General features: G+C 72.0%; 50 protein-coding genes. 23 read left to right on the top strand and 27 right to left on the bottom strand.

The features are described 5' to 3' along the window. Positions 1-80 precede the first annotated feature (80 nt). The 4 genes from JGS22_RS13725 to JGS22_RS13710 form a co-directional block, all read right to left on the bottom strand. Positions 81-1,229, bottom strand: coding sequence for an SIS domain-containing protein (locus tag JGS22_RS13725; RefSeq protein WP_211042027.1), 1,149 nt, complete (start codon positions 1,227-1,229; stop codon positions 81-83). Between the two features lie 159 nt (positions 1,230-1,388). Next, the gene (locus JGS22_RS13720) at positions 1,389-1,601 is read right to left on the bottom strand and encodes a Trm112 family protein (protein WP_211042026.1); all 213 of its coding nucleotides are present in this window, start codon (positions 1,599-1,601) and stop codon (positions 1,389-1,391) included. A 216-nt stretch (positions 1,602-1,817) separates the two neighbouring features. After that, positions 1,818-3,176 carry a phosphomannomutase/phosphoglucomutase gene (locus JGS22_RS13715; RefSeq protein WP_211042025.1) on the bottom strand — a complete coding sequence of 453 codons (1,359 nt, stop codon included), beginning with the start codon at positions 3,174-3,176 and terminating at the stop codon, positions 1,818-1,820. 329 nt (positions 3,177-3,505) lie between these two features. After that, positions 3,506-3,886, bottom strand: coding sequence for a DUF3499 domain-containing protein (locus JGS22_RS13710; RefSeq protein WP_211042033.1), 381 nt, complete (start codon positions 3,884-3,886; stop codon positions 3,506-3,508). Positions 3,887-4,233: 347 nt separating this feature from the next. Between JGS22_RS13710 and JGS22_RS13705 the strand changes: the two genes are divergently transcribed. Beyond that, positions 4,234-4,692, top strand: a complete 459-nt coding sequence (locus JGS22_RS13705) for a metallopeptidase family protein (RefSeq protein WP_211042024.1) — start codon at positions 4,234-4,236, stop codon at positions 4,690-4,692. 7 nt (positions 4,693-4,699) lie between these two features. On the opposite strand, the gene JGS22_RS13700 is transcribed toward JGS22_RS13705, so the two are convergent. From JGS22_RS13700 to JGS22_RS13690, 3 genes are all read right to left on the bottom strand, one after another. Continuing rightward, positions 4,700-6,235, bottom strand: a complete 1,536-nt coding sequence (locus tag JGS22_RS13700; RefSeq protein ID WP_211042023.1) for a DUF5719 family protein — start codon at positions 6,233-6,235, stop codon at positions 4,700-4,702. Then, positions 6,232-9,945, bottom strand: a complete 3,714-nt coding sequence (locus JGS22_RS13695; RefSeq protein ID WP_216814980.1) for a glycosyltransferase family 2 protein — start codon at positions 9,943-9,945, stop codon at positions 6,232-6,234. Before JGS22_RS13695 ends, JGS22_RS13700 begins: the two co-directional genes overlap by 4 nt. A gap of 364 nt (positions 9,946-10,309) precedes the next feature. Then, positions 10,310-10,573: a WhiB family transcriptional regulator gene (locus JGS22_RS13690; RefSeq protein ID WP_016910644.1), complete on the bottom strand. Its 264-nt coding sequence runs from the start codon at positions 10,571-10,573 to the stop codon at positions 10,310-10,312. 646 nt (positions 10,574-11,219) lie between these two features. Between JGS22_RS13690 and JGS22_RS13685 the strand changes: the two genes are divergently transcribed. Genes JGS22_RS13685 through JGS22_RS13675 form a run of 3 tightly spaced genes read left to right on the top strand, consistent with a single transcriptional unit; the run spans position 11,220 to position 14,078 of the window. Beyond that, complete coding sequence (locus JGS22_RS13685; RefSeq protein WP_211042021.1) at positions 11,220-11,738, top strand: cysteine dioxygenase; 519 nt, start codon at positions 11,220-11,222, stop codon at positions 11,736-11,738. Between the two features lie 13 nt (positions 11,739-11,751). After that, positions 11,752-12,726 carry a 2-phospho-L-lactate transferase gene (cofD, locus tag JGS22_RS13680; RefSeq protein WP_211042020.1) on the top strand — a complete coding sequence of 325 codons (975 nt, stop codon included), beginning with the start codon at positions 11,752-11,754 and terminating at the stop codon, positions 12,724-12,726. After that, the gene (locus JGS22_RS13675; RefSeq protein WP_211042019.1) at positions 12,723-14,078 is read left to right on the top strand and encodes a coenzyme F420-0:L-glutamate ligase; all 1,356 of its coding nucleotides are present in this window, start codon (positions 12,723-12,725) and stop codon (positions 14,076-14,078) included. Before cofD ends, JGS22_RS13675 begins: the two co-directional genes overlap by 4 nt. A gap of 319 nt (positions 14,079-14,397) precedes the next feature. Here the strand turns inward: JGS22_RS13675 and JGS22_RS13670 are convergent, their stop codons facing one another. From JGS22_RS13670 to JGS22_RS13660, 3 genes are all read right to left on the bottom strand, one after another. Next, a complete protein-coding gene (locus JGS22_RS13670; RefSeq protein WP_211042018.1) occupies positions 14,398-15,318 on the bottom strand; it encodes a DNA-3-methyladenine glycosylase family protein in 921 nt (306 codons plus the stop codon). Between the two features lie 49 nt (positions 15,319-15,367). Then, on the bottom strand, positions 15,368-16,447 hold the full coding sequence (gene manB / locus JGS22_RS13665) for a mannose-1-phosphate guanylyltransferase (protein ID WP_308405658.1): 1,080 nt from the start codon (positions 16,445-16,447) through the stop codon (positions 15,368-15,370). A gap of 134 nt (positions 16,448-16,581) precedes the next feature. Continuing rightward, positions 16,582-18,060: an N-acetylmuramoyl-L-alanine amidase gene (locus tag JGS22_RS13660; RefSeq protein WP_211042016.1), complete on the bottom strand. Its 1,479-nt coding sequence runs from the start codon at positions 18,058-18,060 to the stop codon at positions 16,582-16,584. Between the two features lie 147 nt (positions 18,061-18,207). Here JGS22_RS13660 and JGS22_RS13655 point away from each other — a divergent pair, with 147 nt between their 5' ends. From JGS22_RS13655 to JGS22_RS13640, 4 genes are all read left to right on the top strand, one after another. Beyond that, the gene (locus JGS22_RS13655; RefSeq protein ID WP_211042015.1) at positions 18,208-18,957 is read left to right on the top strand and encodes a TIGR03089 family protein; all 750 of its coding nucleotides are present in this window, start codon (positions 18,208-18,210) and stop codon (positions 18,955-18,957) included. 174 nt (positions 18,958-19,131) lie between these two features. Next, positions 19,132-20,406 (top strand): LCP family protein, encoded by a 1,275-nt coding sequence (locus JGS22_RS13650; RefSeq protein WP_308405657.1) that lies wholly within the window; start codon positions 19,132-19,134, stop codon positions 20,404-20,406. A gap of 341 nt (positions 20,407-20,747) precedes the next feature. Further along, a complete protein-coding gene (locus JGS22_RS13645) occupies positions 20,748-22,511 on the top strand; it encodes an LCP family protein (RefSeq protein WP_211043314.1) in 1,764 nt (587 codons plus the stop codon). Positions 22,512-22,544: 33 nt separating this feature from the next. Next, positions 22,545-24,269, top strand: coding sequence for an LCP family protein (locus JGS22_RS13640; protein WP_308405656.1), 1,725 nt, complete (start codon positions 22,545-22,547; stop codon positions 24,267-24,269). Between the two features lie 129 nt (positions 24,270-24,398). Here the strand turns inward: JGS22_RS13640 and JGS22_RS13635 are convergent, their stop codons facing one another. Beyond that, entirely contained in the window at positions 24,399-25,430 is a 1,032-nt protein-coding gene (locus JGS22_RS13635) for a glycosyltransferase family 2 protein (protein ID WP_308405655.1), read from the bottom strand. Between the two features lie 188 nt (positions 25,431-25,618). Here JGS22_RS13635 and JGS22_RS13630 point away from each other — a divergent pair, with 188 nt between their 5' ends. Then, positions 25,619-27,274 (top strand): LCP family glycopolymer transferase, encoded by a 1,656-nt coding sequence (locus JGS22_RS13630; protein ID WP_216814978.1) that lies wholly within the window; start codon positions 25,619-25,621, stop codon positions 27,272-27,274. A 216-nt stretch (positions 27,275-27,490) separates the two neighbouring features. Here JGS22_RS13630 and JGS22_RS13625 read toward each other — a convergent pair whose 3' ends face one another. Continuing rightward, positions 27,491-28,438, bottom strand: a complete 948-nt coding sequence (locus tag JGS22_RS13625; RefSeq protein ID WP_211043532.1) for an oxidoreductase — start codon at positions 28,436-28,438, stop codon at positions 27,491-27,493. A gap of 289 nt (positions 28,439-28,727) precedes the next feature. Continuing rightward, entirely contained in the window at positions 28,728-29,279 is a 552-nt protein-coding gene (locus JGS22_RS13620; protein WP_211040969.1) for an acyl-CoA thioesterase, read from the bottom strand. Between the two features lie 205 nt (positions 29,280-29,484). Between JGS22_RS13620 and JGS22_RS13615 the strand changes: the two genes are divergently transcribed. Further along, positions 29,485-30,738 carry an LCP family protein gene (locus tag JGS22_RS13615; protein ID WP_211040970.1) on the top strand — a complete coding sequence of 418 codons (1,254 nt, stop codon included), beginning with the start codon at positions 29,485-29,487 and terminating at the stop codon, positions 30,736-30,738. 117 nt (positions 30,739-30,855) lie between these two features. Here the strand turns inward: JGS22_RS13615 and JGS22_RS13610 are convergent, their stop codons facing one another. Further along, the gene (locus tag JGS22_RS13610) at positions 30,856-31,233 is read right to left on the bottom strand and encodes a VOC family protein (RefSeq protein ID WP_211040971.1); all 378 of its coding nucleotides are present in this window, start codon (positions 31,231-31,233) and stop codon (positions 30,856-30,858) included. Positions 31,234-31,706: 473 nt separating this feature from the next. On the opposite strand from JGS22_RS13610, the gene JGS22_RS13605 reads away from it, so the two are divergent. Beyond that, complete coding sequence (locus JGS22_RS13605) at positions 31,707-32,072, top strand: hypothetical protein (protein WP_211040972.1); 366 nt, start codon at positions 31,707-31,709, stop codon at positions 32,070-32,072. Positions 32,073-32,332: 260 nt separating this feature from the next. Here JGS22_RS13605 and JGS22_RS13600 read toward each other — a convergent pair whose 3' ends face one another. Both JGS22_RS13600 and JGS22_RS13595 read right to left on the bottom strand, forming a co-directional pair. Further along, positions 32,333-32,527: a hypothetical protein gene (locus JGS22_RS13600; protein WP_211040973.1), complete on the bottom strand. Its 195-nt coding sequence runs from the start codon at positions 32,525-32,527 to the stop codon at positions 32,333-32,335. A gap of 140 nt (positions 32,528-32,667) precedes the next feature. Beyond that, positions 32,668-34,008 (bottom strand): UDP-glucose dehydrogenase family protein, encoded by a 1,341-nt coding sequence (locus tag JGS22_RS13595; protein ID WP_211040974.1) that lies wholly within the window; start codon positions 34,006-34,008, stop codon positions 32,668-32,670. A gap of 211 nt (positions 34,009-34,219) precedes the next feature. On the opposite strand from JGS22_RS13595, the gene JGS22_RS13590 reads away from it, so the two are divergent. The 3 genes from JGS22_RS13590 to JGS22_RS13580 all read left to right on the top strand — a co-directional run bounded on the left by JGS22_RS13590 (position 34,220) and on the right by JGS22_RS13580 (position 37,180). Further along, the gene (locus JGS22_RS13590) at positions 34,220-35,392 is read left to right on the top strand and encodes an acyl-CoA dehydrogenase (RefSeq protein ID WP_211040975.1); all 1,173 of its coding nucleotides are present in this window, start codon (positions 34,220-34,222) and stop codon (positions 35,390-35,392) included. A gap of 422 nt (positions 35,393-35,814) precedes the next feature. Then, positions 35,815-36,378: an NlpC/P60 family protein gene (locus tag JGS22_RS13585; RefSeq protein WP_211040976.1), complete on the top strand. Its 564-nt coding sequence runs from the start codon at positions 35,815-35,817 to the stop codon at positions 36,376-36,378. A gap of 166 nt (positions 36,379-36,544) precedes the next feature. Then, positions 36,545-37,180 (top strand): PASTA domain-containing protein, encoded by a 636-nt coding sequence (locus JGS22_RS13580; RefSeq protein ID WP_236073144.1) that lies wholly within the window; start codon positions 36,545-36,547, stop codon positions 37,178-37,180. A gap of 123 nt (positions 37,181-37,303) precedes the next feature. Here the strand turns inward: JGS22_RS13580 and JGS22_RS13575 are convergent, their stop codons facing one another. After that, positions 37,304-37,831: a GNAT family N-acetyltransferase gene (locus tag JGS22_RS13575; RefSeq protein WP_211040977.1), complete on the bottom strand. Its 528-nt coding sequence runs from the start codon at positions 37,829-37,831 to the stop codon at positions 37,304-37,306. Positions 37,832-38,030: 199 nt separating this feature from the next. Between JGS22_RS13575 and JGS22_RS13570 the strand changes: the two genes are divergently transcribed. Next, the gene (locus JGS22_RS13570) at positions 38,031-38,486 is read left to right on the top strand and encodes an RICIN domain-containing protein (protein WP_211040978.1); all 456 of its coding nucleotides are present in this window, start codon (positions 38,031-38,033) and stop codon (positions 38,484-38,486) included. Positions 38,487-38,564: 78 nt separating this feature from the next. On the opposite strand, the gene JGS22_RS13565 is transcribed toward JGS22_RS13570, so the two are convergent. Next, on the bottom strand, positions 38,565-39,761 hold the full coding sequence (locus JGS22_RS13565; protein WP_308405654.1) for a dipeptidase: 1,197 nt from the start codon (positions 39,759-39,761) through the stop codon (positions 38,565-38,567). 362 nt (positions 39,762-40,123) lie between these two features. On the opposite strand from JGS22_RS13565, the gene JGS22_RS13560 reads away from it, so the two are divergent. Further along, positions 40,124-40,801 carry an esterase/lipase family protein gene (locus JGS22_RS13560; protein ID WP_211040979.1) on the top strand — a complete coding sequence of 226 codons (678 nt, stop codon included), beginning with the start codon at positions 40,124-40,126 and terminating at the stop codon, positions 40,799-40,801. Positions 40,802-40,943: 142 nt separating this feature from the next. Here the strand turns inward: JGS22_RS13560 and purE are convergent, their stop codons facing one another. Both purE and JGS22_RS13550 read right to left on the bottom strand, forming a co-directional pair. Further along, positions 40,944-41,474 (bottom strand): 5-(carboxyamino)imidazole ribonucleotide mutase, encoded by a 531-nt coding sequence (gene purE, locus JGS22_RS13555; protein WP_211040980.1) that lies wholly within the window; start codon positions 41,472-41,474, stop codon positions 40,944-40,946. Next, positions 41,471-42,610: a 5-(carboxyamino)imidazole ribonucleotide synthase gene (locus JGS22_RS13550; protein WP_211040981.1), complete on the bottom strand. Its 1,140-nt coding sequence runs from the start codon at positions 42,608-42,610 to the stop codon at positions 41,471-41,473. Before JGS22_RS13550 ends, purE begins: the two co-directional genes overlap by 4 nt. Before the next feature lie 149 nt (positions 42,611-42,759). Here JGS22_RS13550 and JGS22_RS13545 point away from each other — a divergent pair, with 149 nt between their 5' ends. Next, entirely contained in the window at positions 42,760-43,269 is a 510-nt protein-coding gene (locus JGS22_RS13545) for a GtrA family protein (RefSeq protein WP_211040982.1), read from the top strand. On the opposite strand, the gene JGS22_RS13540 is transcribed toward JGS22_RS13545, so the two are convergent. After that, a complete protein-coding gene (locus tag JGS22_RS13540; RefSeq protein WP_211040983.1) occupies positions 43,201-44,454 on the bottom strand; it encodes a sensor histidine kinase in 1,254 nt (417 codons plus the stop codon). The genes JGS22_RS13545 and JGS22_RS13540 overlap by 69 nt on opposite strands. A 57-nt stretch (positions 44,455-44,511) precedes the next feature. Continuing rightward, the gene (locus JGS22_RS13535; protein ID WP_211040984.1) at positions 44,512-45,189 is read right to left on the bottom strand and encodes a response regulator transcription factor; all 678 of its coding nucleotides are present in this window, start codon (positions 45,187-45,189) and stop codon (positions 44,512-44,514) included. Between the two features lie 378 nt (positions 45,190-45,567). On the opposite strand from JGS22_RS13535, the gene JGS22_RS13530 reads away from it, so the two are divergent. After that, complete coding sequence (locus JGS22_RS13530) at positions 45,568-47,067, top strand: peptide MFS transporter (protein WP_211040985.1); 1,500 nt, start codon at positions 45,568-45,570, stop codon at positions 47,065-47,067. A gap of 447 nt (positions 47,068-47,514) precedes the next feature. Continuing rightward, the gene (locus JGS22_RS13525) at positions 47,515-48,414 is read left to right on the top strand and encodes an alpha/beta hydrolase (protein ID WP_211040986.1); all 900 of its coding nucleotides are present in this window, start codon (positions 47,515-47,517) and stop codon (positions 48,412-48,414) included. Here the strand turns inward: JGS22_RS13525 and JGS22_RS13520 are convergent. The 4 genes from JGS22_RS13520 to JGS22_RS13505 form a co-directional block, all read right to left on the bottom strand. Next, the gene (locus JGS22_RS13520) at positions 48,371-49,654 is read right to left on the bottom strand and encodes a hypothetical protein (protein ID WP_211040987.1); all 1,284 of its coding nucleotides are present in this window, start codon (positions 49,652-49,654) and stop codon (positions 48,371-48,373) included. The two genes, JGS22_RS13525 and JGS22_RS13520, sit on opposite strands and share 44 nt — an antisense overlap. Beyond that, positions 49,651-50,604 (bottom strand): COG1470 family protein, encoded by a 954-nt coding sequence (locus JGS22_RS13515; RefSeq protein WP_211040988.1) that lies wholly within the window; start codon positions 50,602-50,604, stop codon positions 49,651-49,653. Before JGS22_RS13515 ends, JGS22_RS13520 begins: the two co-directional genes overlap by 4 nt. 87 nt (positions 50,605-50,691) lie before the next feature. Continuing rightward, positions 50,692-51,207: an ATP-binding protein gene (locus JGS22_RS13510; protein WP_211040989.1), complete on the bottom strand. Its 516-nt coding sequence runs from the start codon at positions 51,205-51,207 to the stop codon at positions 50,692-50,694. 223 nt (positions 51,208-51,430) lie between these two features. Next, positions 51,431-51,823: an STAS domain-containing protein gene (locus JGS22_RS13505; protein WP_211040995.1), complete on the bottom strand. Its 393-nt coding sequence runs from the start codon at positions 51,821-51,823 to the stop codon at positions 51,431-51,433. A gap of 389 nt (positions 51,824-52,212) precedes the next feature. Between JGS22_RS13505 and JGS22_RS13500 the strand changes: the two genes are divergently transcribed. Continuing rightward, positions 52,213-53,043 carry an RNA polymerase sigma factor SigF gene (locus JGS22_RS13500; protein WP_372454310.1) on the top strand — a complete coding sequence of 277 codons (831 nt, stop codon included), beginning with the start codon at positions 52,213-52,215 and terminating at the stop codon, positions 53,041-53,043. 196 nt (positions 53,044-53,239) lie between these two features. Continuing rightward, a complete protein-coding gene (locus JGS22_RS13495; protein WP_211040991.1) occupies positions 53,240-53,785 on the top strand; it encodes a fibronectin type III domain-containing protein in 546 nt (181 codons plus the stop codon). Between the two features lie 284 nt (positions 53,786-54,069). Here the strand turns inward: JGS22_RS13495 and JGS22_RS13490 are convergent, their stop codons facing one another. Then, positions 54,070-54,795, bottom strand: coding sequence for a TetR/AcrR family transcriptional regulator (locus tag JGS22_RS13490; protein ID WP_372454240.1), 726 nt, complete (start codon positions 54,793-54,795; stop codon positions 54,070-54,072). A 170-nt stretch (positions 54,796-54,965) separates the two neighbouring features. Between JGS22_RS13490 and JGS22_RS13485 the strand changes: the two genes are divergently transcribed. Beyond that, the gene (locus tag JGS22_RS13485; RefSeq protein ID WP_308405652.1) at positions 54,966-56,612 is read left to right on the top strand and encodes an ABC-F family ATP-binding cassette domain-containing protein; all 1,647 of its coding nucleotides are present in this window, start codon (positions 54,966-54,968) and stop codon (positions 56,610-56,612) included. Between the two features lie 372 nt (positions 56,613-56,984). Next, positions 56,985-57,638, top strand: a complete 654-nt coding sequence (locus JGS22_RS13480; RefSeq protein WP_211043908.1) for a CatB-related O-acetyltransferase — start codon at positions 56,985-56,987, stop codon at positions 57,636-57,638. The last annotated feature ends 33 nt before the right edge of the window (positions 57,639-57,671 follow it).

Raw genomic sequence — 57,671 nt, 5'->3', positions numbered from 1 at the left:
TCGGGGCGGCGCGGCGGGCAGGGGCGGCACGGCGGCTGCGGGCGCTCCCCCGAGCACTGTGCGCGAAGTGTGCGGCGAAATCAGGGATTCGGAGTGAGCCCGAGGTAAACCGCGGCGAAATCGACCGTGGCGATGAGCTCCGCGGCGGCTTCCAGCGGGCTGCTCCCCGGCTCCGCCTCGATCTCCGTGACACCCGCGGAGTGCGCGTACGCCAGCTCGCGCGCGGCCGGCGCGGCGGAGCCCGCTGCCGGAGTCCGCTCGTGCAGCAGGACCGCCAGGGCGCGCAGCGCTTCGGGCTCCTCCACCCGGTCGCGGAAGATGTCGTCCTCGCCGCCACCCGCGAACTCGCCGCTCAGCAGCGCCCGGTGGGTCACCAGCGCCTCGGGCAGCGGCGCGCTGGCGGCGGGACGGCCGGCAGCAGCGCCGAGCATCGTGGCGAAATGCCTTCCCACCGCGTCGGCGACCGGGGTCTCGCTCCAGATCAGCGGGAGCGCGTCGGCGAGCTCCTGCGCCAGGGACTTGGCGGCATTCTCGTGGGTGGGGATCGCCGGACCGCAGCGGCCGGCCACCTCGTCGAGCCGGGTGGCGAGCGCCTGGACTGCGTCGGGCGGGGTGTGGCCGAGGCCGAGCCGGTCGGTCAGCATCAGGAGCGGGGTGAGCAGGGCCCACAGGCCGCCCGGCACCATCGTCGACTGCTCCGCGTCCGGCACCTCGTGCTGCAACCTCGCGGTCCCGGGTGCGGTCGCGAGGGGTACGGCCAGGCCACGCGGCGGGCTGATCGTCGCGCTGACGGCGCTCGCGGGCGGAGCCACCGCGAGTACGGTGCAGCCCCGGCGGTACGCCTGCTCGGCCAGCGCCACCAGTCCCGGCTCGGCGCCGTCGTGGGTGAGAACCAGGAGCAGGTCGACCGGGCCGGCCCAGCCCGGCAGCGTCCAGCGCAGCTCGACGGCCGAGGCCCCCGTGCCGGAGGGACGCAGCGGGGTGACCGGGACGGAACCGTTGGTGAACGCGCCGAGCAGGTCGGCCGCGCAGCCGACGCTCGGGCCGGGCCCCGCGACCAGCAGCGCACGCGGACGCCCGTCCGGCCGCAGCTCGCCCAGGCCGGCCTCGGCGGCGAGCCCGGCCGCGCTGCGGCTCAGTGCACCGGACTCGGCCGCACCCCGCAGGAGACCTCCGCGGTCCAGCGCGGTGAGGGCGTCGGGATCGTCCAGGACCGAGTCGTCCAACATCGGCTGCTCCTCACGGCTGGGGCTGTCGCTGGATCGTGCCGGATCGGGGAACGGTGCCGGCCCGGCGCCTCGCAGGGCGCCGGCGGCCGGGGACCGCGCGGGTGCCGGGAACCGCGCACCCGGAGAACGGGCCCGCCGGTCCGTGCCCGGACCACTGCCCTAGTCGGGGCGGCGGGCCTCGTCGACGAGCAGGACGGGGATGCCGTCGCGCACCGGGTAGACCAGACCACAGCCCGCCTCGGCGGTGCAGCGCAGCTCGCTCCCGGGCTCGTCCTTCTCGCCTGCGGATGCTTCGGCGGCGGGCTCCTCGCGGAGGGCGGCATGACATGCCGGACAGGCGAGGATCTCCAGGAGACCGGCTTCGAGCGGCATGAGCGTCCCTTCGGGTGGGCTTGACGGCTGGCCCCAGAGTACCGCCGGCGACCGGCCCGCGGCCTCCCCCGGCGTGATCGCGGGCGGGTGGCGAGCAGCGCGTGCCGCGACTCGGCCGGGCTGTCGGGCTGTCGGGCTGCCCCGGGGCGTACGCCCGGGACCGAGACACGCGCGCCCCGGGCCGCCCGCGAGTCGCCGGCGGCCCGAGGGGGTGCCTCAGGCGCGTACGAGCGCCAGCACTTCCTCCCGCACCCGCCGGACTCCTTCCTCGTCCTTCGCCTCGACGTTGAGCCTCAGCAGGGGCTCGGTGTTGGAGGCACGGATGTTGAACCACCAGTCCGGGCCGGTGACGGTGAGTCCGTCGAGCCGGTCCAGGCTCACACCCTCACGGTCGGCGTAGGTCTCCTCGACGGCGGACAGACGACCGGCCTGGTCCTCGACCGTGCTGTTGATCTCGCCGGAGCTGGCGTAGCGGTCGTACTCGGCAACCAGCCCGGAGAGCGGGCCCTGCTGCCCGCCGAGCGCGGCGAGCACGTGGAGCGCGGCGAGCATGCCGGTGTCGGCGTTCCAGAAGTCGCGGAAGTAGTAGTGGGCGGAGTGCTCGCCGCCGAAGATGGCGCCCGTCCTGGCCATCTCGGCCTTGATGAAGGAATGGCCGACTCTGGTGCGCACGGCGGTGCCGCCCGCTTCGGCGACCACCTCGGGCACGGAGTGCGAGGTGATGCAGTTGTGGATGATCGTGCCGCCCCGGTGCTTGGCGAGTTCGCGGGAGGCGACGAGCGCGGTGATCGCGGAGGGAGAGACCGGTTCACCCCGCTCGTCGACCACGAAGCAGCGGTCGGCGTCTCCGTCGAAGGCGAGGCCGAGGTCGGCGCCGGTCTCACGGACCCGCTGCTGCAGGTCGACGATGTTGGCGGGGTCGAGCGGGTTGGCCTCGTGGTTGGGGAAGGTGCCGTCCAGCTCGAAGTACATCGCGTCCAGCGTCAGCGGCAGCCCGTCGAAGACCGTCGGCACGGTGTGGCCGCCCATGCCGTTGCCGGCGTCGACCACGACGCGCAGCGGCCGGATGCCCCCGATGTCGACCAGCCCGCGCAGATAGGCGGCGTAGTCGTCGAGGACGTCACGTGCGGTCAGCGAGCCGGCCGGCGCGTCGGTCGCGGGCGGACCCGACTCGGCCCAGCTCTCCACGAGTTCACGGATCTCGCCGAGCCCGGTGTCCTGGCCGACCGGCGCGGCTCCGGCGCGGCAGAGTTTGATGCCGTTGTACCGGGCCGGGTTGTGGCTCGCGGTGAACATCGCGCCGGGCAGGTCGAGTTGACCGCTGGCGAAGTACAGCTGGTCGGTGGAGCAGAGGCCGATTTCGGTCACGTCGGCGCCACGCTCGGCGGCACCGCGCGCGAACGCGCGCGAAAGACCCGGCGACGAGGGACGCATATCGTGGCCGACGACGATCGCGTCCGCCCCGGTCACCTCGACGAAAGCGGCTCCGAAGAGCCGCGCCAAGGCCTCGTCCCACTGGTCGGGAACCACTCCGCGGATGTCGTACGCCTTCACGATCTGCGACAAGTCGGGCACAGTCCACCCCTCCTGAGTTCTGGAGGGGCCAAAGTACCTTCCGCCCATGACGAGCGGACCTCACGGCTCGGACTCGCGGCCCGGACCGACCGGCCAACCCGCCCCGCCCGGCCCGGACTTCGGCGCAGATCCACTCGGACTGCCGGCACACGGCGGTACGGCCGCCGACGCACGGCAGGCACCGACGCGGCGGGGAGGGCTCCGGAGCGGCCCGGCAGGCGTCAGCGCGACGTCGGAACGCGTCAACCGGTGGGCGGCTCAGCAGTCGGAAGGCGTCAGCCGTCGGAAGGCGCCAGCGATCGCACGGGACTCGGGGTCCGGTGAGCGGCTCAGGGGTCCGGGGAGCGCAGCACGCGCAGATGCCCGCGCCTGCCCACCTCTACCGGAGCGGCGCTGCGACCTCTCGGCTCGCTCGTCGGGCGGGGGCGCGGCGTGCGCGCCGCTTCCCGCACGGCATCCGCCAGCGCTTCCAGATCGTCGCCGCCGGGGCGGGCGGTGCCCGCGTCGACCGGCAGACGTACGACCTCCCAACCGCGCGGAGCGGTCAACCGCTCCGAGTGCTCGGAGCACAGGTCGTAGCAGTGGGGCTCGGCGTAGGTGGCGAGCGGACCCAGCACGGCCGTCGAGTCCGCGTAGACGTACGTCAGCGTCGCCACGGCAGGACGGCCGCACGCGGTGCGCGAACAGCGACGTACAGGGCTCACGACGATGGACGGTACCGCACTCTTGAACGGGCTGCGATGACTCTCCGCGCCGTCACCCGGTCGTGTCGCCTGGTTAGCCCGTTATGCCCGGAACGGTAGTCGCGGGTGTGACCTGCAGAAAGATGCAGAATCGTCTCTGCACAGGACGGTGGATCCACGAGCCCGCATCCGCCAGATGCCACGGTCTCACCTCTGGACGGCCGAGGATCGAACGAAATCGCTCCGGATATGGCAGGAAAAGCGCGCACAAATGCGAAGCGCACGGTCATCCGCGGACATCCGGCGCCGCTCGGAGGCGACCGGCGGTGGCTTTCACGCTGAGGAGAAGCGTCCGGACCGATACGCTCAGGGTGATGAGCAACGCCGTCCCGCCCGGCCGGACTCCCCGCAGGGCGCCTCACAGAGACCGCCACGGCCGAGGTATGCGCGGCCCGGTGGCGCCTCCTCAGGTCCCCCTCTCGCTGAGTCGCGCCGACTCCTTCGACAATCTGGTCCGCGATTCGGCGGACCGCCTCGAGCGGCAGTGGCCGCAGCTCTCCGGCGTCTACTTCGCGGTGCAGGACGTACCGCTGCTCGGGCCGAGCCCCGCCGGCGCCGCGGAGGAGGCGGGCGGCCAGGTGCCGCTCGGGCGGCTGCTGCCGGCCAAGGGCGACCGCCCGGACTGCGTCATCGTCTACCGCCGGCCCGTCGAGCTGCGTACCAAGACCCGCGAGGAGCGGGCGCTGCTCGTGCACGAGGTCGTGGTGGAGCAGGTCGCCGAGCTGATGGGGCTCTCGCCCGAGTCCGTCGACCCCCGCTACGGGCAGGACTGACCCGGGGTCAGCTCCCTCCGTTGAGCACCGTCAGATCCTGCCGCGCGCCGGGCACGGCGACCGTGCTCCGGTCGTCCGGATAGGTCTGCACCGTGAACATCGGTACGTCCTTGGCGCTGCCGCTTCCCTTGGACTTCACCGTGCGCGCCAGGTGCACGGGGCCGCCCGACAGCCGTTCCACAGTGTAGGCGAAGTGCCCCTTGGCACCGTCCGGCCGGAGATCGTCCACCAGCCTGGTGGTGCCTGCCTTCAGCGTGTAGGTCTTCTTCGCCGGCTTCCCGCCCTCGCTGCCCGCCGATGCCGTCACCCTGACCTTCGCGGTGCCGGCCGGCGCGACCAGCGAGAGCGAGCTGTCCTTGCCCTCGCTGCCCGCGGCGGTGGCACGCGAGGTGACGGCCTCGGTGGCGGGGATGAAGGCGGTCTCCTGCTTCTCGCCCTTGCCGCGCAGTACGCGCAGGGTCGCCACCACGGGCGAGCCGGAACCGTCTTCACTCGGTTCGAGGACGAGCGAGCCCGCCTCTCCCCGGGTGAGGTTCTTGAGATCGACGGCGGTCGTCATTCCGCTCTTGACGTGCAGGGTCTCGTTCCCGGCGGGGGAGATCGAGCTGGTGGGGCCGGCGAACTTGACCGCGAGCTCCGCGTCCTTGCCGCCGGTGGCGTGTGCGACGAGCCGCACCCCGGTGGCGTCCGCGGGGATGCCGGGCAGCACGAGCCGCTCCTCGGACCGCGCGGAGGCGGCGATCCAGTCGCTGCCCAACTCCTCGTCCACTGCCTGGATCTGGGCGCCGACCCGCCCCGCACGGACCGCGACGTTGAGGCTGACGTTCGTCGCCGGCTTGGCGGTGAGGGTGGAGAGCAGCACCGGAATGGTGGCGCCGCCCGGGACGTTGAGGCCGGTACCGCTGTCGGTGCGCAGCTCGCCGTCCTTGCCGTAGACCTGGAGGTCGACGGTGGCGGGCGCCTTGTCCGGGTTGGTGAGGTGCACGTAGTCGTGCCGGCCCTCGGCGGTGCTGACCCCGGTGAACCAGAAGTCGGTGTCCGGTGCGGTGCAGTTGATTCCGAGCAGGCCGCGGCCGGGCCCGGCGCTGATGCTCGTGGTCTGCTGCACGGTCCAGCCCGGCGCCAGCACGCCTTCGGCCGACCCGGTGAGCGCGGGGGCGTCCGCCCGGTCCGTCTCGTGCACGAGCGGGCTGCCGGGCTTCTTCAGCGCGAGCAGCGGCTTGGGCTTCTTCTCCTTCTCGGACTCCTCCTCGTCCCGGCCGCCGTCCAACGTCCGGCGCGCGGGCAGCAGTCCGGCCGCCGCGTCCTCGCCGTCGGCGTCGCCGCTCTCGGAGGGCGCCGCGTAACCGGTGTACGTGGTGCTCGCCAGATCGGAACTGGCGGGCTGCGGGCAGACCAGCGAGGTGCGCTGCACCGGCAGCCTCGCCGCCTCGTCCCCACCGCCCGTACCGGCGGCGGGCGCCGTGAGCGAGGCGACACCGGTGACGGCGGCGAGTGCGACGAGCGCCGCGATGAGGCTGAGGGTCGTGCGGTTGAGGCTCACTGCTCGCTCCGGTTGTCGTACGGGCCGCCCTGGTTCCAGTGGGCACCGGGGTCGGCCGCGGGTGCGGGCGGTTGCGGGTGGCCGTGGCCGCCCCGCGCGGGGTCGCCCTGCTGCCCGGGCACGTACGGACCGGGGGCAGCCGGATCGTACGTGGGCTGCGGGTTCTGCGGGGCGTACGGGTCACCGGGGTACGGCGGGCCCGCCGGCGCGTCCGGGTACGGCTGCGTCTCCGGACGCGGGCCGGCGTCCGGGTAGGGGCCGGCGTCCGAGTACGGGGGGTCCGCGACGTACGGCTGCGCGTCCGGGTGCCCCTGCGCGTCCGGGTACGGGCCTGCGTCCGGGTACGGCTGTCCGGGGGCGTCCGGGTGGTCGCCGGACTGCTGCGGGCCGCCCGGCGCCGTGGCCGGAGGCAGCGGCGGTACGGGCCCGTCGGCCCCGGCTGTGGGCGACGGAGGCGCGGTCGCGGCGAGGCGGCGGGCGCGGCGGCCGGTGCCCGCTTCGGCGGACTGCTGCGGCAGCGCCGCCTCCTCCGCCTCGGGCAGATCGTCGTCGTGCTCCCTGCGGCGGCCGGGCAGAGCGAGGATCACCACCAGCACTGCGAGGGCGCACTGGGTCCACACCCAGCCGGTGCGGGTGGCCGGCGACTCGTGCGTCAGCTCCAACGTGCCGCCCGCGGCGGGGAGTTCGAAGCCCTGTGCCCAGCCGTCCACGGTGGTGGCGCTCAGTGCGGCACCGTCCAGCGTCGCCGTCCAGCCCGGGGACTCGGCGTCCGCCAACCGAAGCGTGCGCTTGCCGCTGCCGGCCGGGATCTTGGCGCGCACGTCGACCGGGCCCGCCGCGACGGGCACCGGGTCGGCGCCCTCCGCGACGATCATGACGCGAGCCACAGTGCTCTCCACGCGCCAGAGTTGGCCGCCGGACTGCTGGCTGAGACGTTCGAGGCCGGGGGTGGCGTTGAGGACACCAACCGTCTCGGACTCCCCCGCGTCGCCCGCGCGCACCAGCACGTACCGGACGCCGTAGGCGCGCAGCCGTTCGGTCTGGTCCGCGCCCGAACCCGCGACGAGGTTGGCGACCATCGCGTCCAGACCGCTGTCGCCGTCGGCGGTGCGCGCCAGGTCGCCGTCTCCCAGACGGGCGCCGGACCCCCGCACCAGCGAGTAGGACACCTCGCCCTCGGACTGCCCGGACAGCACCAGGGTGCGCGGCCGGTCCCGGGTTGCGCCCTCCTCGGCCACGAAGGCGGGGACCTGCACCGCGGAGCCGCGCCCCAGCGGGTCGCCCGCGCCCGAGACCATCCAGCCGAGCCCGCTGACCAGTGGCGCGGCCACGGCGACGACGCCGACGAGCGCGGCCACCGGCTGCCGCCAGCCGAAGCTCTGGGAGGCGACCCGGGTGCGTACACCCTCGGCACCGAGGACGGCGGCGGCGATCAGGCCCAGCCCGTACACGAGGGTGCTCGGCCCGGCCCAGCCGGAGTCGCCGGTCAGCGCGGCGAAGAGGAAACCGGTGAGGGCGACCGCCCAGGCCGCGCGGACATGCCACTGCCGTTCCGCGCGCAGCAGCGCAGCCAGTGCGGCCAGTACGACACCGACCAGCAGGACGCTGCCGGCGGCGCCGGGCCCGCCCGGGTCGAGCAGTACGAGGTCCAGCGCCGCGGCCGATCCGTTGTCGAACGCCAGTCCGGCTTCGGCGAAGAAGCGGGAAGGGTCGGCGAAAAGCGCCGTCGACCAGGGCGCGAGCACCACGATCGGGGTGAGCAGCGCCGCGGCGGCCCTGGCGACCAGCCCGGTCGCACCGCCGCCCTGTCGCAGCCGCCACACCAGCATTCCGACGACCAGGACGAACGCGATGGGCCAACTCACCGGCGTGAACGCGGTGGTGAGGGTCAGCAGCAGCGCGAACAGCCAGACCGGCCGCCAGCCGCGTCCCTCCGCGGCCCGTACGCCCGTACGCGCCAGCAGCGGCAGTACGACGGCCAGCACCGCGGTGCCCAGCCGCCCGGCGGCGAGCGCGCCGGTGGCGGCGGGCAGGAAGGCGTACGCGACCGAGGCCCAGGCGCGCAGCACGCCGGAGGCGACGAGCCCGCGGGAGGCGAAGTACGCACAGACGCCTGCGAGCGGCACGGACCCGACCAGCAGCAGCGTCATGGTCAGACCGGTGCTGCCGAGGAGCACCGTCGCCAGACCGGCGAGGATCGCCAGATACGGCGGCGCGGTCTCCGTACTGCCGACTCCGACCGGATGCCAGACGCCGACGTAGCGCGCCCACAGGTCGGCGGCGTCGGCGGGAGCGGGCAGCAACGCGCCGCCGGACAGCGCGCCGCCCGAGAGCAGCCCGCGGCAGGCGACCAGCGAGACCAGCAGCAGCACGGCGAACAGCACCGGCGCGGGCCTGCGCACCACACGCTTGATCCTGGCGAACTGCTCGACCTCGAGGAAGTCGGCGTCGTCACCGCCCGGTCCGGACTCGACGGCGCCGTGCCGACCGCCCGAGGACTGGTCCGGGTCGCTGCGACCGGAGAAGTTGGCGGCGACCTGCTCGACGGTGGCGCGCACCGTGGCACCGGGCGGCGGGAAGAGCGGTCGCAGCTCGCCGCGTTCGACGACGGGTCGGCCCCGCTTGCGTCGGGCGCTGACGATCAGCCCCGGCCGCAGCAGCGTCTTGATCAGCCCCGTGACCTCGTCCACCGCCTGGCCCGGCACCTTGCCGACGAGGTACGCGAGGGTGCGCAGCAGCGTTCCGACGACCAGCCGCATCAGCACCCAGGGCAGGGTGCGGCCGGGGGCGTTGGCCAGCAGGGTGTAGACCGCGCCGGCCTTGTCGACGCGGTGCGGGCCGACCACCGTGCGGCCGGCGCAGTCGATCGGACGCCGTTCCCGTGCGGAGGCCTCCGCGTGCCGCAGCACCGCCGCGGGGGCGACGAGGACCTGGTGGCCGGCGTTCTGTGCACGCCAGCACAGGTCGACGTCGTCGCGCATCAGCGGCAGCCTGCGGTCGAAGCCGCCCAGCTCCTCGAAGAGGTCGCGGCGGATCAGCATTCCCGCGGTGGAGACCGAGAGCACCTGACGGACCTGGTCGTGCTGCCCCTGGTCCTGCTCCCGGCGGTCCAGACCCGTCCAGCGGCGGCCGGAGTTGGCGATGGAGACGCCCGTCTCCAGCAGCTGGCGGTTGTTGTACCAGCTGCGGAGCTTGGTGCCGATGATCCCGGCGGAGGGCGTGCCGTCGGCGACCTTGAGCAGTTCCAGCAGGGCGTCGGGCTCGGGGGCGCAGTCGTCGTGCAGCAGCCACAGCCACTGGACGGGCTCGCCGTACGGCAGCTCCGGCATGTCGTACGCCTCGTCGCGCCAGGTCCGGCTGACCGGGTCCCAGCCGCTGGGTCGCTTGAGGTACGTCAGCTGGTCCGGCGTCAGCGGAGCGGCGGTGCGTACGGCCTCGTCGACCGCAGTGCCGAAGCCGGAACGGCGGGCGAGGTGCAGCACGCGGTCGGTACCGAGGGTGTCGGCGAGCAGCTGCGCGGAGCTGTCCGCGCTGCCAGTGTCGGCGGCGACGACGTCCTGGGCGGGCCGGATCTGGCCGACGAGGCCTGCCAGCGCGTCGGGCAGCCAGCGCTCCCCGTCGTGGGCGACCAGCACGGCGGTGACGACATGCTGCGGAAACTCGGGTGCGGCCGGTGCCTGGTGGGCCGCCGAGTGGCTGTGCACGGACATCGAGCTACGGCCCCGGTGTTGGGTTGCGGGTCGACGCTTGGCGTCGCGGACGGTGCCCCACACTAATGCGGTCCGCTTCCCGCGTGCGTGCGCGGGAAGCGGACCGATGGGTGGCCCAACAGGCGGTGTGTTGTTGTTTGTTGCGACTTCGACCGGTTCGCCCCCGCGACCGTCACGCCGCCGTCGGCGCTGTTCGGCACTGCTCCTGCCGCCGCGTCGTCGTCATCCACGCCGCTCGCACCGTCCGCGCCGCCGCGCCGTCCGCGCCACCTGCGCCGTCCGCACTCCGCAGTCGCCGCCAGTCGCTGTCAGCGCTGACCGCGCCGACCGTGCGGGCGCCCGACCACGGCCGCGGCCCCGGTCGTCAGATGGCGGCCTTCTTCAGGCGTCGGCGCTCCCGCTCGGAGAGGCCGCCCCAGATCCCGAAGCGCTCGTCGTTGGCCAGGGCGTACTCCAGGCACTCGGAGCGCACCTCGCAGGCGAGGCAGACCTTCTTCGCCTCACGGGTGGAACCGCCCTTCTCGGGGAAGAAGGACTCCGGATCCGTCTGGGCGCACAGCGCTCGCTCCTGCCAGCCGAGCTCCTCGTCCGCCTCTTCGACCAGCAGTTGCTGAAACAGCTCGGTCATGCGCGCGCCCCTCGTCGGTCTTTATGTCCCCGTGACGTCGTTGTTATCGATTCCACCTGAACGACACGGGTGAAATTACAAGTGCGCCGATCCGGGCCAGTCAAGCCGAGATCTGCTATTGGGGCCGTTATTCACTCTGCGGAACCAAGGGATCGCAGTAAGTGTTCAAATCGCCACAAACTCGACAACCGGCGATGACCCCGCTCGCGATCACACCCTTGCACCTCCTCACCAAGTGAGACGAAGGCGTCCACCTGTCGAGTTCCGCCACTCCCGCCGGAGGGACGTTGATCACAGATGGGTCACAGAAGAGCAACGGCGTTTGACTGCGCGAGTGATGCGCCATGTAACCGGGATCCTCACTGCACAAACCTTTCAGCAACGAGACAGCCCGGATGGAGTGAAATATTGCACTCAGAACAGACATCAGGTTGACAGCGCCAGAAGGCTCGCGCTCTCCTGTTGTGCATGTCGGTGAACCCTGCGCTCAGCACGACCCACGCCACTGGGTCCCCTCGCGCTGCCACGGTTCGCTGTCGCTGTTGCTGTTGTTGAGGACCGACCCGTCCCCGCATCCCGGTCGACGCCGCCTCCGCGCCGCGTCCCGTACCTCCAGCGCAGCCAACTCCCGCAAGGACACTGTCTCGTGAACAGCGATGTCGAGATCGCCGGCGACCTGCTCGCCGTCACCCACCTCCTGCCGCCCGCCCCGGCGCACCCCACCACGGTCGCCGGCTTCGCCGGGCTCGCACGCACGCTCGCGGCCGACGAGGCGAACTGGCGCGCGCTCGTTCGCTACGACGCCACCACCCGCTGGTACCACCGGCTGCGCAAGGGGCCGGGTTACGAGGTGTGGCTGCTGAGTTGGCTCCCGGGGCAGCGCAGCGGGCTGCACAACCACGGCAGTTCCTCCGGGGTGCTGACCGTGCTCGACGGCGAGCTCGTCGAGCGGGCCGGCGCCGGCTCCCTTGCCCTGCGGCCCGGTTCACAGCGGTTCGTGACCCCCGGCCATGTGCACGAGGTGGCCAACGACGCCCTGCTCCCGGCCGTCAGCCTTCACGTGTACTTCCCGGGTCTGACCGAAATGCCCATGCACGACGGGCCGTTGGCCGCTTCCGCGCCCGCGGTCCCGCCGAAGGCACTCGGGGACGTCGGCGTCAGCTGACACACTGATCGGCATGCAGCGCATTGTGGTTCTGGCCGGGGGTATCGGCGGCGCCCGATTCCTTCTCGGCCTCAAACAGACAGCACCCGACGCCGAGATCACCGTGATCGGCAACACCGGTGACGACATCCACCTGTTCGGGCTCAAGGTCTGCCCGGACCTGGACACCGTGATGTACACCCTCGGCGGCGGCATCCACGACGAACAGGGCTGGGGACGGTCGGAGGAGACCTTCACCGTCAAGGAGGAGCTTGCCGCGTACGGGGTCGGACCGTCCTGGTTCGGGCTGGGCGACCGCGACTTCGCCACCCACATCGTGCGCACCCAGATGATCTCGGCCGGCTACCCGCTCAGCGCGGTGACCGAGGCGCTGTGCCGGCGATGGCAGCCGGGCGTCCGGCTGCTGCCGATGACCGACGACCGGGTCGAGACCCATGTGCTGGTCGACGACCCGGAGGCGGAGGGCGGCAGCGGCCAACGGGCCGTGCACTTCCAGGAGTACTGGGTGCGGATGCGCGCCGAGGCCCCGGCTCGGGCCGTGGTACCGATCGGCGCGGACCAGGCCGCCCCGGCACCCGGGGTGCTGGAGGCGATCGGCGCCGCCGACGTCGTGCTGTTCCCGCCGTCGAACCCGGTGGTGAGCGTGGGGACGATCCTGGCCGTACCGGGCGTCCGGGAGGCCATTGCCGACGCGGGAGTGCCGGTGGTCGGCCTCTCCCCCATCGTGGGCGGCGCCCCGGTCCGCGGGATGGCCGACCGGATGCTGGCCGCGATCGGCGTGGAGACCACCGCCGCGGCGGTGGCGCTGCACTACGGATCGGGGCTGCTGGACGGCTGGTTGGTGGACTCCACGGACGCGGAGGCCGTCGCCGAGGTGGAGGCGGCCGGGGTGCGCTGCCGGGCCGTTCCGCTGATGATGTCCGACGCGGACGCGACGGCGCGCATGGCCGCGCAGGCGCTGGAGCTGGCCGCCGAGGTGTCCGGGTGAACGGCTACCAGGTCTGGGCGCTGCCCGGCATCCCCGAGGTGGCTCCGGGGGACGACCTCGCCGCGCTGATCGCCGACGCCGCAACCTCGGACGGTATGCCGGGGCTCGCGTACGGGGACGTGCTCGTCGTCACCTCGAAGATCGTCAGCAAGGCGGAGGGCCGGGTGGTGCGCGCGGACGACCGCGAGGCCGCCATCGACGACGAGACGGTACGCGTCGTCGCCCGCCGCGGTCCCGCCCGGATCGTCGAGACCCGGCACGGCTTCGTGATGGCCGCCGCGGGCGTGGACGCCTCCAACACCCCTGCCGGTACGGTGCTGTTGCTGCCCGAGGACCCGGACGGGTCGGCCCGTCGCATCCGGGCAGGCGTACGGGAGCTGCTCGGCGTCGAGGTCGGCGTGATCGTCACCGACACCTTCGGCAGACCCTGGCGCGAGGGGCAGACGGATGTCGCCGTCGGCGCGGCCGGGGTACGGGTGCTGGACGACCAGCGCGGCGGCACCGACTCGCACGGCAATCCGCTGGAAGTCACGGTGATCGCGGTCGGCGACGAACTCGCCGGTGCCGGTGAGCTGGTGAAGGGCAAGGCCGACGGTCTGCCCGTCGCCGTGCTGCGCGGACTCCCCCAACACACCTTCGCCGACCCGGACAACGTCGAGGCCGGCGCCCCGGAGAGCGAGGACCCGACCCTCTTCGAAGGTGCGCGGGCACTGGTGCGCGAGGCGTCCATGGACATGTTCCGGCTGGGCACTTCGGAGGCCGTGCGCGAGGCGGTCGCGCTGCGCCGCACCGTGCGCGACTTCACCGCCGACCCCGTCGACAGCGCCGCCGTCCACCGCGCCGTGGCGCTCGCCGTGACCGCGCCCGCACCGCACCACACCACTCCCTGGCGGTTCGTGCTGCTGGAGAGCGAAGCGAGCCGGACGAAGCTGCTGGACGCCATGCGGGACGCCTGGATCGCCGATCTGCGCGCCGACGGCAGGACCGAGGAGAGCATCGCCAAGCGGGTCCGGCGCGGCGAGGTGCTGCGCAGGGCGCCGTACCTGGTGGTGCCCTGTCTGGTCGCGGACGGCGCGCACGACTACCCGGACGCGCGGAGAACCGCGGCGGAGCGGGAGATGTTCGTCGTCGCCGCGGGCGCGGGCGTCCAGAACCTGCTGGTGGCGCTGGCCGGCGAAGGGCTGGGGTCGGCCTGGGTGTCCTCGACGATGTTCTGCCGCGACGTCGTGCGGAAGGTGCTGGAACTACCGGCGGAGTGGGACCCGATGGGCGCGGTCGCGGTGGGACACCCGGCCGCGGGCCCCGCGCCGAGGCCGCCGCGTCGGGCGGCCGACTTCACGGTGACGCGCTGACCGGTGTATCGCCCGGACGGGCGCCCCACCGGCTCACCGGGACGAACGCGAGGCCCGCGGGCGAGCATCGACAGCCCGCGGGGAGCGCGCCTCGCGCGCCCGAGGACAATCGCGGCAGTCCGCGGGCACGGCCCCCGCCCCGAGGGCCGGCTCCCGTCCGCACTGCCCGAAAGGATGCCCGAGGCCCCTCGGGCGAGACCGACGGCCCGAGGGCGAGCGCGGCGGAACGCGTGCGCGCAACGGCCCGAGCTGAGCGCGGCGGCCCGAAGTCGAGCCCAACGCCCTCGGACAAGCGCGGCGGCTGCGGGTGGTCGTGCGCTCAGAGCCGGGCGATGTCGCCCACCGGGAACCGGGGAGCACGACGTGCCGGAACCGGCCCCTCCGCCAGCAGCAACCTGGTCGCCCGATGGCGCTGGCCGGCGTACGGGGCGAGCAGCTCCAGCATCGCGTCGTCGCCCAGACCGCGCCGACCGGTCAGTGCATAACCGATGATGCCGGGCAGATGGAGGTCGCCGACGGTCACCGCGTCCGGATCGCCGTTGCTGCGCTGAAGGGTTTCGGCGGCCGTCCAGGGACCGATGCCGGGGACGAGTTGGAGCCGGTGCAGGGCCTGCGGCAGCGCCATCCCGGCGGCCTCCTCCAGCCGGGGCGCGACCCGGCAGGCGCGGAGCACCGCGGCGGAGCGCTTGCCGTCGACGCCGGCCCGGTGCCACTCCCAGGACGGAATGTGCCGCCACTCGCGCGGGCCGGGCATCACGTACATGCCCGGCGGCAGCAGCTGCGCGGGGCCCGGCGCCGGCTCGCCGTAGCGCCTCACCAGCAACCGCCAGGCGCGGTACGCCTCGTCGGTGGTGACCTTCTGCTCCAGCACCGAGGGGATCAGCGACTCCAGCACCAGACCGGTGCGCACCAGCCGCAGACCCGGTCGGGCGCGGTGGGCCCGCAGCACCACCCGGTGCCGGGGGACGAACTCCTCGGGCCGGTCGAACTCGCCGAGCAGCGCCGGGATTCGGTCCAGCGCCCAGTCCGCGCCGCTCCCCCACGCCTCCGCGCGCACCGCTCCCGACTCAGGGGTCAGCCGCAGCGTCACCGGCCCGTCGGGCGTACGGCTCGTACGCCACAACTCGCCGTCGCACAGCCGATGGGTGGGGTCGCCGGGGCCGCGGCGCAACACCCGCAGACTGCCCGGCAGGTCGTACGGCCCGGAGGGCTCCCAGCGCCGTACGACGGGACCGGTCACGGAGCGCCGCCCGGCGCGTGCCGCGTACCCGCGGCCGGGTGCCGGGTCGTCACGGCGCGGAGAAGCGCACCGCGCCGTCGGGGATGCGGGCGTAGCACCAGATGCGTACGCCTTCCCGCAGCTCGTTGCCTTCGCCGACGATCGCGCCGTCGCCGATCACCGCGCCGTCCAGGACCGTGCCCGCGCCGATGTGCGCGCCGGCGCCGACCAGGGAGTTGCGCACCGTCGCGCCCGGCGCCACGGTCGCGTCCGCGAGGATCGTGCTGCCCTCGACGACCGCGCCCGCGCCGATCCGCGCACCGGCGCCGACCACGGAACCCGCCGTGAGCTTGGCGTCCGGAGCGACCTCCGCGCCGTCCAGCACCAGTCGCTCGCCCCGGCGGCCCGGCACGGCGGGTGAGGGGGCGCGACCGAGCACGAGGTCGGCGGAGCCGCGGACGAACGCCTGCGGGGTGCCGAGGTCGAGCCAGTAGGTGGAGTCGACCATGCCTTGAAGGTGCGCGCCCTCGGCGAGCAGTCCGGGGAAGGTCTCGCGCTCCACGGAGACGGGCCGGTCGGCGGGGATGCTGTCGATGACGGAGCGGGTGAAGACGTACGCACCGGCGTTGATCTGGTCGGTGACGATCTCCTCGGGCGTCTGCGGCTTCTCCAGGAACGCCGTCACCCGGCCCTCGCCGTCGGTCGGGACGAGGCCGAAGGCGCGCGGGTCCGCGACCCGGGTCAGATGGAGCGAGACGTCGGCGCCGCTGCCGCGATGGGTGTCGACCAGGGCCCGGATGTCCAGACCGGTGAGGATGTCGCCGTTGAAGACCAGCACCGGCTCGTCGGCGGCCGAGCGCAGCCGCGGGGCGACGTTGCGGATCGCGCCGCCGGTGCCCAGCGGCTCGTCCTCGGTGACGTACTCCAGCTCCAGGCCCAGCGCCGAACCGTCTCCGAAGTACGGCTCGAAGACCTCCGCGAGGTAGGAGGTCGCCATCACCACGTGGTCGACGCCCGCGGCCTTGGCCCTCGCGAGCTGGTGGGTCAGAAACGGCACGCCTGCGGCGGGGACCATGGGTTTCGGAGTGTTGACCGTCAGGGGGCGCAGCCGAGTGCCCTTGCCTCCGACGAGGAGTATCGCTTCTGTCACCGTGCTTCTGCTTCCTGCCGGGTCGGGGCTGCTCATCGAACGGCCAGTGTAAGCAAACGAGCAAGTGGGAGGCCCCGGGGCCAATGCCCGAAGCCTCCCGTCGCTCACGACCGCTCAACGCGGGTGCGCGCCCCTCAGCGTCCCTGGAGCCGTGCCGCCAGGGTGCGGATCTCGGGCAGCTTGGCGTAGAGCTTGGCGCCGGGGCACTCGGTGGCGAAGCCGTCGCGGTGTCCCGCGACCGCCCGCATCTTGACCTTGGTGCCGGCCGGCCACTTGCCGCCGCCCGAGGTGAGGGTGACGCTGCCGACCGGATTCAGTCCGTGCAGGCCGAGCTTCCAGGCGATGAGCTTGGCGACGCCCTCCACCGCGGCCTTCGGCGGCTCGGTCGAGCCGAAGGAGCCGAGTACCGCGATGCCCGTGGTGTTGCTGTTGAAGCCGTACGTGTGGGCGCCGAGCACCGCCTTGGCCACGCCGCCGGCCCGGCCCTCGTAGATCTGGCCGCACTTGTCGACCAGGAAGTTGTAGCCGATGTCCCGCCAGCCCAGGCTGCGCACGTGGTACTGGTAGATGCTCCTGATCACCGAAGGGGCCTGTGCGCAGGTGTAGTTGTTGCTCTCCGCGGTGTGGTGCACGAACGCGGACTTCACGGTGGTGGTGTAGCCGAAGCCCGGCTCGCGCCAGGACTCGTTGGCTCCCCAGCCCGCGCGGGTGACGATGCCCGGGCGCGGCCCGATGGGCTCGGCGTTGGCGTCGGTGCCGCCCTGCGGCGCGGCGAGGTTCTGCCGCGGTGCCTCCGGGGGGATGCGTTCGGCGCCCAGCTCGGCGAGCTGAGAGTTCACCGCGCTGCTCGCAACGGCCTGTCCGCCGAGTCCGGAGGCGGGGCCGCCGGGCTTGCCGTCGACGGCGGCGCGCGGCACGGCACTTCCCTTGCCCGGACCGGACGGCGCGCTCCCGTTCGCCGCGTTCGCCCTGTCCGTCGCGTGATCCCCGCGCGAGACGGGTGCGGCGGGTTCGGCCGTGGTGCCGGGGTCGATCAGGGCCAGCCGCAGTCCGGCGGGCAGCTCGGCGTTCGAGCCGCTCCCGGATGCGAGCCGTACGTCGACCGCGTCGGACTCGCCGACCCACAGCGGGGCCGTACTGCCGCGTACGCCGCCGCCCTCGGCCGAGGTCGGGTCGGGGGCGTCGGTGGCGTGGTGGGAGAGCTCGGACCAGCCCGTCCACCGCCCGGTGGCGCCGGAGCGGGTACGCACCTCGACGTGGTCCGCCAGTTCCTGCTCCGCGTCGTCCCACACCACGCCGAGCATCGAGAACGAGGTGACCCCCCGCGCTCCGAGCCGACCGCCCTCGGTGAGCCCGGCGCGGTCCTTCCCGCTCAGCGAGGAGAGGGGCAACGTCCGGGTGCGGGCGGGGCGTTCGGCCCGCCCGGTGTCGGCGGTACGTGCGCGGGTCGCGGTGTTCGACGCGGCGAGGCCGGCCGCAACGGCGGAGGTGGTGTCGGTACGGGTGGGCAGTTCGGTCGCGGGCGCGGGCTGGGCCGCCGCGGGCTGGGCCAGCGGGACGATCAGCGCGGCCGTGCAGAGGGAACCGACTGTGGCAGCAAGGAGTGCACGCATACCAAGAGCCTGTACATACAGGGACAAATCTGTCTATTCGTCAGCTGACGGGCCGTCGGGTGACACGCCGTCACACCTGCTTGACCCGTCCGGAGCGGCGGAGTCCCGACGACTGCGCACGGACCGCCCGCTGGATACGCTGGCTCCATGCACGCCACTGATTCCACCCCCGCCGACCTGCTGCGTTCGACCCTCGCGGCGGACCCCTCCCGCCCGCTGGTGACGTACTACGACGACGCGACCGGCGAGCGCGTGGAACTTTCCGTCGCCACCTTCGCCAATTGGGTGGCGAAGACCGCCAACCTCCTCCAGGACGAACTGTCCGTCGAGCCGGGCGACCGGCTCGCGCTGCTGCTGCCGGCACACTGGCAGACCGCGGTCTGGCTGCTCGCCGGCTCGTCGGTGGGAGTGGTGGTGGAGCCGCAGGGCGACCCGGCGGCGGCCGATCTCGTGGTCAGCGGCCCGGACAGCCTCCAGGAGGCGCGGCGCTGCGGCGGCGAGCGGATCGCGCTCAGCCTGCGACCGCTGGGCGCGCGGTTCCCGCAGCCGCCGGAGGGCTTCGTCGACTACGCGGTCGAAGTGCCGGGCCAGGGCGACCGGTTCAGCCCGTACGTACCGGTGGAGGGCCGGTCGCCGTCGCTGGTCATCGGCGGCAGAACGCTGAGCGGCGCGCAGGTCGTCGAGCAGGCCAGGGGGGACGCCGCCGCGTTGGGACTGACCGCGGGGTCCCGAGTGCTCTCGGTGCGCGAGTACGACGACTGGACCGGCATCTCCCGCGGACTGCTCGCCCCGCTGGCGGCCGGCGCCTCGGTGGTGCTCAACCGCAACGCCGACCGACTGGACGCCGACGCGCTCGCCGCTCGCCGGGAGAGCGAGCGCATCACTCACACGGCGTAGCGGCGGTGGTGGGCGGCGGCGGACGCCCCGAGGATCGCTGGAGGACCTGTCCCGGATTCGAGGCGGGTCCTCGCACACCCCGGCGGTCGCCGGCGCCCGGCAGGGCCGCCGGGCGGCCCGAGCCCGCAGGCGCTCCGGGGCGTACGCCGTCGAGCCGGAGGGATGGACACTGCCGTGAGCGACGCCGAAACCGGCCCGGAGGGAACACCGCACCGGCATCCCAGAACGGTGGCGGGCGCCGACGGCGCGAACAGCGGCGGCTCCGGCTCCGACGGACAGGGCGACGGACGGGACGGCGGCGGCGGACGACGTTCGGGCGCGGGACGGTGGCTGCGGTGGACGGCGTTCGCCACCTCGGTGGTCATCCTGGCGGGAGCGGGCACGGGCTGGGTGATGTACCACCGACTGGAGGGCAACATCACCACCGACACCGCCACCGCCGAGCTGCTGGAGAAGTACGAGCGGGAGCGGCCCGATCCCGAGGTGGACGGCGCCTCCAACATCCTGGTGATCGGCTCGGACGACCGCAGCGGCCAGAACCGTCGGTACGGCAGGGACAACGGCACGGCGCGCTCGGACACCGCGATCCTGCTGCACCTGTCCGCCGACCGGGACCGGGCCACCGCCGTCTCGCTCCCCCGCGATCTGATGGTGGACATCCCCACCTGCGACCGCCCGGACAGCTCCCGCGCCAAGGGGCAGTTCGCCCAGTTCAACTGGGCGTACCAGTTCGGCGGGGCGGCCTGCACGATCCGTACGGTCGAGAAGCTCACGGACGTACGCGTCGACCACCACATGGTGATCGACTTCGACGGCTTCAAACAGCTGGTCGACTCGGTGGGCGGCGTGCAGGTCTGCCTGCCGGACCCGGTCAGGGACCGCGACGCGAAGCTCGACCTGCCGGCCGGACGCCAGACGCTGCGGGGCGAGGACGCCCTCGGCTACGTACGTGCCCGCCAGAGCTTCGGCAACGGCAGCGACACCGACCGGATGGCCCGTCAACAGGACTTCCTCGCCTCGCTGGTGCGCAAGGTGCGCGGCAACGGCGTACTGATGAACCCCGCCAAGCTCTTCCCCGTGCTGAACGCCGCGACCTCCTCCGTCACGGCCGACTCGGGCCTGAACTCCCTGACCGAGCTGTACGACCTGGTGCGCAGCGTGCGGAACATTCCGGCGGAGGAGGTGCGGTTCATGACCGTACCGAGGCAGCCCTACCGCCAGAACCCCAACCGGGACGAGCTGCGACAGCCGGACGCGGCCCGGCTGTTCGCGCAGCTGCGGGAGGACCGGCCGGTGCACGAGGGCGGGCGCACCGGGGCACGGGAGCGGAACGAGGGCGCCCGTACGCAGAGTTCCTCGCCGCAGGACCCGGCCTCGCAGAGCCCGGCACCCGGCGGGTACGCGTCCTCGCCGCCTGAGAGCGGCGGGGTCTGCGCGGACGACGACTGAGCGGCTGAGCGCCGGCGCGGGCGGCCCCACGAGCCGGCCGAGGAGCGCCAAGCGTGGCGGGAGCGGTGGCGGAAGCAGCGCGGAGACGGGGCGGAAGCGGGTCTGTCGGGGCGCGTGAGAGGGCGGTCGGGGCGGCGCGGAGTGCGGGGGTCGCGGAATCACCCAACCAGTCCGGGGCGATATGCCCGAATACCCCCGCATGTAGCGCCGGATAAAGCCTCACCGACGTGGTCCGCCGCTGAACTGGGCGGATAAGGTGTGCGCTCAAACATACGGCCCCGACCGTCCGGAGCGCTCCGAGGGGAGAGGCGACCCGGGCCGCAACGGAGGACTCGCGCGAAGTGGACACGCATGGCCGTGGACGCTCGGGAGACGTGGACCCCGCAGATCAGTGGGTGTTCGACCCCGAGACCGGCAGTTACGAACTGCGACTGAACGCCCCCGACGGACCGGGCCACGACCATACGGGGTCACCCTCCGCTGTTCCCGGCCAACGCAACGCCACCGGTGGTGTGCGTCGGCGCCGGGACACCGACGCGGGTGACATATCCGGTCCCTCGCCGAAGGGCGGGGACGAGAAGACCGAGGACCGTTCCGGGGCGGCGGTTCCCGGGCAGCGCTCCCGGCGCAGGGCCGCCGAGCCGACGGCCGGCCGCAGCCGGCGCAAGCGCAAGCCAGGGCTCAGCCGGAAGCAGAAGGTGCTGCGCTGGGGCGGCGGTTCGCTCGCGCTGCTGCTGGTGGTCCTCGGCACCACCGGCTACCTCGTCTACCAGCACTTCAACAACAACATCGACAAGGTCGACGTCGGCATCAAGAACGACGCCACCACCGACGGACCGGTCAACATACTGATCCTCGGCACCGACGCACGCAGCGGCAAGGGCAACGCCGGCTACGGCGACCGCGACAGCAAGGGCCACGCGGACACCACCGTGCTGCTGCACGTCGCCAAGGACCGTTCGCACGCCACCGCGCTGAGCATCCCGCGCGACATGGTGGTGGACATTCCCGACTGTCCGACGCAGACCGACGAGGGCGAGCAGACGGTACCGGGCAGCCGCGGGGCGCGCTTCAACGAGAGCCTGGGCCAGAACGGGCGGGACCCGGGCTGCACCTGGCGCACGGTCGAGGAACTGACCGGGATAAAGATCAACCACTTCATGATGGCCGATTTCAACGCGGTCAAGGAACTCTCCACCGCGGTCGGCGGCGTCGAGGTGTGCGTCGCCAAGGACATCGACGACAAGAAGTCGAAGCTCAAGCTGACCAAGGGAAAGCACAAGGTCCAGGGCGAGGACGCGCTGGCCTTCGTACGCACCCGCGGATCGGTCGGGCTGGGAAGCGACCTGAGCCGGATCGAGCTCCAACAGCAGTTCCTGAGCTCGATGTTCCGCGAGGTCAAGAACAGCGGCTCGCTCTCCAACCCGAAGAAGGCGTGGAACCTCGCCAACGCCGCCACCGACGCGCTGACCGTCGACACCGGCATCGGCAGCGTCAAGAAGCTCGCCGCGCTCGCCTCCGACCTGCAGAGCGTGAGCCCGAAGAACATCACCTTCGCCACCGTCCCGGTGCTGGACAACCCCAACGAGACGGTGAAGTCGACGGTCGTCCTGGACCACGCCAAGGCCACCCCGCTGTTCGAGATGATCAAGGCGGACAAGTCCCTGGCTGGAACCAAGAAGGACGAAAACCAGTCAGACAAGAAGGGGAAGAAGGTCGAGAAGGCCCCCAAGAGTGAAGTCCGGGTGGACATCTACAACGGGGGTGGGCCCATCGGTTCCGCACAGCAGACCGTGAGCTGGCTGCAGAACGACCACGGCGTGCGCCTGTCCACCAACTCCGGCAACGCCCCGGCCCAACTCGACACCACCACACTGGAATTCGGCTCGGACCAGGAGGCGCAGGCAGCAACGCTCGCCGACCTCATGGGACTTGCCAAGTCCGCACTGAAGAAGAAGTCCTCACCCGCAGGCGACTCGGTCCCCATGACCCTGACGCTGGGAGCGGACTTCAAGGCCGCCGGCACACCGATCGAGGCCCCGGACAAGGCACCGGACGGCGTGCAGAACATCAACGGCGACGACAGAGACGTCTGCGCCAAGTGAGTCGGACGAGGACTGATCAAGGGGGAGGGTCCTGTGCGACGACGGACCACTGAGAGCGACGACGACAAGGGCATACGCCAGGCCGGCGCCCGTACCGAGGACGGAGCGGGCGACCGGTTGCCCGGGAACGGGAAGACGAAGGACACGAACCACACCGTGCCGCTGCGCCAGGCCGAAGCCGGCGCAGGAGGCGGGGCGGGAGGCGCGGGAGGCGGCGGAGCGGGAGGCGGCGGAGAAGGCGGTGAGCCGGGAGCCGAGCCGCCGCGCAAGAAGCGCCGCGCCCTGAAATGGACCGCGATCGGCCTGGCCGTTCTCGTACTCGGCACCGGCGGCGCCGGCTTCCTCTACTACCAGCACCTGAACGGCAACCTCACCAAGGACGCCCTGCACCTCGGCGACAAGAAGCTGGAGAAGAACAAGCCCAACGCCGAGGGCCAGACCCCCATGAACATCCTGCTGCTGGGCTCGGACAGCCGGAACAGCAAGGAGAACGTACGGCTCGGCGGATCGCACGCCGACGCCGGCCGGCCCCCGCTCGCGGACGTGCAGATGCTGGTCCACGTGTCGGCCGACCGCAGCAACATGTCGGTCCTCTCCATACCCCGGGACACCCGGGTGACCATCCCCAGGTGCACCGACACCGACGACGGGAAGGTCTACGAGCAGCGTGCGGACCGCATCAACACCAGCCTGCAGAACGGTGGTCCGGGCTGCACGGTGGCGACCTGGGAGGAGCTCACCGGGATATCCATCGACCACTTCATGATGGTCGACTTCTCCGGTGTGGTCTCGATGGCCGACGCGGTGGGCGGCGTACCGGTCTGCGTGGACGCCAACGTCAACGACCCCAAGTCGGGCCTGAAGCTGAAGAAGGGCGAGAGCGTCGTCCGGGGCGAGCAGGCGCTGCAGTGGCTGCGCACCCGGCACGGCTTCGAGGACGGCAGCGACATCGGCCGTGCCAAGGCCCAGCAGATGTACATGAACTCGATGGTCCGCGAGCTGAAGGCCGGCACCAAGCTCACCAACCCCGGAAAGCTGCGCAAGCTCGCCGAGGAGGGCACCAAGGCGCTCACCGTCGACGACAGCCTCGACACCGTGATGAAGCTCTACGACCTCGGTGAGGACCTGCGGCGGGTGCCGACCAAGCGCATCACCATGGCGACGATGCCGTGGACGTACTCGCAGGGGGGCAGCTACGTACTGCCCAAGGAGGCCGACGCCGAGCGGGTGTTCGGCATGATCCGCGCGGACATCGCACTGGACGGCAAGGACAAGGGCAAGAAGGCGCCCGCCGAGCCGGAGCCCGCCGACACCGCGGCGCCGCCCGGTGAGATATCCGTGCGGGTGATGAACGGAACCGGCACCTCGACACAGACGCCGGTCACCGGACGCGCCAACGCGATCAGCTCGCAGTTGCAGGGCAAGGGCTTCGCCCGCGCCTACCCCGACCAGGCCCCCACCTCCAAGTGGGACACCCAACTGAGCTACGCCGACCCGGAGTTGGAGGGTGACGCGCAGGCGGTCGCGAAGGCGCTGGGGGTCCCGGAGAAAGCCGTGAAGCGGTCCTCCGAGGGAGAGGGCATCACCCTGGTCGTCGGCGCGGACTGGCGCACCGGCGGCTCGTACCCCGCCCCCGCCGGCGGCGGCTCGTCCGACGAGAAGCCCGAGGACGACGGAAAGGCGCCGGACAGCCTCGACGGGATGAACGGCGACGACGACACGGCCTGTATGAACGTCAGCCGCCAGCACACCTGGTGAGCCCAGCGCGAGACACGAGGGAGGGGCCCGACCATTCGTCGGGCCCCTCCCTCGTGTCTCGCGCGCGGCGCCGGACGGCGGTCGGCTCGGCAGGCGTACGCCGCCCCCGCGCCCGGTGCCCGTACGCCGTCAGCTGCTCGGGACCGGCTCCCTGCGGCTGGCGATGACCGTGCGCGCGAGCTTCTTCGGGCTGGTCAGATACCCCCAGCCCCAGGACATGTGCATCGTCGCCAGCGCGAGCGGGATCCGCACCCGGGCCGCCGCCGGCAGGCCGCGCCCGGCGGGAAGCGAACCGGCGGTGATCGCGGCGAGGTAGCCGCCGGGGATCACCAGCGCCCACGGCGTCAGCACCGCGCCGGCGACCGTACCCGCGGCGATCGCCAGTACGGCGGCCGGCGGGGCGAGGTAGCGCAGATTGATCGAACCGGAGTGGTAGCGGGCGACGATGTGCCGCCAACGCCCGTAGTTGCGGTACTGCTTGGCCAACGCGCGCACGCTGGGACGGGGCCGGTAGGAGACCAGGAGCTCGGGCGAGAACCAGACCCGGCCGCCGGCCTGGCGGATGCGGAAGTTCAGCTCCCAGTCCTGGGCGCGGATGAACTCCACGTTGTAACCGCCCTGCTGCTCCAGCACCTCGCGGCGGAACACTCCCAGGTAGACGGTCTCCGCCTCGCCCGCGCTGCCGCCGGTGTGGAAGGCGGCGTTGCCCACCCCGATGCGGGAGGTCATCGCGGCGGCGACGGCCTGCTCCCAGGCGTTCTCACCCTCGGCGTGCATGATGCCGCCGACGTTCGCGGCGCCGGTCTCCGCCAACAGCCGTACGGCGGTGGCGATGTAGCCGGGCGAGAGCATCCCGTGGCCGTCGACGCGTACCACCACGTCGTGGCTGGACGCCTCGATCGCCGCGTTCAGACCGGCCGGTGTCCGGCCCGTCGGGTTCGGCACCGTGCGCACGCGGGGGTCGGCGGCGACCAGCTCGGCGGCGATCTCGTCCGTACGGTCCTCGGAGGGGCCGAGGGCGATCACCACCTCCAGCTCGCCGGGGTAGTCCTGCTCCAGGATGTGCCGGACCGAGGTGCGCAGATGCCGCTCCTCGTTGAGGACCGGCATGATCACCGATACGGCGGGCGTGGTGTCGGGCTCGTCTACTGCGGAGGTCACCGGGTCACGTTACCGCGAACGGGGGAAGGGGCCGCACGGCAGCCGTAGGGGCCCGGACGGCGGGCTTACGGTGCAGTACCGCCGAGGCGGTGGTACCACCGCCTCGGCGGTACTGCACCGTAAGCCCGCCGTCCGGGCCCCTACGGCTGCCGTGCGGCCCCTTCCCCCGTTCGCGGTAACGTGACCCGGTGACCTCCGCAGTAGACGAGCCCGACACCACGCCCGCCGTATCGGTGATCATGCCGGTCCTCAACGAGGAGCGGCATCTGCGCACCTCGGTCCGGCACATCCTGGAGCAGGACTACCCCGGCGAGCTGGAGGTGGTGATCGCCCTCGGCCCCTCCGAGGACCGTACGGACGAGATCGCCGCCGACCCCCGCGTGCGCACGGTGCCGAACCCGACGGGCCGGACACCGGCCGGTGTCCGGCCCGTCGGGTTCGGCACCGTGCTCACGGTCAGCGGCACCGGCCACCTGCTGGTGAACGGGATCGGCGCCGGCATCGACCGCGTCGACCCCTTCCAGGACCTGAAGAACCGGCCGGACGCCGGCCGCGGGGTGAACTTCCTGGTCGTCGGCGTGGACCAGCGGGACGCCCTGACCGAGAAGGAACGCGGCAAGCTCCGCCTCGGCGGGGCCTCCTGCAACTGCACCGACACGATGATGCTGGTGCACCTCTCGGAGGACCGGGACCGCGCCAGCGTCGTCAGCCTGCCCCGCGACTCGCTGGCCGAGCTGCCGCCGCACCACGATCCGGCCACCGGCGAACGCCGCGGGGAGAGTCGCCAGAAGCTGAACGCCGCCTACTCGCGCGGCGGCCCGAGCCTGACCGTCCGCACGGTGGAGCGGATGACCGGCGTCCATGTGCACCACTACCTGGAAGTGGACTTCGCCAGCTTCATGCGGACCGTCGACGCGGTGGGCGGCGTCCCGGTGTGCAGCACACGACCGCTCAAGGACAAGAAGGCCGGGCTGGACATGCCCGCGGGCACGACCAGGCTGGACGGCGCGGGAGCACTCGCGTACGTGCGCGCGCGCTCGGTCGACGGTGCCGCCGACATCGGGCGGATGCAGCGCCAGCAGCGGTTCGTCGCCTCGCTGATCGACGAGGCTGCCTCCAACGAGGTGCTGCTGAACCCGGTGCGGTTCCGGCGGGTCAGCAGCGCGGTGCTCGGCTCCGTACGCGCCGACCAGGGCTTCGGCAAGGACGAGATGCTGGCGCTGGGCAAGGCGATGAAGGACTTCGACGCCTCGTCCTCGGAGTTCACCACGGTGCCGGTCGCGGATTCCAAGCACCGGGTGCCGGGGCTCGGGGAGACGGTTCGCTGGGACGGGCCCAAGTCGAAGAAGCTGTTCGGCGCGCTGCGCGAGGACAAGCCGCTGGCGCCGGTGGCCGGGAAGTCGCAGAAGGAGAAGGACGACGGAGGCAGCGGGAACAACAGGCGGGCTGACCGGAAGGCCGTGCCCGTGGAGGTCGCGCCCGGCAGCATCCGGGTCCAGGTGGAGAACGGCACCGGCAGCGCCGGCCTCGGCCATCGCGCCGACGAGGAGCTGCGGGCCACCGGGTTCCGGACGACCGGGATTCCCGGCAACGCCCGCAAGGACGACGTCGAACGCACCGAGATCACCTACGACCCCCGCTGGGACCGTTCCGCCAGAACGCTCGCCGCCGCGCTGCCGGGTGCCGAACTGCGCAAGGCGGAGGGGCGGGGACCCCAGATGAAGGTGACTCTGGGCGAGGACTTCGAGAAGGTCACGCCCGTGCGCGAGGACAAACTGCTCGACACCGCGGGCAGGGGCAACCGGTTCGGGGCGGTGAGCGGCGACGAGGTCAGCTGCGGCTGACACACGCAGCCCGGCAGCCCGGCACAGCCCACGGGCTCGGGTGTCGCTCGGCACGGGTCATGCCGTGCGCAGAGCCCCCTCCCGTACGCAGCCCCGGGCTCGGGCTGCCGGGCTCGGGCTTCCCGGCGTACTGCGGACGGCGGCTCAGGACCTCAGGGCTTCAGGGCCTCGGGGCTTCAGGGCCTCGGGGCTTCAGGGCTTCAGGGCTTCAGGGCTTCAGGGCCTCGGGGCCTCGGGGCCGAAGTCCGGGGTGACGCCGGTCAGTCGGACGCTCGCATCCCAGAGCGCCCCGGCGTCCTCGACGCTGCGCGCGTTGTGGGAACGCCGGGCGGGGGCCGGGGAACCCCAGGCCTCCAGCCCGCGACGCGGCCCGTAGTACGCGCCGTTGCCGGCGGTGGGGTCGGTGGCGGCGCGCACCACCGAGAGCGCGCCCGCGGAGGCGGGCTGGGTGTAGAAGCGGGTGAGGCGCTCCAGCCTCGCAAGCCGGGCGTGCCCGGACATCCGCAGTCCGGCCTGCCCCAACTCCGTCGAGGACAGGCCCGGATGGGCCCCGCACGCGGTCAGCTCACGGCCGGCCTCGTCCGCTCGTCGCCCCAACTCGTCGGTGAACAGCAGGTTCGCGAGCTTCGACTGCCCGTAGGCCGTCCATGTGCGGTAGCCGGTCTCGGCGTTGAGGTTGGCGAAGTCCATCGCCGCGTAGCGGTGCGCGAGCGAGGAGACCGTCACCACTCGCGCCGGGGCCTGTGCTCCCAGGACCGGCAGCAGCTGTGCGGTGAGGGCGAAGTGGCCGAGGTGGTTGGTGCCGAACTGCATCTCGAAGCCGTCCGTGGTGTACCGCAGTGGCAGCGCCATCACTCCCGCGTTGTTCACCAGCAGGTCGAGCCGGCCGTCTGCCAGTTCGGTGATGTGCGCGGCGGCCGTGCGCACCGAGGCGAGGTCGGCGAGGTCCAGCGGCAACAGGGCGAGGTCGGCGCGCGGCGCGGCGCCGCGGATGGCGCTCATCGCCTCCTCGCCGCGCGAGGCGTCGCGGCAGGCGAGCAGGACACGCGCGCCGGCGCGCGCGAGGTAGAGCGAAGTGGCCTTGCCGATCCCACTGTTGGCCCCGGTGACGACCGCCGTACGGCCGTGGAGGTCGGGGATGTCACGGGCGTTCCAGCCGTTCATGTCGCTCCCGTCGTCGGTGCGCGGTCGCACAGGAAGCCCTGCGCCGTGGGCGGCCCAGGGTGCCAGTCGACCGCCGGCCGTGCGGGGGCGGGGGCTGCTCGGGGAGCGGCGACGAGCAGCGGTTGCGCCGGGGGACGGCCCTCGTGGAACGCCGACGGGACCGCCCCGGGCGGGGCGGTGGAGCGCCGGGCAGCCGGGCGCGGGGAGGGCCGGGGACGTGTGCCCGCTCGCTCCCGCCCGTCCCACGGGACGCGGCGCCGGGCTCCCCAGATCGTCTTCCCGGAACGTCTCAGTCGGACAGGCCCTCGGCGGCCCGACGGTCGCGCAGCTCCTTGATCGCCCGGCGGCGGGCAAGGCGGTGCGTACGTCGGATCTGGGCCTCCTGGTGGCGCCGCTTGTCTCGCTCGGTCTCCGGGATCACCGGCGGTACGGTCCTCGGCCTGCCCTCCGCGCCGACCGCCGCGAAGACGAGGTAGGCGGTCCCGACCTGGGTCGCGGGGGTGGACTCGTTCCACCGCTCCGCCAGCACCCGGACCCCGATCTCCATCGAGGAGCGACCGGTCCAGTTGACCTGCGCCTTCACATGGACCAGGTCCCCGACCCGTACCGGTTCGAGGAAGACCATCTCGTCCATCGAGGCCGTCACCGCGGCGCCGCCCGAGTGCCTGCCCGCGACCGCGCCCGCGGCGTCGTCGACCAGTTTCATGATCACGCCACCGTGGACGGTGCCCAGCAGGTTGGTGTCGTTGTGGGACATGATGTGGCTGAGCGTCGTGCGGGAGGCGGCCGTCGGCTTTCCGGGCAGCTCGCTCTCCGGGGCGCTGGTGGCGGGGTCGGTCATTGCTCCAGGGTAGAGGCGGGTTTCGGCCAAACATCACCGGAAGCGGACCGGGGGGCGCCGTTGTGGCGATTGCCACCGCACCGCAGGCCCGACCCGTCGACATACGCAGATAAGTCGGACAATTTTCCACGGCTCTGCTACAGGACTGCTCCAGTCCGACACCCGGACTGTTCTGTGAGACGCGGTCAGAGGCAGACTGCACCGCATGAATGAGTGGCCCCAGGGGTTGAGCAACGACGGCAGGAGCGGCGACGGATACGGTCGCGGCTCCCGTAGCGCGCGTCCGGAAGGCGCCCGCGTCATGCCGACCGTGGACCCGGGCGGGGTGCGCGCCCCCGGCGTCCCGGCCCAGAACCGCGGGGGCTACGACGCCGGCTACAGCGACGGCCAGGTGTACGGCAACGGCCCGGGCGGACCGGGCGGCCCCGGGGACGACTACGGCCGGGGATACGGCGACGGCGACGCCAGGCCGCGCCCGAACTGGGCCCGCCGCATCAAGTGGGCCGTGCTCACGCTCGTCGTGGTGCTGCTGGTGACCGGCGTCGGCACCTACTTCTGGGCTGACGGCAAGCTCCGCCGGGAGGTCGACCTCGGCCAGGTCGAGGACCGGCCGGGCAGCGGCGAGGGAACGACGTACCTGATCGTCGGCTCGGACAGCCGCGAGGGCCTGAGCTCCGAGGACCGCAAGCGGCTCAAGACCGGCTCCGGAACCGGCAAACTCACCGACTCCATGATGATCCTGCACCGCGGCCCGAGCGGGAACTCCATGGTCAGCCTGCCGCGGGACTCGCTCATCACCATCCCCGAGTTCACCGGCTCCTCCTCCGGTCGCCGGATCCCCGCGCAGCAGCAGAAGCTCAACGCCGCCTACGCGATCGAGGGCCCCGAACTGCTGGTCCGCACGGTGGAGTACAACACCGGCCTGAAGATCGACCACTACGCGGAGATCGGCTTCGGCGGCTTCGCCGGACTCGTCGATTCCCTGGGCGGCGTCGAGATGTGCTTCGACAAGCCGGTCAAGGACAAGAACTCCGGCGCCGACTTCCAGGAGGGCTGCCACGAGCTGGACGGCGCCCAGGCCCTCGCCTTCGTCCGCAACCGCTACAACGCGGAGGGCGGCGACCTCGGGCGCACCAAGAACCAGCAGAAGCTGCTCTCCGCGCTCGCCAACGAGAGCGCCACCCCGAGCACCGTTCTCAACCCCTTCAAGCTCTACCCCGCCATGGGCACCGGCCTCGACGCGCTCATCGTCGACAAGGACATGAGCCTGTACGAGCTGCTGCGGATGTTCTGGGCGATGAAGGGCGTCTCCGGCGGTGACGGCACGCAGATGAACATGCCGATCGCGGGCAACGTCAGCAGCCCGGCGGGCTCCGCGCTCAAATGGGACATGACCCGGGTCAAACAGCTGGTGCAGGAGCTGAAGGACGGCGAGAAGATCACCGTCAAGGGCGACTGACCCACCCGCGGGCCGCCCCACTGCGCACACGCAAACGACGATGCCCCGGCCGCGGGAGAGCGGCCGGGGCATCGTCGTGTGCCTCGCGGAGTGCATCGTGCTGTGCTCGCGGAGTGCTCAGCCGTTGGCGCAGAGACAGAACGGATGGCCGACCGGATCCGCGTACACCCGCCAGGCGCGCGCACCGTCGTGGTCGCCCTCCAGCAGCGTCGCCCCGAGCGCCAGCACCTGGGCCTCCGCCTCGTCCATCTGCTCCTCGAAGACGTCGAAGTCCAGATGCATCTGCTGGGCGTGCTCGACGCCGGGCCACTGCGGCGGCCGGTACCCCTCCGAGCGCTGGAAGGCCAGGGTTCGGCCCTGCGGGCCGATCAGCTCCACCCACTCGTCGTCGCTCTCCGGGTCGATCTTCCAATCGAGAACAGCGGCGTAGAACGCGGCCAGGGCATGCGGGTCCGGACAGTCCAGCGCGGTCACGCCCATGGTGATGGCAGCCATCGTCGACCTCTCTGTCTGAGCTGGTGGTGTTCCTGCTACTGGCCACAGTCTCTCCCAGCGCACCGACAACGACCCGGAGTTCGCCGTTCGACCCACCGCGGACCCGCCACTGGCGCCGCCGGCCGACGGGAGTGCCGACGCCCTGCCCGGGGCCCTTACCAGTGCCCAACTCCGGGAGCCACGACCGGAACCCGAGAAGCCGGACCTCGACAAGCCCTACTCCCCGCCCATTTCACTGAGAGAACCCGGATACTCCGAGAACGGATCGTCGTGAGGCCGGTGAAAGTCGTACGTGGATGCTTCCCTGTTGAACGACACCGACGCCCCGACGGATCGCAGGCCGAGGTTCTCCCGAAGCCATCCGTCGACAGCGAGAGCTGCCACCTCCGACCTGTAATCCGCAAGAGGAAACGTGACCGAAGGCCTGAAAGTCCGAACCAGGCCGGCCCGTTTCGTGTCATGAGCCCTGTTCGATGACTTCCCTCAAACTCACCGCATTCGAAGCCGAGACCCTGCTCAGAGGTGCCGTCATCTTCAAGTTCGAAGGAGACGAATCGGCGGACACCTTCGCCGGGAGTCCATTTTCCGCCGGCTCTTTGAAAAGCCTGCTCGCAAGCATCGTCGCAACCCACACAGAAGAGGGAAGGCCCGGCAGAGCGGAAGCATGGCGAGAGACATACCGGCTCGCGGGAAACATCAGCAGATGGGAGTGGGTGGCCAAGCGGACCACTTCACACCCGAGATGGAACTCTCTGACCGAGAGCGAGAAACGAGCCTGGACAGAGGTCCTTGCCGCGCCCTACCGGCTCGAAGACGGGGACCACGAAAGGCTCTGCTGAGGCTCCCCACCCGCCTCCTTGAACGCGTGCTTCCTCGAACGCAAGCGGGACAGACCGCGACCGTCACGCCGGTCCGAGGCGCTCGCGCCGAGCCGGAAAGTCCCGACGCCGGCGTACGCGGTGCCCTCCCGATGCGGCCCTCCCGACGCGGAGCCTTCCGGACGCGACGCCGCCCCGCCCGGAAGGCTCCGGGCGGGGCGGCGTCGTCAGTCGGCGAGGGGCGCGGGGCGCCCGGCCGGACCGGAAGCCGGAAGAGGGCGTCAGTCGCCGGGGCGGTCCTGCATGCGGTCCCTGGCCTTGTCGGCCATTCCGCGCGCCTTGTCCTTCGAGTCCTTGCCCTGCGAGGAGCGCTCCTTGCCCTTGTCCTTGTCGGACTGGCCGGACTTGCCCATCGAGTCCTGCGCCTTGTCCTTCATCTGCTCGGCCTTGTCCTTGAACTCGTCCGAAATACCCATGGTGACTCCTCGGCTCGGTGTGCCTGCGTGGCGTTGCCAGCGTGGCACCGGGCCCCGGGGGTCGCCTTTCGGACTGCTGCGTTCGAGCGAGGTCGACGGCGCTGCGGACCAGCCCTGTTCGGGCCGCCGGTGCGCCGTCCTCAGGCGGTCGGGCGGCCGAGCGCGCGGAAGGTCCAGCCGGCCTTGCGCCACAGCTGCGGGTCGAGCGCGTTCCGCCCGTCCAGGATGTGCGGAACGGCGACGGCCTCGCCGAGCTCCGTCGGGTCCAGCTCGCGGAACTCCCGCCACTCGGTGAGGTGCAGCACGACGTCCGCGCCGCGCACCGCCTCGCTCGCGCTGTCGGCGTAGGAGAGTGTGGGGAAGAGGGCGCGGGCGTTCTCCATGCCCTTGGGGTCGTAGACCGTCACCTGGGCGCCCTGGAGGTGCAGTTGGCCCGCGACGTTGAGCGCGGGCGAGTCCCGTACGTCGTCCGAGTCGGGCTTGAAGGTGGCCCCGAGCACGGCGATCCGCTTGCCGAGAAGCGCACCGCCGACCGCGTCCCTGGTCAGCTCGACCATGTGGCCGCGGCGGCGCATGTTGATGGAGTCGACCTCGCGCAGGAAGGTCAGGGCCTGGTCGGCGCCCAGCTCTCCGGCGCGTGCCATGAACGCCCGGATGTCCTTGGGCAGGCAGCCCCCGCCGAAGCCGATGCCGGCCCGCAGGAACTTGGCTCCGATCCGGTCGTCGTGCCCGATCGCCTCGGCGAGCTTCACCACGTCGCCGCCCGCCGCCTCGCAGACCTCGGCCATGGCGTTGATGAACGAGACCTTGGTGGCGAGAAAGGAGTTGGCGGCGGTCTTGACCAACTCGGCGGTCGGGAAATCGGTCACCACGAAGGGGGAGCCCTCGGAGACCGGGGTCGCGTACACCTCGCGTAGGGTGCGCTCGGCCCGCTCCGACTCCACACCGACGACGATCCGGTCGGGGTGCAGGGTGTCGCGGACCGCGAAGCCCTCGCGCAGGAACTCCGGGTTCCACGCGAGCTCGATCTCCTCCGCCGCGGGCGCCAACTCCCGTATGCGGGCATCGAGTCGGGCCGCGCTGCCGACCGGGACGGTCGACTTGCCGACCACCAGGGCGGGCCTGCGCAGCAGCGGCGCGAGCGACTCGACGACGGAGTCGACGTAGGACATGTCGCAGCCGTACTCGCCCTGCTTCTGGGGTGTATTGACGCAGACGAAGTGCACATCGCCGAACTCGGCGACCTCCTCGTAGGAGGTGGTGAAGCGCAACCGCCCGCTCGCGCCCTCCAGACCGGCGACATGCCGGCCCAACAGCTCCTCCAGGCCGGGCTCGTACATCGGCACCCGGCCGCGGGAGAGCAGCTCGACCTTCTCCGGGACGATGTCCAGGCCCAGCACCTCGAACCCGAGCTCGGCCATCGCGGCGGCATGGGTGGCACCGAGGTAGCCGGTACCGATCACGGTGAGCTTGGGAGCCATGTGACGGTTTCTCCTGAGGTCGTGTGGGTTGGTGGCGTCGGCGGGTCGCGCCGCCGTGGTGCCCGGGCGCCGGGCCGGGTGTAAGGCTGGGCGTAATCCGCGAGCATAGCGGTGCGCGCTGTCGGGAACCTCACGTATCCCCGCCTCGGGGGCAGCGCCTAGAATTGAGTTACTAGACAGTAATTTAGGCAGAATCCAGGGAGTGAGAACCGTGGCGGGATCCGCTGAATTCGACCTGTACCGGCCGGCGGAGGAGCACGACATGCTCCGCGACTCGGTGCGCTCGCTCGCCGAGGCGAAGATCGCCCCGTTCGCCGCGGAGGTGGACGAGGAGGGCCGCTTCCCGCAGGAGGCCCTGGACGCGCTGACCGCCAACGACCTGCACGCCGTCCACGTCCCCGAGGCCTACGGCGGCGCCGGTGCGGACGCGCTCGCGACCTGCATCGTCATCGAGGAGGTCGCCCGCGTCTGCTGTTCCTCCTCGCTCATTCCCGCCGTGAACAAGCTGGGCTCCCTGCCGGTGGTGCTCTCCGGCTCCGAGGAGCTGAAGAGCAAGTACCTCGGACCGCTCGCCAAGGGCGCCGGGATGTTCTCCTACTGCCTCTCCGAGCCGGACGCCGGATCGGACGCCGCGGGCATGAAGACCAGGGCCGTGCGCGACGGCGACGACTGGGTGCTCAACGGCGTCAAGCGCTGGATCACCAACGCGGGCGTATCGGAGTACTACACGGTGATGGCCGTCACCGACCCGGAGAAGCGCTCCAAGGGCATCTCCGCCTTCGTGGTGGAGAAGGGTGACGAGGGCGTCTCCTTCGGCGCCCCGGAGAAGAAGCTCGGCATCAAGGGCTCCCCGACCCGCGAGGTCTACTTCGACAACGTGCGCATCCCCGGCGACCGCATCATCGGCGAGGAGGGCACCGGCTTCGGCACCGCGATGAAGACCCTGGACCACACCCGCATCACCATCGCCGCCCAGGCGCTCGGCGTCGCCCAGGGCGCCCTGGACTACGCGAAGGGGTACGTGCAGGAGCGCAAGCAGTTCGGCAAACCGATCGGCGACTTCCAGGGCGTGCAGTTCATGCTGGCCGACATGGCGATGAAGGTCGAGGCCGCGCGTCAGCTGACGTACGCGGCGGCGGCCAAGTCCGAGCGGGTCGGCGGCGGCGGTCCGCACGAGGACCTGACCTTCTTCGGCGCTGCGGCCAAGTGCTACGCCTCGGACGCGGCCATGGAGGTCACCACCGACGCCGTGCAGCTCCTCGGCGGCTACGGCTACACCCGCGACTACCCGGTCGAGCGCATGATGCGCGACGCCAAGATCACGCAGATCTACGAGGGCACCAACCAGGTCCAGCGCATCGTCATGGCGCGCAACCTGCCGTAACCCCGGCACTGCCCCGCGCACGGCGCACGGAACGGCTCCCGGCCACGCACCGGGGGCCGTTCGGCGTTTCCGGGACGTACGCCCGGGCGATCGGCGATCGATTGCGTCGCCCCCGGGAGCCCCGAGCGTCGAGGCGGGTGCGGTGCGCGACTACCCGCGGGAAGTGCGGGGCACGCGTGACGTGCCGGGAATGAGCCGCAGGAGGCGAGCGGCGCGCGCGGCACGGGCAGCGGGGAGCCGGGAGCGCGGGAGTGTGCATCCGGCATCCATGCGGTGACACTCGTCATCGGGTCGCCGCGCTCGCCCCGCGGCGCGAATCCTTCACATGAGCCTGGGTAGAGCGTCGTTCGCGGGCGACCGTCCCACGCATTGACATGCGCACGACTGGACTCGCTCGCCGCATTCCTCGGGAGGACCATTCCATGAAACGCACTACCCGCACCCTCGTCCCCGCACTGGCGACGGCCGCGCTTCTGCTGCCGCTCGCTCCGGCCGCGAGCGCCGCCCAGGCGCCCGTGGAGGCGCCGACCACCTCGGCGCAGGGGCAGGTCGAGACCAAGGCGGAAGCAGCGGCGATCTCCCGCGCGACCGTCATCAACCGCGCCAAGAAGTGGCTCACCGCCAACGGCGGCAAGCAGGTCCCCTACAGCCAGAGCAAGACCTGGGGCGGCTACCGCACCGACTGCTCCGGCTACGTCGGCATGGCGCTGAAGTACGGCAAGCCCGGCACCAACACCGTGGGCCTGGCGACCAGTTCGTACACCTCGAAGATCAAGATGGCCAACCTCAAGAAGGGCGACCTGGTCATCGACCCCGTGGGCAGCAACACCAGCCGCCACGTGGTGATCTTCCACAAGTGGGTCAACTCCAACAAGACGTCCTACTGGGCGTACGAGCAGCGCGGTGGCCACGGCACCGACTACCGCAAGCTCAGCTACGGCCTGAAGGCCGACCAGTACGACGCCTACCGCCCCAAGAAGTACTGAGACGAAGGCAGTTGACGCGCCGACCGGCTGCGGTCCGAGCGACCGCAGCCGGTCGGCGCGGTACGGGGCGTGGGCGCCCCTCGGACGGCCCCGGCCCGCATCACGGAAACGTCACAAGCCGCCGCTAAGCGCCCGGCCACCGCGTGCGTACGGCGACCATCGGGTCATGGGTATCCGTCGCGCCTCCCTCGCCGGCCTGCTCGCCGCGGGCCTCGTTCTGACCGCCTCCGCCTGCGACGCCGCCGACAACGAACGTGCCGACAACGGGAGTTCGGCCGGCAGCGACAGCAGCCCCGACGCCGGCGACAAGGGTTCGGACGACTCGGCGGACGCCGCGCTCCCGAAACTGGTCGGTCGCGGCCTGGACTCCGCCCGCGAGCTCGCCGCCGACGCCGGATTCCGCACGTTGAAGACCCACGACGCGCTGGGGCGCGACCGGGCACAGGCGTTCACCCGCAACTGGCAGGTCTGCTTCCAGTCGCCCTCGCCCGGCACCCATCCGACCGGCACCGAAGTCGACCTGGGCGCCGTGAAGTTGGACGAGGAGTGCCCCGAGCAGGATCAGCGCCCGGAGAAGGCCGGCGCCAACATGCCGGACTTCTCCGGGAAGTCCCTGCGGGCCGCCCGTGGCGCACTGGACGAGACGTCCGGCATCACCACCGAGGACGCGACGGGCGAGAAGCGGCTGATCGTACTGGAGTCCAACTGGCGTGTGTGCAGCCAGAAACCGGCCGCCGGCGAGCCGCTGGAAGGGCGTCCGGTCTCCTTCACCGCCGTGAAGTTCGGCGAGACCTGCCCCTGACCCACGACGGCCGGGCGGCGGGGCGCGGTCGGTCGGTGACAGCGCCACCGGCCGTCCCGCGACGGGCAGAGGCCGGGCGGATCTACGTGAGCCCGGGCCCGAGCCGGCCCGCGGATCCGCTCCCTACAGCTCGCCGAAGGGGCCGGCGTAGCGGAACCGCCCCTGCGGGGCCGGGCCGTTGGCGCTCAGCGCGCGGGTCTGGAAGTACGCGCCCCACTCGGCCTCGGGAGCGGTGACGCCGTCCGCGGTGCTCACGCGAAAGCCGAACCGCCCGTAGAAGGCCGGCTCGCCGAGCAGCGCGACCAGCGTCTCGCCCCGCGCCTCGGCCGCCGCCACCACCGCGTGCACCAGGGCGCTGCCCACTCCCCCGCGCTGGTGCTCGGGCGCCACGCCCAACGGCCCGAGGCCGAGGGCCGGCACGCCGTCGACGTCCGCGCGGGTGCACACGACGTGCCCGATCGGTCGGTCCTCGGCGTCCACCGCGACCAGGGAGAGTTCGGGGATCCAGCCTTCGCAATCCCGCAGGGCGTCCAGCAGCGGCACCTCGACGGGCACTTCGCGGTTCTCGTTGCCACCGATGGTGGCGAACGCGGCGGCCGTCAGGGCTCGTACCTCGGGGAGGTCGGTGGGCGCTTCGCGTCGCAGGAGCATCCGCGCAGTCTCGCACGGCGCGTGCGCCCGGCCCCGGGGCCTCGCACGCTGCTCCGGGTCGCGCACCGCTGCTCGGGGCGGCTGTCAGAGGCCGCGCCTAGCATGACGAACATGCAGCCGACCGGTGCGTGGACGCCGGTGCGGTTGCGAAGTGGATCAGTTCGAGCGCATCAGTCCACGAGGGCGGACGGGGTGAGGGATGTCGGAGATCGACCGGAGCTTTCGGGTGCGGAACGTCGGCAGCGGATTGCTGCTGGAGGTGTACGGGGGCCGCACCGCCGCAGGCGTTCGGGTGCAGCAGGGCAGCCCGCCCGGCAGCGGGGATCTGGCCGGCCAGCTGTGGCGGATCACACCGGTGTACGAGGGCAGCGCGCTGCGCCACGTGGTGAGCGTGGCGAGCGGCAAGCGGCTGGACGTGACCGGAGCCTCGCTGGAGCCGGGCGCACCGATCCAGCAGTGGAGGGCCAACAACTTCGGCGCCCAGGAGTGGCTGCTGGAGGAGCACGTGGCGAAGCCGGGCACGTACTCCCTTGTCAGCTACCTCAGCGGCCTGCTGCTGGAGATACCGGGCTCCTCGAAGGAGGAAGGTGCTCCCGCCCTCCAGGGCGAGGACATCGACTCCCCCTTCCAGTGGTGGACCCTCGAAGCCGTCTGAGCCAGGCCCGCTCGGCCCGGAACCCGGGCGGGCCTGGCCACGCACGGGCACGAGCACGGACGCGGCCGGGCCCCTTGCTCAGCGGTCGAGTTGGTCGATCGTGGCGATGGACGGCTCCCGCCGGGACTGCACCTCGCGGGCGGCCGACTCCGCGTCGCGCAGGACCCGTACGGCGTTGTGCCAGGTGAGCTTGGCCAGATCGGCCGGGGACCACTTGCGGGCGAGCAGTTCGGCGACGAGGTTCGGATAGCCGGCCACGCTGTCGAGTCCGTCGGGCAGGAAGGCGGTGCCGTCGAAGTCGCCGCCGAGGCCGAGGTGGTCGATTCCGGCGACCTCGCGCATGTGGTCCAGATGGTCGGCGACGGTGGCCGCGTTCGCGCGGGGGCGGGGGTTGGCCTCCTCGAAGGCCCGCTGCACCCGCATGCCCTCCTCGGTGCCGTCGAGATGGTGGAGCCCGTTGGCGCGCATGTTCTCGTCGGCGCTGCGCGTCCACTCCACCGCCGCGGGGAGGATGAACTTCGGCACGAAGGTCGCCATCGCCACGCCCCCGTTGGCCGGGAGCTGGGCGAGCACGTCGTCGGGGATGTTGCGCGGGTGGTCGCAGACTGCTCGGGAGGAGGAGTGCGAGAAGATCACCGGCGCCTCGGTGACCCGGAGCGCGTCGTGCATGGTGGCGGGTGCGACGTGTGAGAGGTCGACGAGCATGCCGCAGCGGTTCATCTCGCGCACGACCTCCTCGCCGAAGGCGGTCAGGCCGTCGTGCCGGGGGTCGTCGGTGGCCGAATCCGCCCAGTCGATGGTGTCGTTGTGGGTGAGCGTCATGTAGCGGACACCCAGCCGGTGCAGCGCGCGGAGCGTGGCGAGGGAGTTGTTGATGGAGTGGCCGCCCTCGGCGCCCATCAGGGAGGCGATCCGGCCGCGTGCCCGTACGTCCTCCATCTCCTGTGCGGAGAAGGCGAGTTCGAGGTCGGCGGGGTAGCGGGCGGCCAGCCGGCGCACGACGTCGATCTGCTCCAGGCAGGAGCTGACGGCGGCGTCCCCGGTCAGATCGGTGCGCACGTACACCGACCAGAACTGCGCGCCGACGCCGCCCTGACGCAGCCGCGGGATGTCGGTGTGGAGATGGGCGGACTGGTCGGTGGCGACGTCCCGCCTGTCGAGGTCGTAGCGGACCTGCTCGCGCAGCGCCCACGGCAGATCGTTGTGCCCGTCGACGACCGGGTGCTCGGCGAGCAACTCCCTCGCGGTCGCCAGGTGTTCGCTTCTGTCTGCCACTGCGCCTCCGCACACGCGCCGGGCGTGGTCGCTGGTGCCCACGCCGCCGTACGTCCTGGTTGTCCGCGCCATCATGCCAAGTCCCCGGCCCGGCCGTACGGGCGTACGGGAGTTGACGACCGGCGCGCGGAGTGCGCGGCGGTGGCGTACGGACAGAGCGGCGCGCGGAAAACCCCGACACCACCACGACACCACCCCGACACCGTGACGTTTCCGTGATGTGAACGCCCTGCTACGTGTGAGTAATCTAACGGTGGCGGAGGCACTGGCCTGCTTCCGGCCTCACGGGATGCGCGCTCCCTGCTCCCGCTGACCCCCACCCGGCAGCGCACACAACGCTGCCCAGGCACACAGGAGTTCAGATGCGCCTGCGTCATGTCCTGCCCGGCCTCGCGACCGTGATCGGTGCGGCCCTCCTCGTCCCCGTCACCTCGACCACCGCGAACGCCGCCGAGCCCGACCCGGTGGTCTTCGTGCACGGATTCAGCGGCAAGGGCGACCAGTTCTCGGCGATGACCGACAACTTCCGCGCCAACGGCTACGCGGACGACCGTCTCCACGTCTTCGGCTACAACTCGTTCCGCTCCAACGGCACGACCGCGCAGAACCTCTCGGGCTTCATCTCCGACGTGCTGGACAGTACCGGCGCCGCGAAGGTCGACATCGTCACCCACTCCATGGGCGGTCTCTCCTCGCGCCACTACATCAAGGAGCTCGGCGGCGCCGACCGCGTGGACGACTGGGTCTCGATCGGCGGACCGAACCACGGCACCGCGGTGGCCGGCTTCTGCGATCTCCTCATCACCTCCTGCCAGGAGATGAAGGCGGGTTCGGACTTCCTGAACAAGCTCAACGCGGGCGACCCCACCCCCGGCGGCGTCAACTACACGACCTTCCGCTCGCCCTGCGATCTGATCATCAACCCGATCTCCAGCACGGTCCTCGACGGCGCCGACAACCGCGAGACCTCCTGCCTGGGCCACATCGGGATGATCTCCAACGGCGGCGTCATCGACGCAGTGCGCGACGTGGTCCGCTGACCTCTGAGCCGCTGTCCCCCGGCCCACCGCCCGCGCCCGGCACGGCGGGCCGCACGGTCGAAACGAACGGGCCCTGCCCCCGAACCACTCGGGAGGCAGGGCCCGCTGCGCGGCTTCGCCGGGATCGGGGCCCGGCCCGTGCTCAGCCGCCGAAGCCGAAGCCCGCCTGGCCCGCGGCGACCTTGTTCCGCAGCCGCTTGCCCTTCTCGGTCGCCTGCTCGTTCAACTCGTCCTGGAACTGCCGCATGCGCTCCCGCAGTCCGGCGTCCTCGGTGCCCAGGATGCGCGCGGCGAGAAGTCCCGCGTTGCGCGCGCCGCCGACCGACACCGTGGCGACAGGGACGCCGGCCGGCATCTGGACGATCGACAGCAGCGAGTCCATTCCGTCCAGGTGCTTCAGCGGCACCGGTACACCGATCACCGGCAGCGGCGTCACCGAGGCGAGCATGCCCGGCAGATGGGCCGCGCCCCCGGCGCCGGCGATGACCACTCTGATTCCGTGCTCGGCGGCCTGCTCGCCGTAGGCGATCATCTCGCGCGGCATCCGGTGCGCGGAGACGACATCGACCTCGTGCGGGATCTCGAACTCGTCGAGCGCCTTGGCGGCGGCTTCCATCACGGGCCAGTCGGAGTCGGAACCCATGACGATGCCGACCAGTGGTGCGGGGCTCATTCGGTGATCGTCCCTCGGAGATAGTCGGCGGCGTGCCGGGCGCGGGCGCGTACGTCCGCGAGGTCCTCGCCGCAGGTGTTGACGTGCCCGACCTTGCGACCGGGTTTGACGTCCTTGCCGTACATGTGGATCTTCAGCTGCGGGTCGCGGGCCATGCAGTGCAGGTACGCGCTGTACATGTCCGGGTAGTCGCCGCCGAGGACGTTGGCCATGACCGTCCAGCGGGCGCGGGGACGCGGGTCGCCGAGCGGCAGGTCGAGCACAGCCCGCAGATGGTTGGCGAACTGCGAGGTGACCGCGCCGTCCTGGGTCCAGTGGCCGGAGTTGTGCGGACGCATCGCCAGCTCGTTGACCAGGACACGGCCGTCCCGGGTCTCGAACAGCTCCACCGCGAGGTGGCCGACCACGCCCAGCTCCTCGGCGATGCGCAGCGCGAGCTCCTGCGCCGCCACGGCGCGTTCGGCGGGCAGCTCGGGCGCGGGCGCGATCACGGTGTCGCAGACGCCGTCCACCTGCACGGACTCCACGACCGGATAGGCGACCGCCTGGCCGTGCGGGGACCGTACGACGTTCGCCGCCAGCTCCCGTACGAAGTCGACCTTCTCCTCGGCCAGCACCGGCACCCCTGCGCGGAAGGGGTCGGCGGCCTCCGACTCGGAGCGCACCACCCACACGCCCTTGCCGTCGTAGCCGCCGCGCACGGTCTTGAGCACGACGGGGAAGCCCTCGCCCTCGGCCGCGAACGCGGAGACGTCGGCCGGATCGGCGACCGGCCGATGGCGCGGGCAGGGCACGCCGAGCGCGTGCAGACGCTGCCGCATCTCCCCCTTGTCCTGGGCGAACCGCAGCGCGTCCGGGCCGGGCCGGACCGCGATCCCGTCCTCCAGAAGGGCACGCAGATGGTCGCCCGGGACGTGCTCGTGATCGAAGGTGATCACGTCGCAACCGCGGGCGAACTCACGCAGCGTGTTCAGGTCGCGGTAGTCGCCGACGACGACGTCACCGACGACCTGAGCGGCCGACTCCACCGGGGTATCACTGAGAAGCCTGAATCTGATGCCGAGGGGGATGCCCGCCTCGTGGGTCATACGGGCGAGCTGACCGCCACCGACCATGCCGACTACCGGGTACGTCACTGTCCCAGAGTACGGGTCGCCCGGTCGTGGTTAGCATGAGGGAGCGGACTGCGGTGGGATTCGGAGAAGACCCGGGGGAGCCCCCGTACGACCGGCACGACCCGAGGACCGACCGCACCACCCAACCGAACGGGGCGAAGAACATCACTATGGGTGAAAAGCGCACGCTGAGCTCCAGGCTGCGGCAGCTCGCCGGCGAGCTGGGCAAATTCGGCACCGTGGGAGCTTTCGGCTTTCTGGTGAACGTCGTCGTCTTCAACCTGTGTCTGCGCACCTTCGAGTTGGCGTCCGTGCGCTCCGGTGTCATCGCCACCTTCGCCGCGATCTGCTGCAACTACGTCGGCCACCGCTACTGGACCTACCAGGACAGCGACAAGAGCCGGGTGCGCCGGGAAGTCACGCTCTTCATGGTCTTCAGCGGCTTCGGGATGGCCATCGAGAACGGCGTCCTCGCACTGTCCCACTACGGCTTCGGCTTCACCTCGCCGCTGGCGGACAACATCGCCAAGAACGTGATCGGCCTCGGTCTCGCCTCGATCTTCCGCTTCTGGTCCTTCCGCACCTGGGTCTTCCGCACCGACCCCGACTCCTCAGCCGGCCGGCTCCTCGGCCTCTCCGCTGAGGAAAAGCGCGAAAACCGGCGGATGCTGCTGAAGTAGCTCCAGCCGCCCGCCGTCCGCCTCCGCCAGGTCCCTGGCGACCGCGAGGCCGAGGCCGGTGGAGTTCCGACCGGAGACGGTGCGTTCGAAGACCCGGGACCCCAGCTCCGGCGCGACGCCCGGCCCCTCGTCGGACACCTCGACGACGACCTGGTTGCCGGCGATGCGGGTGCGCAGCGCCACCGTGCCGTCCCCGTGCATCAGTGCGTTCTCCATCAGGGTCGCCAGCACCGTGGCGACGGCGCCGGGCGTGCCGACGGCCTGCAGCCCCGGTCTGCCGGAGTGCACCACCGCCCGGCCCGAGCTGCGGTAGGCGGCCCGCCACTCCTCCACCTGCTGGAGCACGACCTCGTCCAGATCGAAGGTGATCGCGGAGTCCGAGCGGCGGTCCCGCGAATTGGTGAGCAGCCGCTCCACCACGTCCGTCAACCGCTCCACCTGGGCGAGCGCGACGGTCGCCTCCTCCTTGACCGTCTCCGGCTCGCTGTCGGCAGTCTCGATGATCTCCTCCAGCCGCATCGACAGCGCGGTCAGCGGCGTACGGAGCTGGTGGGAGGCGTCCGCGGCCAGCCGGCGCTCGGCGGTGAGCATCCGGCCGATGCGCTCCGCGCTGGCGGCCAGCACATCGGCGACGCGGTCGAGCTCGGGGACGCCGTAGCGCCGGTGCCGGGGGCGGGGGTCGCCCGAACCGAGACGCTCTGCGGTCTCGGCGAGATCGGTGAGCGGCGCGGAGACCTTCCGCGCCTGGCCGACCGCCAGCAGCACCGCGATCGCCACCGTGATCAGACCTACCGCCAGCACGATGACCAGGATGCGGCCGACCTCGTCCGTCACCACACTCCTTGACTGCTGGACGGTGACCCGCTCACCGTGCGAACCGGTCTCGGCGGCCTCGATCACGCCGTCGTCCGGCTTGTCCCCAAGAGCGAAGGCACCCTGGCCGGGGAGCTGGATGCTCACATAGCGGTCGGAGGGCACGGCGCTGCGCATCGCCTCCGCGGTGACGCTCTCGCCCGCGGCGATCCGCGCCTCGACGACCGCGACTATCCGCCCGGCGTCCGACTGCGCGCTCTCGTGGGCGTTGCGCTCGATGGCCTGCGTCTCGACGACGACGAGCGAGACGCTGAAGACGGTGATCACGAAGAGCACCACGGCGAGCGTGGAGTTGATCAGTCGGCGGCGCATGGCGGCTGGGTCTCGATTCGGGTCGGTCCCGGGCGGGGCTGCTCCGCTGCCCGGACGTCAGCTCTTCTCGAAGCGGAAACCCACTCCGCGGACGGTGGCGATGTAGCGCGGGTTGGCGGCGTCGTCCCCGAGCTTCTTGCGGAGCCAGGAGATGTGCATGTCCAGGGTCTTGGTCGAGGACCACCAGGTGGTGTCCCAGACCTCCCGCATCAGCTGATCTCTGGTCACGACCCGGCCGGCGTCTCGCACCAGCACCCGCAGCAGGTCGAACTCCTTGGCGGTGAGCTGGAGTTCCTCCTCGCCCATCCAGGCCCGATGGCTGTCCACGTCGATCCGCACCCCGTGCGTCGCCGGCGGCACCACGGGCTCGACCGTGCCGCGCCGCAGCAGGGCTCGGACCCGGGCCAGCAGCTCGGCGAGCCGGAAGGGCTTGGTGACGTAGTCGTCCGCGCCGGCGTCCAGCCCCACGACGGTGTCGACCTCGTCGGCCCGGGCGGTGAGCACCAGCACGGGGAATCCGCAGCCGCCGTTGCGCAGCCGGCGGCACACCTCCAGACCGTCCATCCCCGGCAGTCCGAGGTCCAGCACCACGAGATCGACCTCGCCGCGCAGGCCCGCGTCCAGCGCTCCGGGCCCGTCCTCCCTGACCTCGACGTCGTACCCCTCGCGCCGCAGCGCACGAGCCAGGGGTTCCGAGATGGAGGCGTCATCCTCAGCGAGCAGTACTCGGGTCATGCGCCCGATGGTAGACCTCACGCGGTCGGTCGGGGACAGCGTGTGCGCGGAGCTGTGGACAACCGGACACCTTCCGACGAATCACACGCCAGGTCGCTTCTTTGCCTCCGATTGACCTGCATTACCAACTTCTTTACCTGTGATCTACGGCGCATTCACTTCTCGAACCGTGGTCGGGGTGCCGTAGGGTGAGGGCGCTTCATGGGGATTGCACCTATTGGTGAACGGCGCCCCAGGTAGCCGTTCCCGGGGACGTCGACCCCGCCGCCCGGGACCCAGCGTGATCAGCTGCGTACGGGCCGGCGGCCGGCGACCCGTGCGCACCGTCCGGGCGCTCCCCACACTCCCGGTGTGCGTCCCGCACAAGCAAGGAACCCCATGGCGTCCATCCAGTCGAAGGACCCCGTCCCCTCGGGCGAGAAGACCTTCTTCGGCCACCCCCGCGGTATGGCCACCCTCTTCATGACGGAGATGTGGGAGCGCTTTTCCTGGTACGGAATGCGCGCCCTGCTCGTCCTCTACCTGTACTCGGCCGTCTCCGACGGCGGTCTCGGCATCGACCACACCACCGCGGTCGCGATCTACGGCGTCTACAACGCCGTGGTGTACATGGTCGCGATGCCCGGCGGCTGGGTCGCCGACCGGCTCTGGGGCGCGCGCAAGGCGGTCCTGGTCGGCGGTGTCGTCATCGCGGCCGGCCACTTCACCCTGGCGATCCCCCACAGCGCCGTCTTCTTCCTGGGCCTGGGCCTGATCGCCATCGGCACGGGCCTGCTGAAGCCCAACATCTCCGCACTCGTCGGCGATCTCTACCAGGACCAGCCGAGCGCCCGCCGGGACGCCGGCTTCACCCTCTTCTACATGGCCATCAACATCGGTGGCCTGCTCGCTCCGCTGACGGTCGGCTACCTCGGCGAACACGTCGACTGGCACCTGGGCTTCGGCCTCGCCGGCGTCGGCATGTCGCTGGCAGTCGTGCAGTACGTCCTCGGCGGCAAGCACCTCGGCGACGCCGGTCTGAAGCCGACCAACCCGGCCTCCCACGCGGAGAAGCGCAGCGCGCTCAACCGCGTGCTGCTGTGGACCGGTGTCGCGGCCGGCGCGCTGCTGATCGACGTGCTCCTCGGCACGTACGACATCGAGCACATCGTGAACGCCCTGGCCGTACTGGGCGTGGTCGTGCCGATCGGCTACTTCGTGGTGATCTTCCGCAGCCCCAAGCTGACGGCCGAGGGGCGCCCGAAGATCGTGGCGTTCGTCTGGTTCTTCATGACGGCAGTGCTGTTCTGGATGATCTTCGACCAGTCCGGTTCGCTGCTGAACATCTTCGCCGACGAGAAGACGAACCGTCTGATCGGCGGCTGGGAGTTCCCGGCATCCTGGCTCCAGTCCGCGAACCCGGCCTGGGTGATCATCCTCGCGCCGATCTTCGCCTCGCTCTGGGTCAAGCTCGCGCAGCGCAACCGCGAGCCCAGCACCCCGGTGAAGTTCGGACTGGCAATGCTGCTGATCGGCGGCTCGTTCGCACTGATGGGCCTGGCGGGCGCGGCTGCCGCGGCCAGCGACACCGGCAAGGTCACCGTCTTCTGGCTGCTGGCCGTCTACGGCGTCCAGACGATGGGCGAGATGTGCCTGTCGCCGGTCGGCCTGTCGCTGTCGACGAAGCTCGCCCCGAAGGAGTTCATCAGCCAGATCATGGGCCTGTGGTTCCTCGCGGTGGCCACCGGCAACGCACTCAACGGCTGGGCGACCAGGCTCAACGAGCCGCTCGGCGACTCGCTGTACTACACGCTGTGGGCGGTGGTCGCCGGACTGACGGGTGTCGCCTTCATTTTCGGCGCCCGCAAGCTGCGCTCGCTGACCGGCGAGGTGCACTGACCCGGCCCGCCGGGCGGACGACAGAACACAGGGGCGGCGCCGCCCGGTGGGGACCACCGGCCGGCGCCGCCCCCTCGTCGTGGCGGTGGCGGTGGGCGGTGGCGTGGGGCGGACGTGGTGGCGAGGTCGTGGATGCGGGCCGTAGTCGCGGACGTGACGGTGGACGTGACTCGCGGACGTGGACGTGGCCGTAGTCGAGGACGTGGTGATGGTCGCGGACGTGGGCGGGACCGGAGACGCCGCTGTCGTACGCCCCGCCCCACTCCCGCCTCTGCGCTCGCATCGGTCCGGGCGCCCTCCCGCCCGCACACGCGCCGCGGCTCCCGCGGCCTGCTGCGCACCCGCGCGCACGCCCCTCCGCACGCCCCTCCGCGCGCCGCGCGGCGGAGCCACCCGGATGGCGCGTCCCGCACGCGCCGGGGCCGGCGCGGGCGCGACGATGTGGCGGTGCGCCGCGTAACGGGCTGGCTGGCTCTCTGTACGGTCGCGTTGGTGCCGGGCGGCAGCGCGATCCACTCCGCCGCGCCGCCGGCGGCCTCGTTCCCGGTCCCCGTCGCCGGCGCTCCGTACGCGCGCACCGCGGGCGAGACCGACGTCACCGACCACGAGTACGGCAGCCGTCGCGACCAGCGGGTCACCGTCTACGAGAACCGCGGCAGGGCCGCGCCCCGGCCCGCCGTCATACTGCTGCACGGCGGCTACTGGTCGTACCGCGGAACCTGGAGCAGCCTGCCGTACGACCTGGCCGACGACGGCTTCGTGGTCCTCGACGCGGGTTACAGACTGAGCCCCAACGGCCGTTGGCCCGCCCAGATCGACGACGCCCGCCGCGTGTTGGACTGGACGATCGAGAACGCCGACCGGCTCGGCGTGGATCCCGACCGAATCGTCGCCCTCGGCTCCTCGGCCGGCGGCCACGTCGCCACCGTCCTCGGCGCCCATCCGGCCGCGCGCGGGAAACTGCGCGGTGTCATCGCGCTTTCGCCCGTCGTCTCGCCCTACCGGGCCTGGGTCAACGGCGGGCGCAAGGGCGCCAGTCCGCGACAGCGGCGGCTGCGGGGCGCGGCGGAGGAACTGGTCGGCTGCCGACCGGTGCGGTCGGACCCGGACTGCCGCGAGCGCTGGCGCAGCGCCGGCGTCGGACGGTACGCCTCGAAGGAGGCCGCGCCGATGCTGCTGCTGCACTCCTCGGACGACTACGTACCGGCCGCGAACACCCGCGCGGTCACCGACCGGATGCCGTCCGCGACGGTGCGGGTGGTGCCGGGCAGCGGACACGGCCGCGGGCTGCTGGCGCCCGAGGTCAGCGCCGAGATGGTGCGCTGGGCGAAGGACCGGGTGCGCTGACCCCGCCCTCGCCGGAATCCCCGGCACCGGAAACCCCGGCCCCGGCTGACGCATCGGGAGACTCGTCAGAATCGGACCCGGGCACGGCGGACTCGGGCTCGGACCCGGCGACGGACCCGGCAGCGGACTCGGGCGTTCCCGCGCCCTCGGCCGGGCCGTGCGCCGCCGGGAGGTCCGGGGAGAGCCAGGGCAGCCGCGGGCCCCTCCTTCTGCGCGGCTTCGGCTCACGCGGCCGGTCCACGTCGTCGGCCGGCTCGGCGTACGTCTCCATCCGGTCGCGGAGGCGGCCCACCGCGGTACCCGGCCGCGAGGTGTGGACGCTCGCACGCCAGCCGCCCCTCGGCCGCAGCCTGCGGCGCAACAGCTGGGCCACCCGCCACAGTCCCCATGCGCCCGCCACCATCAGCAGGAGGCCGAGCAGATGCAGCCCCCACGGCCGGCCGACCTGCCACGACTGCTCGGCCAGCACGGTCTGCGCGTACCGCACGCCGACCCGGTGGTCGCCGTAAGCGGCGGCGCCCAGCTCGACGTCGAGTGTCACGGTCTTCTGCTCACCGGGCTCCAGGGTGCCGTTCCAGCGTCGGTCGACCCAGTCGTGGGCGTACACGTCCTGTGCGGTGCCCACCTCGAAGACCGGGTTGCGCGCCGGGGCGGTTCCCTGGTTGGCGACGGTCAGCACCAGCCGGCGTTCGGGCGGGACGCCGAACCAGTTGAGCACTCCCTCGGAGCCCTCCAGTTTCGCGTCGAGCACCGCGAGGCGTTCGGTGCCGGAGCGGCCGTCCTCGGGAAGCGGCTCGACCGGGTGGCCGGTGACCGCGAACGCCGTCTCCGCCCAGGCGTGTTCGCCGGTGACGGCGACCGCCTTGACGACGCACGGGCACGCTTGGGGCGGCGCCACCACCGGCAGGGTGCGGCTGAAGGCGCCGCGGGCGTCGGTGGTCGCCGCCCTGCTGTCGCTGTTGGCGCACGCCTCGGTGCCGACGAGTCCGTTCTGCCCGCACAGCAGCAGGGTGACTGCGGTGTCCGGCTGCCAGTCCGTACCGCTGACCCGCACGGTGCCGCCCTCGGCGACCGCCTTCGCCTCCGTCGTGATCGACGGCTCGCCCTCGGAGGCCGATTCCGCCGACGGACGGTGCGGCGCTGCGGAAGAGGCGGCGTACGCGGTTCCCGCGCTGCCGACCAGGACTGCGGCGACCAGCACCAGCGCTGCCGGCAGCCGCACCATGACGCCTCGTGTCACGTCTTCGCTCCCTTTCGAGCCCGGTTGCTCACCAGCTCCTCCGTCGCCGCGTCGCCCTCGAACTGCGGCTCCGACGCGGGCTGTTCGCCGTGCCCGTCCGCTCGCCGCCCGCGACGCACCCACCACACGCCGCCGGCCGCGCCCACCAGTACCAGCGCGCCGAGGCCGATCGGCAGCCAGGGCACGGTGGACTCGCCGGTCTCGGCGGTGGCCTGCGCGCCGCCGCCCGCGGTGACCGTCAGAGTGAGACTGACCTGCTCGAACGCCGGTGTGCCGGGCCAGGGTTCGCTGCGGGTGATCCGCTCCCCCGGCGCCAGCCCGACGTCGAGCGCCTTCGGGCCGCGCTCCACGACCGTGCCGCGCCAGCCGTCGGCCTTGAGCGCGAGCTTCGGCGAGAGGACCGTGTTGCCGCGGTTGACGAGGGTGTAACGCACCCGCTCGCCGTCGATCGTCACGTCCTGGAGGGCGAGCGCCGGGAGAGTACGGCCGGTCACCCGCAGCCGCAGCGGTACGTCGACCGCTCCGCCGGGGCCGGCGACCCGTACAGCGCCCGGGTGGTCGCCCGGAGGGGCGTTGCCGGGGACCGTCACGCTGAAGGGGATCTCCGCACGGGTGCGCGCGGGCACTCGAATCCGGTCCTCGGCGAAGCCGACCCACTCCTTGGCGTCGCTCTCGCCGAAGCCCTCGGCCTCGGCCCCGCTCAGCCGGTAGGTGCGGGGCTGCTGCGCGCTGTTGGTGAGGACGAGGGTGTCGTTGAGCACCGCGCCCGGCGCACCCTCCAGATAGACCAGCGGCCGGTCGCCGTCCGCCCGGCCGGAGCTGAGGGGTCGTGCGGTCCAGTCGTCGCCGGGTCCGGCGGCGGGTGCCACGGCGAGCGCCGTGGAGCCGGCCGTACCCGTCGTCCAACAGAGCACAGCGGCCAGTGCGATGAGGAGGAGGCGACGCGGCATGAGCGGAAGGCTAACCCGGCGAACGGCGGGTACGACCCGTGAGACCGGGCACATTCCGGCCTCGGCCGCGGCACGGAAGGTGAAATGTCAGACAGGTGCGGGGAGTTCGGCCCAGACGGTCTTGCCCGAGCCGCCCGGGTCGGGCTCGACGCCCCACTCGCGGCACAGCCGCTGCACGATGAACATGCCGTGCCCGCCCGGCCGTCCGGCCTGGTGCGGGGTGCGCGGCGAGGGCTTGCCCCCGCCGTCGTCGGTCACCTCGACGCGGAGCGTTCTGGCGCCGCGCCCTATCCGCAGCTCCTGGGGGCCTCCGGCGTGCAGGCAGGCGTTGGTCACCAGCTCCGAGACGACCAGCAGGGCGTCCTCCACGGCCTCGCGCCGGTCGGCGCTCGCGGCCGGCATCCAGCCCCAGTCCTCCAGCGCCTCCCTGGTGAAGTCGCGGGAGCGCTGCACGGTGCCGCTGGCCCCGACGAGCTTCAGACGGCGCACCTGACGCAGTTCGCGCACCTCACGCACCTCACGCAACGACGCCTCGATCGATGTCACGACCTCCTCGGCTTCGGGGCCGCAATCGCCCGCCGGGGACTGCCGGGTGGTGCTCATCCGTGCTTCACCTCGCCGGTCTCACCGAGTCGTCTTGCTCGCGCATGCACATCGTTTCGTATCGCCACTTCCGCGCGCTTCACACCGATTGGATTCGGCCCCGACCGGTAGGGGCGGGTTGGGAAGCGTGTGCGGCTGACGGGCTCGGGGGTCTCCTGCCCTGCTCGGAGCGGAGAACACCCCCCAGTTCAAACCCGCTCGTGTGACGCGCACAACGTCCGGATTACGAGCCGCTGGGCTGCTCAGGAGCGGAGAGAGCCTCGTCCACGGCGTCGAACACGGAGAAGACGGCGCCGGCGCCGGTGATCTCGAACAGGCGGGCCACGAGCGGCGACATGTCGGCGAGAGCGACGCTGCCGCCGGCGGCCTGGGCCTGGAGCCGGGCGCCCAGCAGAACATTGAGACCGGTGGAGTCGCAGAAGTCCAGGCCGGAGCAGTCCACCACCAGGAGCTTGCGCCCCTCCGCCACACAGCGCTCCAGTGACGCGCGCAACAAATCCGCGGTGTGGTGATCGAGCTCACCCCGCGGTGCGATCACCACGCTGGTCCCGTGGTCGTGCACGTCGACCGTCAGTCGACCCCGGTGGCTGGTGCTGCCGGGTATCCCGCGGTCCATGTACACCTCTTCTGATCGCACGCGGCCACTTCTCGTCCCCCGATGATCGGGGTCGAAACCTCTCAAACACTACGCCTTGACGTCCGAGCCGGGTACCGGAACAACCGCGACAATCAACGCGATACGGACATAACCCACTTGCCATGTCTGTGCAAATGCGGGTAGGCCTATTGGGGACAACCAACGACGTCGGCTTTGGAGGCGCCGCACCCCGCAGTGCACGTCACGGCTTCGGCAGCCATATGCCGAGAATCATGGAGGACAGCATGTCACCCCAGCTCGACGAGTCGCGCACCACTGGTGCCACTCATGAGGCCGACCGACACGGCGCCCATGAGAACGCACGGACCGCACCGTCGGCAACCCCGTCCGAGGAGAACCGGCCGGAGATGGAGGGCGAAGCGCTCGACGAGCTTTACGAGCAGCTCGCCGACATCCCGCCGTTCGACGAGGTCGGGCCGGTGGATGCACGGGCCCTTTCGAAGACCCTGTTCGAGCGCATGGAGACGCTGGAGGAGGGCACCCACGAGTACGCCTACGTACGCAACACTCTGGTCGAGCTGAACCTCGCCCTGGTGAAGTTCGCAGCCTCCCGCTTCCGCTCCCGCAGCGAGCCGATGGAGGACATCGTCCAGGTCGGCACCATCGGCCTGATCAAGGCGATCGACCGCTTCGAGCACGACCGCGGCGTCGAGTTCCCCACCTTCGCGATGCCCACCATCGTGGGCGAGATCAAGCGCTTCTTCCGGGACACCTCCTGGTCGGTCCGCGTACCGCGGCGACTCCAGGAGCTCCGCCTGGACCTCGCGAAGGCCGGCGACGAGCTGGCGCAGAAGCTCGACCGGTCCCCCACCGTGGGCGAGCTGGCCGAACGACTCGGTCTCAGCCGCGAGGAGGTCGTCGAGGGCATGGCCGCGAGCAACGCGTACACCGCGAGCTCGCTGGACGCCCAGCCCGAGGAGGACGACTCGGAAGGCGCCCTCGCGGACCGGATCGGCTACGAGGACCACGGGCTGGAGGGCATCGAGTACGTCGAGTCGCTGAAGCCGCTCATCGCCGAACTCGCCCCGCGCGACCGCAAGATCCTCTCGCTGCGGTTCGTCGCGAACATGACGCAGTCGGAGATCGGCGAGGAGCTGGGCATCTCGCAGATGCACGTCTCCCGACTGCTCTCCCGCACCCTCGGCAAGCTCCGCGCGGGGCTGATGACCGAGAACTGAGCCGGTTGCCCGCACCTCCGCGGGATCGACCGACGCCGTACCGCCGCCGGGCCGCCCCACTTCGAGCGTGGGGCGGCCCGGCGGCGGTACGAGGTACACCTTCGTCCGGACGGACGGCCTGTCGACTTGCGGTATGCGGTCACATAAACACGACAATTGGCCGGTAATCGTCCGTGCACAGCCAGGGAGGCAGCTCGTGGCCCGTCGTTCTCCGATGACGCACTCCGTCCGCGCCGCACGCACCGCGGTCGCACTCGCTGCCGCGGCACTCCTCGCGGGCACCGCGTTCACACCGGCACAGCCGGCCCCGACCCTCCCCGACACCCCGCGCGCAGCCGCGCCGGCGCCGGACGGCACCGCGTCCGAGCGGGCGGCGGCACCCGACCGACCGGCGGCGCCCGGACTGACGGCCCCCGACGAACTGCGCGTCGAGGCCACCGGCCCGACCACGGCCCGCCTCAGCTGGCAGCCCCCGTCCGACCACGACGGGGTGAACGGCTACGTGGTCTTCCAGCAGGGAACGAGCACGCCGATCGCGGAGGTCGAGGCCGACACCCTCAGCGCCGACGTCGGCAGTCTGGAACCGGGAATCAGCTACACGTTCACCGTGCACTCGGTCGACGACGAGGGGCGGGTCTCCCCCGTACCCCGCCGGGTCGAGCTGGTCATGCCCCCGCGCCCCGAGGTCGAACTGCCGGACACCGACGCACACCGGCCCACCCCAGGATCCGACCGGGACTGACGGGGCGGCTCGGGCCCGACCGCGACCGGCGGAGCCGGGCCGGGGCCGGGCCGGGGCCGAAACACCGCCCGACCGCCCGAGTCGCAGGGTCGGGCCGGGGCCGGGCGGGGCCGGCGGGACCTGCCGGCGCCGCCGACCGGGGGCGGGACTGCTCGCCCGTACGCCGACGGGCGGCCCGACTGCGTACGGTCCAGACCCGGCCGAGGGGGCGCAGCCGCGGCGCACCGGCCGTCCGGACGGGCTGCGGAGACCGGCCCCGGACGGGCACCGCTGGGCGGTGCCGCTCAGCCGTCCGCCCGCGCCGGGCGGGCCCCGCCGGCCGGTGGCACCTCGAAGGCCCCGGCAGCCGCGGCGAGGACAGCGGTCCGTGCGGCGCGGGCGGGGAGGCCCGGATCGCCGGCACCGCCGAGCAGCACCAGTTGGTGGTAGAGCGGCGCAGTGGCCGACAGCAGCAGGTTCCGCGCATCGACGGGCCGCGCCAACTCCCCGCGTTGCACGGCGCGTTCGACCACGGCCTCGCTGCGGTCGTAGCGCCCCTCCCAGAGCCGCCGCTGTGCCTCGGCGGCCCTCTCCGAGCGGAACGAAGCCGCGATCAGGGCACCCACCACGGACGGCTGCGCGGTCAGCGCGTCGTGCACCTCCTGGTTCAGCGCCACGAGGTCGCCCTCCAACGAGCCCGTGTCGGGCGGCTGCCAGTCGTCGCCGCTCGCCGCGTCGTACACATCGGTCAGCAGGCCGCCGACGTCCCGCCAGCGGCGGTGCACGGTCGTGCGGTGGACTCCGGCGCGTGCGGCGACGGCCTCCACGGTGAGCCCGTCGTAACCGTGCTCACCGAGCTCTGCGAGCACCGCGTCGAGAACCAGCCTCCTGGTGCGGGCAGTTCGGCCGCCGGGGCGCCGGCGGGGGGAGGTCGACGCCGGTCGCGACAGCTCGGCGCCGGGCGACCCAGCGGGATCGGTCGGCACGGCGGGATCGGTCGGCACGGCGGGATCGGTCGGCTCGGTGGGCACGGGCCCGGGTGGAGTGATGGCGTACTCCGTTGCAACGGCGGTGACGGTGTGGCAGCATCTTAATGCATCAGTTGTCGCACTAAGGGAGCCCCAGATGCTCGTCCCAAGCGTTCGCCCGGCCACGCGGCCCTGTGGAGCCGCCTCGTTCACGAATGCTTCGGAGACCTCTCGTGCCCACACAGATCACCGCCCGCGCGGTGAGCAGATCCTTTCGCGGAAGGGTCGTTCTTGACTCGGTGACCTGCTCGGTCGCCGCCGGCGAACGCATCGGGATCGTCGGCGAGAACGGCTCGGGGAAATCCACCCTGCTGCGGCTTTTCGCCGGTGAGGACCGCCCCGACGAGGGCGAGGTCGTCGTCAGCGCCGAGGGCGGGGTCGGCCACCTCGCCCAGGAGGAGCGGCTGGATCCGCACGCCACCGTCCAGTCGGTCGTCGACCGCGCCCTCGGCGAACTGCGGCTGATCGAACGGCGGTTGCGCGACCTGGAAGCCGCGATGTCGGACGCCGACGAGACGGCGATGGCCGAGTACGGCGATCTGCTCACCGGCTTCGAGCTGCGCGGCGGCTACGACGCCGACGCACGGGTCGAACGCGCACTGCACGGCCTCGGGCTCGGCCTGGTGGCCCGCGACCGCACCGCGGGAAGCCTCTCCGGCGGCGAACGCGTCCGGCTGCGGCTGGCGGCGCTGCTGGCGGCCTCACCCGAGGTGCTGCTGCTCGACGAGCCCACCAACCACCTCGACGACAGCGCCGTGAACTGGCTGGAGGACCATCTGCGCACCCGGCGCGGAACCACGGTCACGGTCTCGCACGACCGGACCTTCCTGGAACGTGTCGCCACCGGCCTGCTGGAGGTCGACCCGGACCGCCGCCGGATCGTGCGCCACGGCAACGGCTACGCCGGCTACCTCGCCGAGCATGCGGCGGCCCGGCGGCGCTGGTCCCAGGCGCACGAGCAGTGGCAGGCCGATGTCGCGGGACTCCGCGAGACCGCCGCGACCACGGCCCGTCGGGTGGCCCCGGGCCGTGCGATGAAGGACGGCAACAAGATGGCGTACGACCGGGCCGGCGGCCGGGTGCAGCAGTCGCTGGCCGGCAGGGTGCGCAACGCGGAGGAACGGCTGCGCAGGCTGCTCGCCGATCCCGTGCCGGCTCCTCCGCAGCCACTGCGCTTCGCGCCCGTGCTGCGGGCCGCAGAGCTGTCGGGCAACGTACTGGGCGCCACCGACATCGCCGTGCCGAACCGGCTCGACCCGCTGCACCTCGGAGTGGAGGCAGGCGGGCGGCTGCTCATCACCGGCCCCAACGGAGCGGGCAAGAGCACGCTGCTGCAGGTGCTCGCGGGCCGGCTGCGGCCCGCGAGCGGCACCGTCGTGCGCCGCGGACGGCTGGGCCACCTCCCGCAGGACCCAGTGCCCGGGAGGCCGCACGAGACAGTGCTGGCCGCATACGCGCGGGGGCTGCCGGGCGACGCCGCCGACCACGCCGAAGAGCTCCTGGAGCTCGGGCTGTTCGAGCGCGAGCTGCTGGCGGTGCCGGTCGGACGGCTGTCGACCGGCCAGTTGCAGCGGCTCGCCCTGGCCAGGCTGGTCAGCCGCCCGTCGGACGTGCTGCTGCTGGACGAACCGACCAACCACCTGTCTCCCGTGCTGATGGAAGAGGTGGAGGCCGCGCTCGCCCGGTACCCCGGTGCCGTGGTGGTCGCCAGCCACGACCGGCGGCTGCGGGAGCGCTGGCAGGGCGACCGACTGCGGATTCCCGCCCGTGCGGCGGCCGTTCCCCCGGACTCCGCCGAGGTCCGACCACAACCCGTCTGACCACCACCGACGCGTCCCGATCGGCCATGTGCTCGACCGGCGCGTGGCCGACCGGCAACCGGGCCGACCACGGGCCACACTGGAGTCCTCGACCGGACGGGCCGCCGCGCGCTGTGCCACACACGGACCGAGCCCGCGCTCGACCGTCAGCGCAACCCCTCGAGCGCGCTCCACCCACCACGCGCTCACCGCCGCACGCTCTGCCCACCTGCGTCCACCGCGCGCGGGGCCGCCGGACGCCGCGTCCACCCGATGCCGCGTCCGGCGAGCGGCGCGCCCGACCGAGCCGCGTCCGCCCAACGGCGTTCGCCGCACACCTTGTTCACCACTCGCCCGACCGCCGGTCGGGCGCACCTCCGGAGAGGAACAACCGTGTCACCGCTTGCCCCCGCCGACCCGACCGTGCTGCACCCGATCCCCGACCACCCGCGGGTCGTTCTGCTGAAGCCGCTGGTCACCTCGCCCCTCATCGAGGTCGGGGAGTTCTCCTACTACGACGACTCCGGGGACCCCACCGCCTTCGAACGACACAACGTGCTCTACCACTACGGGCCGGAGAAGCTCGTCATCGGAAAATTCTGCGCTCTGGGCGAGGGCGTGCGGTTCCTGATGAACGGTGCCAACCACCGCCTCGACGGCCCCTCCGCCTACCCCTTCCCGATCATGGGCGCTTCGTGGGGCGACCACTTCGACCTCCTGACCGGGCTCGAGGGCCGCGGGGACACGGTCGTGGGCCACGACGTGTGGCTCGGCTACCGGGCGATGGTGATGCCCGGCGTACGGATCGGCCACGGGGCGATCGTCGCCGCGGGCTCCGTCGTGGTGCAGGACGTCCCCGACTACGGCGTCGTCGGCGGCAACCCCGCCCGCCTTCTTCGGCACCGCCACAGCGAGAGCGATATCCGCCGACTGCTCGAACTGGCTTGGTGGGACTGGCCGTTGGAGCATCTGACCGCCCATGTGCGCACCGTGATGGCGGGCAGCATCGAGGAGTTGGAAGCCGTGGCACCGCCTCGGGAGGAGTGACCTCCCGGGGGAGGCAGCAGCGCGGGCGAGAGC

Source organism: Streptomyces tardus, from assembly GCF_018101125.2.
Lineage (GTDB): Bacteria > Actinomycetota > Actinomycetes > Streptomycetales > Streptomycetaceae > Streptomyces > Streptomyces tardus.
This window is presented reverse-complemented; position numbering and strand designations above follow the sequence as displayed.

Coding starts and splice junctions, on each gene's coding strand:
- JGS22_RS13725 (WP_211042027.1), bottom strand. CDS start 1,229: ATGTTGGACGACTCGGTCCTGGACGATCCCGACGCCCTCACCGCGCTG.
- JGS22_RS13720 (WP_211042026.1), bottom strand. CDS start 1,601: ATGCCGCTCGAAGCCGGTCTCCTGGAGATCCTCGCCTGTCCGGCATGT.
- JGS22_RS13705 (WP_211042024.1), top strand. CDS start 4,234: ATGAGCAACGCCGTCCCGCCCGGCCGGACTCCCCGCAGGGCGCCTCAC.
- JGS22_RS13695 (WP_216814980.1), bottom strand. CDS start 9,945: ATGTCCGTGCACAGCCACTCGGCGGCCCACCAGGCACCGGCCGCACCC.
- JGS22_RS13690 (WP_016910644.1), bottom strand. CDS start 10,573: ATGACCGAGCTGTTTCAGCAACTGCTGGTCGAAGAGGCGGACGAGGAG.
- cofD (WP_211042020.1), top strand. CDS start 11,752: ATGCAGCGCATTGTGGTTCTGGCCGGGGGTATCGGCGGCGCCCGATTC.
- JGS22_RS13660 (WP_211042016.1), bottom strand. CDS start 18,060: ATGCGTGCACTCCTTGCTGCCACAGTCGGTTCCCTCTGCACGGCCGCG.
- JGS22_RS13655 (WP_211042015.1), top strand. CDS start 18,208: ATGCACGCCACTGATTCCACCCCCGCCGACCTGCTGCGTTCGACCCTC.
- JGS22_RS13625 (WP_211043532.1), bottom strand. CDS start 28,438: ATGAACGGCTGGAACGCCCGTGACATCCCCGACCTCCACGGCCGTACG.
- JGS22_RS13620 (WP_211040969.1), bottom strand. CDS start 29,279: ATGACCGACCCCGCCACCAGCGCCCCGGAGAGCGAGCTGCCCGGAAAG.
- JGS22_RS13615 (WP_211040970.1), top strand. CDS start 29,485: ATGAATGAGTGGCCCCAGGGGTTGAGCAACGACGGCAGGAGCGGCGAC.
- JGS22_RS13610 (WP_211040971.1), bottom strand. CDS start 31,233: ATGGCTGCCATCACCATGGGCGTGACCGCGCTGGACTGTCCGGACCCG.
- JGS22_RS13605 (WP_211040972.1), top strand. CDS start 31,707: ATGACTTCCCTCAAACTCACCGCATTCGAAGCCGAGACCCTGCTCAGA.
- JGS22_RS13600 (WP_211040973.1), bottom strand. CDS start 32,527: ATGGGTATTTCGGACGAGTTCAAGGACAAGGCCGAGCAGATGAAGGAC.
- JGS22_RS13595 (WP_211040974.1), bottom strand. CDS start 34,008: ATGGCTCCCAAGCTCACCGTGATCGGTACCGGCTACCTCGGTGCCACC.
- JGS22_RS13585 (WP_211040976.1), top strand. CDS start 35,815: ATGAAACGCACTACCCGCACCCTCGTCCCCGCACTGGCGACGGCCGCG.
- JGS22_RS13580 (WP_236073144.1), top strand. CDS start 36,545: ATGGGTATCCGTCGCGCCTCCCTCGCCGGCCTGCTCGCCGCGGGCCTC.
- JGS22_RS13575 (WP_211040977.1), bottom strand. CDS start 37,831: ATGCTCCTGCGACGCGAAGCGCCCACCGACCTCCCCGAGGTACGAGCC.
- JGS22_RS13570 (WP_211040978.1), top strand. CDS start 38,031: ATGTCGGAGATCGACCGGAGCTTTCGGGTGCGGAACGTCGGCAGCGGA.
- JGS22_RS13560 (WP_211040979.1), top strand. CDS start 40,124: ATGCGCCTGCGTCATGTCCTGCCCGGCCTCGCGACCGTGATCGGTGCG.
- purE (WP_211040980.1), bottom strand. CDS start 41,474: ATGAGCCCCGCACCACTGGTCGGCATCGTCATGGGTTCCGACTCCGAC.
- JGS22_RS13545 (WP_211040982.1), top strand. CDS start 42,760: ATGGGTGAAAAGCGCACGCTGAGCTCCAGGCTGCGGCAGCTCGCCGGC.
- JGS22_RS13540 (WP_211040983.1), bottom strand. CDS start 44,454: ATGCGCCGCCGACTGATCAACTCCACGCTCGCCGTGGTGCTCTTCGTG.
- JGS22_RS13535 (WP_211040984.1), bottom strand. CDS start 45,189: ATGACCCGAGTACTGCTCGCTGAGGATGACGCCTCCATCTCGGAACCC.
- JGS22_RS13530 (WP_211040985.1), top strand. CDS start 45,568: ATGGCGTCCATCCAGTCGAAGGACCCCGTCCCCTCGGGCGAGAAGACC.
- JGS22_RS13515 (WP_211040988.1), bottom strand. CDS start 50,604: ATGCCGCGTCGCCTCCTCCTCATCGCACTGGCCGCTGTGCTCTGTTGG.
- JGS22_RS13510 (WP_211040989.1), bottom strand. CDS start 51,207: ATGAGCACCACCCGGCAGTCCCCGGCGGGCGATTGCGGCCCCGAAGCC.
- JGS22_RS13505 (WP_211040995.1), bottom strand. CDS start 51,823: ATGGACCGCGGGATACCCGGCAGCACCAGCCACCGGGGTCGACTGACG.
- JGS22_RS13500 (WP_372454310.1), top strand. CDS start 52,213: ATGGAGGGCGAAGCGCTCGACGAGCTTTACGAGCAGCTCGCCGACATC.